Here is a 56,365-nt window from a genome sequence, read left to right on the forward strand (position 1 = left end):
AAAATCACTGGGCTGGAAGACCCCAGCGGAAGTCTTTAACGAGCATCTACTCTTGCACCAACAAGCTGGTGTTGCATCGACCGGTTGAACCTGGTCAATACACATCCGTAGTGCTGACCGATCACCTCGCGCTCGAGCAGATCGCACCCTCGATCGGAAGCATCGGCGACGCGTACGACAACGCCCTGATGGAGACGATCAACGGCGTCTACAAGGCCGAATGCGTCCGCACCACCATCTTCACGACGGCCCCTACAAGACGATCGCGGACGTCGAGTTCGCGACAGCTGGGTGGGTCGACTGGTACAACCACCGCAGGCTCCACGGTAGCCTCGGAATGGTCAGCCCCGACGAGTTCGAGGCGGCCTACTACGCGGCCCTCAACCCAGAGCCGCTCCCCGCATAGAAGCGGCCGAGAACCTGGGACGGTTCATTGCCTGTGAGCAGCTTCGCTTTATGTCGTCGTTTTCGCTGCGATCGGTGTCGGGTTAGGTGGTGGCGATGACGACGGTGCTGCGGGCGGCTTCGACGACGTCGATGGTAATGACGTCGAGCTCGTTGATCTTCAGGACGCGTTGGATCTGAGTAAGGAGGCGCTCAAGGAGCCGGAGGTTGCCGCGAGTGATGCGTTGGACGGCGGCGACGGCTTGCGCGTCGGTGAAGTCGTCGGGGTCGAGTGTCTTGCCGAGCTTGCGTCAAAGAGGTTCGAGGACGAGCGAAAGCTCCAGGAAGTCTGGGGCACGTCGCGGAACCGTTCCTAGCGTCGCACCGACTATTGAAGTGTGGGTGGTCGTTGTTCGACCGCCGCTGCGAGGGACCCTAGCCAGGACGAACCGCTGCTCGATGCGGGCAACACGCTCGTCGCCGCGGAGCTGGACACGCGCGTTGTCGCGGTGGCCGATCGCGTGATCGATCTTGGACCCGGCGCGGGCGACGCCGGCGGGGCCGTGGTTGCAGCTGGTACGCCCGCCTACGTCGCGGACAAGGGCGTCGGTGCTTCCGCTGGCTACCTTTCCAGCGCACTGCAGGCAGCCACCAACGCGACCCCAATGTGACGAGTGTGTCGCTGTGCGATCTGAACATCGCACAGCGACACACTCGACGAGGTCGTAGTCTCAGGCGGGGAGCTTAGAGGGCAGGACGTCCAACTTCTCGATCGTGGGATCGCTGAACAGTTTGCCGGCCAGAATCTCGGGTCCCCCGCGATTGGGAGACACGCCCTAGCTCTGGGCCTCGCCGAGGCGCGCTTCCGGCGTGAGCTCGGCGCGGAGACCGCCGCCGGTCGCAGCCTGGGCAAGAGCGCGACCCAGCGCAGGTGCCTGCTTGAACAAATTGTGACCAGCCACAAAAAGGACAGAGCCTGCCTCCCACACGGCCACGCCGTCCTCACTCCACGGGAGGTCGGTCACCCAGCAGTGAAGGAAGTCGCGCGGCTCTGGGTGGAGACCGGGCAGCGCCCGTGTCACGTATTCGCGTGCGCGTTCGTCCAGTGATCGAATCGCCGCCGGGTCGATGAACGTTCCGTCGTCGCGGACGCCGACGGTGTCGCTGAGTCCGACCGAATAGCTTCTGTTGCCCGGTAGCGGCGTCGCGTAGACGCCGACTTCACCGAAGACGTCGCTGCTGTCCTGCAGGCACGCGACTCGTGCCGGGGCGGCGACTTTCACGTCGAAGGTCAGCCGGACGTGTGCGGCAAGGCGAACCGGCAGCGACAGGCCGACGCTGCGTGCCAGGCGGGCGGTTTCGCGGCCGGCGCACACGACCACCTTGGAGTAGACAGCTCGGTCGGTGACGCTGCGCACCTCGACCGTCCCATCGGCGCGGGGATCGATGGAGATGACCTCTGCGGTGGTGACCGCATCGGCGAGGGCACCCGTGAGTGCCGTGATCGCGGCGCGGGTGCGGATCGCGCCGCCCGACTCGTCGAGCACCGCTGGCCCCGAATACCCAGCGAGCAGCGGCATTCGCTGGGCGACCTCGGTCGCGTCGATCTCGTGCGCTTCCACGCCGCCGACCTGGTCGAGCACCCGCAGCCGCGCCAGGGCGCTGTCTCCGATCGCCAGGACACCGTCCGATGAGACCAGCTCGACGTCGAAGTGTTCGGCCCACTCATCCCATATGCCGCGGCTTTCGCGCGCGAAAGCGACGAGTCGCGGGTCGTCGTGGGCATGCCGGAAGATCCGTGACTCGCCTGCGGACTGACCCGTCCCGGGCAGACCAGCCTCGTATAGGCGGACCGGCACGCCCTGCTCTCGCAGCGCGTACGCCGTCGACAGACCGACGATCCCGCCCCCGATCACCGCTACCTCGGGTGAACGCGTCGTGGCAACGCCGTCGTCAGTTCCTGTCATCACGGTTCCCCGATCTGTTGGTGATTAGCGATAGGCCGCAAGAGAAGGGGTAGCTGCCACGACGTCAGCGGGCTGCGTAAGCCCGAAGTCACCGTGCGCAGCGACCCCTCCTCTCTGGGCCAGTACTCCCGCTCTGTGGTGTCAGGCGGGGAGTTTGGAGCCCAGGACGTCCAATTTCTCGATCGTCGGCTCGCTGAACAGCTTGCCGGTCTGCTCGCCGAGAGCGGCAGCGACTGCACCGGACAGGTGCGCGTCGCGGCCGGCGTCATCCGGGAACACGTCGAAGATCCCGAAGGAGGACGGGCCGAGACGGATCGCGAACCACGCGATGGTGGCCGGTTCCTCCTCGACGAGCCCTCGCCCGAGGCCGAGAAATTCCTGCACCTCGTCTTCCTTGCCGGGCAGGGCCTCCAGCGTGACAAGCAGTCCTTTGGTCACGCTCATGACGTCACCTCTTCCTGGGCCGAACTGCTCGCAAAATTTCGCCACGATCGTATCGCAGAACGCAGGCAGGTCTTCGGGTGATCGGCTGGTGATCAGGTTCCCGTCGACCACGACATCCTGTTCGACGACCTCCGCACCGGCGTTGCGCAGATCCGTGCGGATGCTCGGGAAGGACGTCAAGGTGGGACCTTCGACCAAGCCGGCCTCGATCAACGTCCAGGGCCCGTGACAGATCGCCGCCTCGGGCTTGCCACTCTCGACGAAGTCGCGGACGAAGGAAAGGGCGTCCTTGTCGACCCGGAGCTGGTCAGGGTTCACCGTGCCGCCGGGAAGCAGCAGGGCGTCGTAATCGCCCGCCGAGGCGTCGGCGACCAACCCGTCGACGGTGAACGTGCCCGCTTCATCCAGGTCGTTCTTACGGGCCTCGATCTCGCCGTCGTGGATCTAGAGGACCTCGGTCTGAGCGCCGGCCCGATCCAGTGCTTCGCGGGGTTGCTCGAGCTCAACGCGTTCTACTCCGTCGGCGGCTGCCTCAGCGCTAACGCTGCTCGCGCACCATCCGGTGGGTCAGGAGGGCGTGCTGGACGCCGTCGCCCTTCGTCAGCGACTCGGGGCTGACGGAGCCGCCCAGGGGAAGCATCGGCGTGAAGTAGTAGAGCTCGCCGTCGCCCAGCGGGCCGAGCTTCGAGCGCGCACCCTGGTGCGGGCCTCGCAAGTCGGAAAGGTGCGAGCTCTGCGAGAGCAGGTGCTCGGTGAAGAACTCCTCGACCGACTCGGCGACGACCATGTTCGTGAGGAAGTGCGGGTCGAGGCACTCGACCTGGCCCGACGGAGCCACGTGGTACACGTGCCCGAAGCTCGTCACGGCGAACGGAATGCTCGACACGTCGGCGCCGAACCACTCGACGAGCACCGGCATCCACCGGCTCGGGTCGACGAGCAACAGTTCCTGCTGGCCGTACCAGCCGAGGCCGTGGCGGCGGTACAGCTCGACGAGCGACGAGGGCAGCTTGCCCTGCGCGTACTCGAGGAAGCCCTCCCCGACCGGCGTCACCTGGGTGGGGGCGTACCGCGAGACGAACGGCTCCAGCGCGAAGGACCCACGCGAGTCAAAGTTCATCGGACTTACTCCTTCTCGGGTTCACGCACCGACTCGCAGCCACTGCGCGAACGCCTCATCGTCGCGCGCCCGCGCTGTCGCGGGGCACGCCCATTCCGTCTAAGCCTAGGCGGACGCCGCGGAGGTTGTCGCATCGAGGGGAGAGAGCATGAAAACATAGCCGCATGACTGCTGAATCCACGCCTACCGCTCGTCCCATGCCGGACAAGCCCACCGTCGACGGACTCGAAGACACGTGGGGCGCGGTATGGAAGCAGAACGGCACGTACACCTTCGACCGTGAGCGTGCGCTCGGTCTGCCCCGCGAGCAGGTCTTCGCCATCGACACTCCCCCGCCGACAGCGTCGGGGTCGCTCCACGTGGGCCACGTCTTCAGTTACACCCACACCGACTGCATGGCGCGCTACCAGCGCATGCAGGGGCGTGAGGTCTTCTACCCGATCGGTTGGGACGACAACGGCCTGCCCACCGAGCGTCGTGTGCAGAACTACTACGGCGTGCGCGGTGACGCCACGAAGGCCTACATCCCCGACTACACCCCGCCGCTGCAGGGTGCCGAGGGCAAGAGCGTCAAGGCCGCCGACCAGGAACCGATCGGTCGTCAGAACTTCATCGAGCTGTGCGACATCCTCACCGTCAAGGACGAGGAGACGTTCGAGGATCTCTTCCGCCGCCTCGGCATCAGCGTCGACTGGAACGTCTCCTACCGCACGATCGACGAGCGTTCGCGCGCCGTCGCCCAGCAGGCCTTTTTGCGCAATCTGAAGCGCGGCGAGGCCTACCAGCAGGAGGCGCCGGGCCTGTGGGACGTCACGTTCCAGACGGCCGTCGCCCAGGCCGAACTCGAGGCGCGCGACTACCCGGGCGCCTACCACCGCGTCGCGTTCCACAGCGACGCCGCTGACGACGGCCGCGTCTACATCGAGACGACGCGCCCCGAGTTGCTGCCCGCCGTCGTCGCGCTCATCGCGCACCCGGACGACGAGCGCTACCAGCCGCTGTTCGGCACCACGGTCACGAGCCCGCTGTTCGGCGTCGAGATCCCCGTGCTCGCTCACCCCATGGCGGAGATGGACAAGGGCGCAGGCATCGCGATGTGCTGCACCTTCGGTGACCTCACCGACGTGCAGTGGTGGCGCGAACTGCAGTTGCCGACCCGCTCGATCATCACGCGCAGCGGCCGCATCACCGCCGAGACCCCCGAGTGGATCGCCGGCGGCCCGGGTGAGGAGCTCTTCGCCGAGAACCTCGCGACGAAGACGACGTTCACGGCCCGCGAGAACGTCGTCAAGGCGCTCATCGCCTCCGGCGACCTCGACGGCGAACCGAAGAAGACGCAGCGCAAGGCCAACTTCTTCGAGAAGGGCGACAAGCCCCTCGAGATCGTCACGAGCCGCCAGTGGTACATCAAGAACGGCGGTCGCGACAAGGATCTCCAGTCGGCGCTCGTCCAGCGCGGCAATGAGATGACCTGGCACCCGGGCTTCATGCAGAGCCGCTACACGAACTGGATCGAGGGCCTGCACGGCGACTGGCTCATCTCGCGCCAGCGCTTCTTCGGCGTGCCGTTCCCGATCTGGTACCCGGTCGACGCGCAGGGCGAGACCGACTACGACAACCCGATCGTGCCCGACGAGGCCGACCTGCCGATCGACCCGCAGGGTCAGGCGCCGAAGGGCTACGACGAGTCCCAGCGCGGTCAGGCGGGCGGCTTCGTCGCCGACCCGGACGTCATGGACACGTGGGCCACGTCGTCGCTTTCGCCGCAGATCGCCACCGGCTGGCCGATCGCCGACGGCAGCGCCCACGGCAGCGACGCCGAGCTGTTCGCCAAGATCTTCCCGATGGACATGCGCCCGCAGGGCCACGACATCATCCGTACCTGGCTGTTCGCGACCGCGGTGCGCGCGCACCACGAGAACGGCTCGGTGCCGTGGACGAACACGGCCATCTCCGGCTGGATCCTCGACCCGGACCGCAAGAAGATGTCGAAGTCGAAGGGCAACGCGCAGACGCCCGAGGACGTCGTCAAGGAGTTCGGCGCCGACGCCGTGCGCTACTGGGCCGCCTCCGGGCGCCTCGGCACCGACGCCGCGTACGACACGGGTCAGATGAAGGTCGGCCGTCGCCTCGCGATGAAGATCCTCAACGCCTCGAAGTTCGCGTACATGACGCCGGAGCCGAGCGCCGCCGACGGTGACCTGCTCGTGCTCGTGACGCAGCCGCTCGACACGTCGATGCTGGCCACGCTGCACGACGTCGTCGAACGCGCCACGAAGGGCTTCGAGGCCTGGGATTACACCCGCTCCCTCGAGCTGACCGAGACGTTCTTCTGGACGTTCTGTGACGACTACATCGAGCTCGTCAAGGAGCGCGCCAACAACCGTGACGGCACGTTCAGCGACGCCGAGGCCGCTTCGACCCAGGCTGCGGTCCGCATCGCTCTCGACGTGCTGCTGCGCCTCTTCGCGCCGGTGTTGCCGTACGCCACGGAGGAAGTGTGGTCGTGGACGCACGCGGACTCGATCCACCGCGCGCCGTGGCCGTCGGTCACAGGCTCGACGCTCCCGGCCGACGCCGACCCGAAGGTTCTCACGGCGGTCTCGCAGGCTCTCGCGGGTGTGCGCCGCGCCAAGTCGGACGCGAAGCTCGGCATGCGTGCCGAGGTCACGTCGATGACGCTCGCGGGCCCGGCTGACGCTCTCGCAGCCGCCGAGAAGGGTGAGGCCGATCTGCGCGCTGCAGGTCGCATCACCGGTATGACGACGGCGGTCGAGGAGACCGAGGGCGCAACGCTCGTCGTGCGCGACGCAGAGCTCACGCCTCCCCCGCCGAAGCAGAAGTGACGCAGTGACACGACGAAGCGGCCCTGACCTTTGAAAGGTCAGGGCCGCTTCGTTCGTTCTCGCCCTTAGCCGTGGCGGCGAGAGCGTGAATCAGGCGGCGCGGCGACGCACGATCGTCGGGTCGACGCGGTGGAGCACGACCTCGCGGGTGACGACGACCTTGTCGATGTCGTCCTCGCTCGGGACGTCAAACATCACCGGCAGGAGCACCTCTTCGAGGATGGCGCGCAGACCGCGAGCGCCGGTGCCGCGGCTCATCGCCTGCTCGGCGACGGCGTCCAGGGCATCGGGCGTGAACTCGAGCTTCACACCGTCGATCTCGAACATGCGCTTGTACTGCTTGACGAGGGCGTTCTTCGGCTCGGTGAGGATGCTCACCATGCCCTCACGGTCGAGCGGCTCGACGGTCGTGATGACGGGCAGACGACCGATGAACTCGGGGATGAGGCCGAACTTCATGAGGTCCTCGGGCTGCACCTCGGCCATCGAGGCATCGCCACCGGCGGGCGTGTGCAGCTGCGAGCCGAAGCCGAGGCCCTTCTTGCCGTTGCGGTCCTCGATGATCTTCTCGAGGCCCGCGAACGCACCACCGACGATGAACAGCACGTTCGTCGTGTCGATCTGGATGAACTCCTGGTGCGGGTGCTTGCGCCCACCCTGGGGCGGCACCGAGGCGGCCGTGCCCTCGAGGATCTTGAGCAGCGCCTGCTGCACGCCCTCACCGGAGACGTCGCGCGTGATCGACGGGTTCTCGCTCTTACGGGCCACCTTGTCGATCTCGTCGATGTAGATGATGCCGGTCTCGGCCTTCTTCGTGTCGAAATCGGAGGCCTGCAGTAGCTTGAGCAGGATGTTCTCGACGTCCTCGCCGACGTAGCCGGCCTCCGTCAGCGCCGTGGCGTCCGCGATGGCGAACGGGACGTTGAGCATCTTGGCCATCGTCTGGGCGAGGTAGGTCTTGCCACAGCCGGTGGGGCCGATGAGCAGGATGTTGGACTTGGCGATCTCCACCGGGTCCTTCGACGTCGAGTCGGACGCCTGGACGCGCTTGTAGTGGTTGTAGACCGCGACGGCGAGGGCGCGCTTGGCGGCGTCCTGGCCGATGACGTACTCGCGCAGGAAGTCGAAGATCTCGCGCGGCTTCGGCAGCTTCTCGAGGCCGAGATCGACCGAGTCGGTCAGCTCTTCCTCGATGATCTCGTTGCACAGGTCGATGCACTCGTCACAGATGTAGACGCCGGGGCCGGCAATCAGCTTCTTGACCGTCTTCTGGCTCTTGCCACAGAACGAACACTTGAGCAGATCGCTGCTCTCGCCCACGCGTGCCACCGGTCGTTCCCTTCGTCGTCCTACCTAGACAACACGGGGATCGCCCCCGTGAAGTGCACCGTACGACGGTAGTTCACCGCGCACGCCTCCCCCATCATTGAACCGCGCGTGGCGGCTCGACGCGAGCCTGTTCGCCACCGGCGGAAAGCTCGCGTCACCTACGCGAACGCGCCGGCACCCCCGAGGGGCACCGGCGCGTTCGTGTCGTCACGTCGCGTTCACAGCGCGAGGCATCACTGCTCGAGCGAGGCCTTGCGGCTCTGCAGCACCTCGTCGACGAGACCGTACTCCTTGGCCATCTCGGCCGTGAGGATCTTGTCGCGGTCGATGTCGGCTCGCACCTGCTCGACGCTGCGACCGGAGTGCTTCGCCAGCGTCTCCTCCAGCCAGTCACGCATACGCATGATCTCGTTGGCCTGGATCTCGACGTCGGAGGCCTGGCCACCCGAGCCCTCCATGGCCGGCTGGTGGATGAGAACGCGAGCGTTCGGCAGCGCGAAACGCTTGCCCGGCGCACCGGCGCCCAGCAGCACAGCGGCGGCCGAAGCGGCCTGGCCGAGCACGAACGTCTGCACGTCCGGGCGGATGTACTGCATCGTGTCGTAGATCGCCGTGAGGGCCGTGAACGAGCCACCGGGCGAGTTGATGTACATGAGGATGTCGCGGTCCGGGTCCTGCGATTCCAGGACGATGAGCTGCGCAATGATGTCGTCGGCCGACGCGTCGTCGACCTGGACGCCGAGGAAGATAATGCGGTCCTCGAACAGCTTCGTGTACGGGTCGAGGCGCTTCGTGCCGTAGGAGGTGCGCTCCTCGAACTGCGGCAGGATGTAGCGGCTCGTGGGCATCGGCGCCGTCACGCCGCCGTGAGCGCCCGTCGGGTTCGTGTAGTTCATTGAATTACTCCGTCAGTAGTCGCGGGCGGCGATCAGTTGGACGACTTCGTCGCGTCCGAGGAACGCTCGAAGACGTGGTCGACGAAGCCGTACTCCTTGGCCTCGTTCGCCGTGAACCAGCGGTCGCGGTCCGAGTCGGCCTCGATCTTCTCGACCGGCTGACCCGTGTGCTCTGCGATGAGCTCGGCCATCTGCTTCTTGATGTGCAGCAGCTGCTCGGCCTGAGTTTTGACGTCGGACGCCGTTCCCTGAATGCCACCGAGGGGCTGGTGCATCATGATGCGCGCGTGCGGCGTCGCGTAGCGCTTGCCCTGAGCGCCGGCGGACAGCAGGAACTGGCCCATCGAGGCAGCGAGGCCCATGGCCACGGTGCACACGTCGTTCGGCACCCACTGCATCGTGTCGAAGATGGCCATACCAGCGGTCACCGAACCACCCGGGGAGTTGATGTAGAGCCAGATGTCCTTCTCCGGGTCCTCGGCAGCGAGCAGGAGAAGCTGCGCGCAGATCGCGTTCGCGTTGTCGTCGCGCACGTCCGATCCGAGGAAGATGATGCGCTCCTTGAGGAGGCGGTTGTAGATCTGGTCGTCGAGACCGGCAGCCATCTGCTGGCTCGCCATGACCACGTCCGAGGACTTGGCTGTCGTCAAGGGATCACTCCATCCGAATCTGCCACCCGGCACGCGGATGACACCATGCTTGAACTCTTCACTGACCCTAACGCGCGGGCCCGCGACTTTCGTCCCCGTCCCGGCCGGTGTTCGCCCTGAGCGCAAGCGCGGGCGCTGACCGACTCACGCGAGGCACACGCAAAACTGCGGCCCGATGACGAGAGCGCGGCTCCGCTCGCACCGGGTGTGCGTGCGGAGCCGCGCTCCTGCTGGCGTTCAGGCCTGCGGCGACATCACTTGTCGTCGGCAGCCTTCTTCGTCGCGGTCTTCTTGGCCGTGCTCTTCTTGGCAGCTGCCTTCTTGGCCGGCTTCTCGTCGCCGTCCTTGGCAGCGGCCTTCTTGGCCGTGCTCTTCTTCGCGGCAGCCTTCTTGGCCGGCTTCTCGTCGCCGTCCTTGGCAGCGGCCTTCTTGGCCGTGCTCTTCTTCGCAGCTGCCTTCTTGACCGGCTTCTCCTCGGCGGGCTTCTCGTCCGCGTCGGCCTCGTCGTCACCGGTGTCGACGGCCTCGTTGAGGTCGACGACGTTGCCCGCGGTGTCCTTGACCTTGGCGGACTCGAGGACCGTGGCGAGCGCCTTGCGGCGAGCGACCTCACCCATGATGGCCGGCACCTGGCCCTGGGCGTCGAGCGCCTGGGCGAAGGTGTTCGGGTCCATGCCGTACTGCTGCGCCGACATGATGAGGTACTCGATGAGCTCCTCCTGGCCGACCTGGATCTCCTGCGTCTCGACGATCTCGTCGAGCAGGAGCTGCGTGGCGACCTGCTTGCGGGTGCTCTCGGTGACCTCAGCGCGGTGCTCGTCGTCGTCGAGGCGGTTCTCGCCCTCGAGGTGGTTGTGCACCTCTTCGTTGACGACGCCGTCCGGGACGGGGATGTCAATGGCCTCCAGCAGCGCGTCGAGCACCTTGTCACGGGCCTGAACGCCCTGCTCGAAGCGCTTCGTGCGCTCGACCTCGGAGCGAAGGTCGGCCTTCAGCTCGTCGAGCGTGTCGAAGGACGAGGCGAGCTGGGCGAACTCGTCGTCGAGCTCGGGGAGCTCGCGCTCCTTGACCGACTCGATCTTGACGGTGCACTCGGCGTCCTGGCCCTCGTGCTCGCCACCGGCCAGCGGCGACGTGAAGGTGGTCTCCTCGCCGGCCTTGAGGCCGGTGAGCGCCTTGTCGAGGCCTTCGAGCATCGTGCCCGAGCCGATCTCGTAGGAGACGCCGGAGACGGAGTCGATCTCGTTGCCGTCTATCGTGGCGGACAGGTCGATGGAGACGAAGTCGCCCTTCTTGGCCTTGCGCTCGACGCCCTTGAGCGTGCCGAAGCGCTCGCGCAGCTCGGTGATGCGCTCTTCCAGGTCGGCGTCGCTGACCTCGATCGGGTCGACCTCGACCTCGAGGGTGTCGAAGGCGGGGAGCTTGATCTCGGGGCGGACGTCGACCTCAGCGGTGAACGTCAGGCCCTGGCCCTCTTCGAGCGGGAAGTCGGTGATGTCGACCTCGGGCTGGCCGAGCGGCTTGATGTCGTTCTCGACGATCGCGTTGGTGTACAGCTCGGGGAGCGCCTCGTTGACGGCCTCCTGCACGACGGCTGCACGGCCGAAGCGCTGCTCGATGAGCTTCGCGGGAACCTTGCCCTTGCGGAAGCCGGGGATCTGAACCTGCTCGCCGATCGTCTTGTACGCCTTGTCCAGGCTCGGCTTGAGCTCCTCGGCAGTCACGTCGACGGTCAGCTTGACCCGCGTCGGGTTGAGGGTCTCGACAGCGCTCTTCACAGCGTGTACTCCAGTAGTCGATGGGATGGGTCACGAGCCGCGACCGGCGAGGCGGGACGCCTGCTGCGTCCTGGCGCCTCATTGCACGGCGCGGCTCGCCGTACATGAACTTCTGTCCATGCTAACGGTCGGGGTAACAGGATTCGAACCTGCGGCCTTCCGCTCCCAAAGCGGACGCGCTACCAAGCTGCGCCATACCCCGCTCACAACCTCGTGTGAACACCGCATTCTCGCACAAGCCGCGGCCTCACCGGCTCTGCCACCTGCCAGGAACGACGAACGGCGGCCCTCGTGGTGAGGGCCGCCGTTCGCGGTGTGGAGCGGGCGACGAGAATCGAACTCGCGTAATCAGTTTGGAAGACTGAGGCTCTACCATTGAGCTACGCCCGCATGTTCGGCCCACATGCTAGCGCACTCGATGCGCGCCTCGCGCACCGCACCTGCCCGCGCCGCGTCAGGTCGCAGTTTGCGCCATATGGTGAACGCGAACTCTCGACTCCGACCTGAATTTGTGTTGGGGTGGGAACCAAGTCCGGGAACCTCCGGCACAGTGTTCCGACCTACACAGGAGGATCAGCATGGGAATCTTCGACAGCGCCAAGGACAAGGCCAGGGACTTCGCCGAGCAGAACCCCGACAAGCTCGACCAGGGCGTCGAGAAGGCGGGTGACTTCGCCGACGACCGTACGGGCGGCGAGCACGCTGACAAGATCGACAAGGGTCAGGACTTCGCCAACGAGAAGCTCGACGGCCTCGGCGGCGGTCAGTGATCTCGGGCTGACGCCTGAAACTTCAAAAGGGCCCCTCGGACAACGCGTCCGAGGGGCCCTTTTGCTGTACGCCGGGGCGAGCGCGCCCGACCACGCCCCCTTGCGGCGAACGTTCCTGCGTGGCTCAGAGCATCGGACGTCGGTAGCGGCGGTTGCCGTCGCGCCAGATGACGACGACGGAGCGGTCGTCGTCGCCGCCCAGGGCGGCGGAGCTCGTGCAGATGCGGTGAGCGCCACCCGTGAGACCCTCGCTGATTGCCGACTGCGTCATGGCGAGCAGGCGCTGCGTCCCGGCGGTGATGTCGCCGCCGGGACCCTCGACGACGCCATCGCTGTAGAGCACGACGACATCACCCGGCGCGAGCATCCCTGCCGCACGGGAGAAGTCGTCACGTCCCTGCTCGAAGAGGCCGAGGAGCAACCCCTCGGCACCGGTGACCATCTCCCAGCGGCGCGAGTCCGCGTGGTAGTGCGCCGCACTGGGGTGGCCCGCGGTCCCGATGCTGTACGAGCCGGTCCGCAGGTCGAGGCCGATGTGGATGGCGGAGGCAAAACCGTCACGCCAGCCCTGACGAATGAGGTAGCGGTTGGCCGCCGGCAGGAAGCCGGCCGGGTCCGTTTCCCCGAGCAACCCGCTCATTGCACCCGAGAGGAGCAGCGCGCGCATCCCTGCGGAGTGGCCACTGCCGGAGACATCGGTGAGAGCCACGTCGAGCTGGTCGCCGTGTCGGGCGCAGACGACGAAGTCGCCGCTGAACGCGCCACCCTTCGCGGGCAGGACGCAGTGCTCCATACGCACGTCGTCGGGAAGTTCGGGGGCGAGTGCCTGACGGTCGAGCCGCTCGCGAAGGTCCTTGAGCATGCCGGAACCCACGCTGAGTGGCACACCGAGTGCCTGCACGTTGCGCGTCACGAAGAACACGAGGCCGACGACGGCGAGGACGACGCACGCCACCGACCACTCGACGGTGCGATCACCCCAGGCGTACGCGACGACCACGAGGTAACCCGCCACGACGACGGCGATGGCCCGAGCCAGGGTGCGCCCCGACAGGAGGAACCCGGCGCACACGATGAGCGGCACGAAAACCGATTGGGAAACCGTGCCGGGGAAGCTGATACCGGCCAGTGTCGCGACGAGGGTGAGGAACGTGATGACCGCCGCGAGCAGGCGCGAGGAGTTGCGCCGGGGCGTCACGATGCGGCGCACCGACCGCTGGGGGCGCACCCGCTCGCTCGTGACGTCAAGAACCACAGATGCCATTCTATCCGGGGTGACAAACGTCTCACGAGGCGCCTGTGGACAAAGCGCAAGCACCGGGCCCGCACGGCATGCGGGGCCCGGCGCTCGGGTGTCAGTGACTCACAGCGGCGGCAGCGTGCCGTCCGTCTCGTAGGCCTCGACCATGGCGATGCGGCGCGCGTGACGCTCGACGCCGGTGAACTGCGTCGTGATGAAGGTGCGGGCAATCTCCTTCGCCTGCTCGATCGTGACGAAGCGGCCACCGATCGAGGCGATCTGCGCACCGTTGTGCTCGCGCGCCAAGGAGGCGAACTCCGGCGTCAGACACAAGGCCGCACGAATGCCGTCGACCTTGTTCGCCGCCATCTGCTCGCCGTTGCCCGAACCGCCCAGGACGAAGCCGAGCGAGTCGGCGTCGTCACGCACGGCCTCGGCCGCGCGCAGCACGAACACCGGGTAGTCGTCCTCCGCGTCGTACTCGGTGGGCCCGTGGTTGACGACGTCGTGCCCCTCAGCGGTGAGGAAGTCGACGAGGGCCTGCTGGGTTTCAAAGGCGGCGTGGTCGCCACCGACGTGGATGCGCATGTCTCTCTCTCGGTCGAGCGGGTCGTGGAGCTGGTCGAGCACGTTCGAGCGCGGCACGCCGCGGCCCGCGGGCCGCACCGCGAAGAACGCTCGTGCAAACCATCCTGCCACCTTCACCCCCGTGCAAGGATGGTCGACGGCGACCACGCGGGCGCGAGCGCGCCTCAGCGAACTGCGTCGCCTCCCCTCATCGCCTTCAGGAAGGAACCGACGCCGTGACCGGCTCGAACCTCACACGCGAGGAAGCCCTGGAGCGCAGCGCCAACATCGCTGTCGACTCCTACGACATCACGCTCGACCTCACGACGGGAGCCGAGACGTTCACGACGTCGTCGACGGTCCGTTTCAGCGCCACGCCGGGCAGTGAGACCTGGCTCGACTTCCTCGGCGAGAGCGTGGACCGCGTGGTGGTCGGCGGTGAGGACATCGCCGTCGAGTGGGACGGCGCCCGCGTGCGCGTGCCGAACCTCGCGGCCGAGAACGAGGTTCGCGTCGATGCCGTCGGCCGGTACATGAACACGGGTGAGGGCCTCCACCGCTTCGTCGACCCGGCTGACAACGAGGTCTACCTCTACTCCCAGTTCGAGGTACCCGACGCGCGACGCATGTACCCCGTGTTCGAACAGCCGGACCTCAAGGCGAGCTTCACCTTCACCGTCACCGCCCCGGCCCGCTGGCAGGTGCTCTCCAACGAGCCGACGCCCGAGCCGCAGCCTGCGGAGACGACCTACACCGGCCCCAACGGTGAGACCGAGCCGGCGGCCACGTGGCGCTTCGGGGCGACGCCGCGCATCTCCTGCTACATCACGGCCCTCGTGGCCGGCCCGTACGAGAAGTACACCGACGAAGTGACGTCCCGCGCGGGCACCGTGCCGCTCGGCGTCTACTGCCGCAAGTCGCTCGCGCCCCACATGGACGCCGACGAGATCTTCGACATCACCAAGCGCGGCTTCGCGTTCTTCGAGAACGAGTTCGACCAGCCTTACCCGTTCACCAAGTACGACCAGATCTTCACGCCCGAGTACAACATGGGCGCCATGGAGAACGCGGGCTGCGTCACCTTCACGGAGATGTACGTCTTCCGCGCCAAGGTGAGCGAGGCCATCATCGAGCGCCGCGCCCTCACCGTGCTGCACGAGCTCGCCCACATGTGGTTCGGCAACCTCGTCACGATGAAGTGGTGGAACGACCTGTGGCTCAACGAGTCGTTCGCCGAGTGGGCCTCGACGACGGCGCAGGCCGAAGCCACCCGTTGGGAGAGCGCCTGGACGACGTTCGGCACCTCGGAGAAGGCGTGGGCGTACCGCCAGGACCAGCTGAGCTCCACACACCCGATCGTCGCCCCGATCCGTGACCTCGCCGACGTCGAGGTGAACTTCGACGGCATCACGTACGCCAAGGGCGCCTCGGTGCTCAAGCAACTCGTCGCCTACGTCGGGCGCGAGTCGTTCACCGCCGGCCTGCGCGCGTACTTCGCGAAGTACGCGTGGCAGAACACGACGTTGCCCCAGCTGCTCGGCGAGCTGGAGTCGACGAGTGGCCGCGACCTGTCGTCCTGGTCGAAGCAGTGGCTCGAGACGGCCGGCGTCAACACGCTGCGCCCGGTCGTCGAGGTCGACGGCTCCGGTGTCATGACGCGCGTGCTCATCGAACAGAGCGCGACGAACGAACTGCCGACGCTGCGTCCCCACCGTCTCGCCGTGGGGTGCTACCGCCTCGAGGGCGACACCCTCGTGCGTACGCAGCGGGTGGAGCTCGACGTCACGGGTGAGAGCACCGAGGTCACCGAGCTCGTCGGGGTGGAGCAGCCGGATCTGCTCCTCGTCAACGACGACGACCTCGCCTACGCCAAGATCCGTCTCGACGAGCGCAGCCTCGCCACCGCCATTGCTCACCCGCGCGCCTTCACCAGCTCCCTGCCGCGTGCGCTCGTGCTCGGTGCGGCCTGGGACATGACGCGCGATGCGCAGATGCCGGCGGGCGACTTCGTCCGCATGGCGCTTGCGACCCTGCCGGGCGAGGACGACTCGACGCTGCTGCGCACCCTGCTCGGCCAGATGTCCACCGCCGCACTCACGTACTCGGCGCCCGCCAAGCGCGAGAAGCTCGTCGCCGACATGACGGGCGGGCTGCGCTCCCTGGCCGAGGAAGCCGAAGCCGGCAGCGACGCCCAGCTGCAGCTCGTGCAGACGTTCGCATCCTTCGCCCAGAGCGAGGAAGATGTTGCGTTCGTTCGTGCGCTGCTCTCGGGTGAGCGCACCCTCGACGGCCTCACCGTCGACACCGAGATGCGCTGGACGCTGCTCACGTCGCTCGCCGCTGCAGGTGCCGCCGACGCCGCGGAGATCGACGCCGAACTGGCCCGCGACAACACGGCCACGGGTGCCGAACGCGCGGCACGAGCTCGCGCGTCGCTGCCGACGTCCGAGGCGAAGGCGGCCGCATGGTCGTCCGTCGTCGACTCCGACGAGCTGGCCAACCAGACGATCGCCGAGACGGCGGCGGGATTCGGACACGTTCACGACGTGAGCCTGCTCGAGCCGTACGTCGAGAAGTACTTCGCGATGGCCGAGGACTACTGGGCAGGGCGCACCCACCACATCGCGGAGCTGGGCATCTCGTCGCTGTTCCCGATGGCGCTGGCCGGACCGCAGCTGCTCGACGCCGCGCAGCAGTGGCTCTCGTCGCACAGCGACTCCCCCGCGGGTCTCGTGCGCACGGTCGCCGAGAACCGTGACGCCGTCGCCCGAGCCGTCACGGCGCAGGAGTTCGACGCTCGCGCCTGATCCGGACTGATTACCGGAAGGAGGCCCCCGACACGATTCGTGTCGGGGGCCCCTTCGTCGAGCCGTGCTCGAGGCTCAGCTGCGCGCCCGCAGCACCCGGATGACCCGCTTGGCACGACGCGAGGTCATGAGATCGTCCAAGCTCACCCCCGACTCGTCAGGGCCCGCGACGGGGCGACGCCACAGGGCATGCACGTGGGTGACGCCGTGCTCGCCCACGATGCGCTGATCGCCCACGAGATCGGCGACACGGACCGTGAGCAGCAGGCTCGGGGCCGATGCCAGATAACGGTGCAGGGCCCCCACCTGGTCTTCCACACTCGCGCGCGGCGTCATGAGACCGCGCGCCGCGAGGGCCTCGACGAGAGCCTTGCGACGCTTCCCGGCGCGCTCCTCGTAGGCAGCGTGGTCGTCGCGCAGACCGTATCGACGTGCCTCCTCGAGGTGAGATCCCGTGAGCAGTGCTGCGCTCGGGGGAGCGTCCTTGGCGCCGAGCGAGGTCATGGCGCGCTCGGGCAGCTTCTTCGGGTCTCGCGAGCCGCTCCCCTCGGTGTCGTCGAGGAGCACGGCCGAGGAAACGACACCGCGCTCGGCGAGGTAGTCGCGGATCCACGGCTCGGTTTCGTCCTCGTCACCGGCCACGACGAGCGCGCCCGCCCGATGCGCCTCGAGCAGCAGAATGCCGATGAGCGCTTCGTGGTCGAACTGAACGTAGGTACCCGCGTCCGCAGCGTTCTCGGCCGCCGACGGCTGCGGTATCCACCACTGGCGGAACAAGGTGCCGATGCGCTCCACCCGCAGTGCGCCACTGCGAGCGAGGGTGCGACGCACGATGTCACGCCACCGTGCGTGGCCGTTCTCGGCGAGCGCCGAGGGCTTCATCGCAGCAAGGCCGAGATCGACGACCGTGCCGTCCGCGGCGCGCGCTCCGAGACGCATGTCGGCGGCGAACGCCTCCGGCCAGGCCCACTCCTCGAAGCCACCGTCGATGACGCCAGGAGCGATGTCGTGCATGACACCGATGCGCATGCCGGCCGCTTTCACCTCACGCTGGGCGTCGGCGAACTGTGCGCCGGCGACCCACTGCAGCCACGCCTCGAACTCGACGTCGTCGGCGTGCTCCTCGCGGAAGGCGGCTACCTCGGGGCTGCGCGGATTCTGCAGTTCCTCGGGCCATGTGCTCGCCGGAAGACCGTGTTTCAGCGCAATGACGCACCACGTCGCGTAGTCGAACAGCCAACCCGCCTCGGACTCGACGAAGTGCCCGAAGTCGCGACGACGGCGGTGGGAACGCTCGACGTTGAAGATCATCCGCAGCGCGGCTCGCTTCGACTCCCAGACCGCGTCGCGGTCGACCTCGTCCGTGAGATTGAGGCGGCGGGCGTCGTCGCCGTGCCACTCGACGAGTTGGTGCTCCGCGGCCGAGAGATAGCCGATCTCGGGCACCTCCTCGACGCGGATTGCGAGGGGGTCGAGCGCCGTACGGCTCGCGGGGCGATACGGGTTGGGGTCGATCGTGGGCACGGGATCGGCCGCGTTGACCGGGCCGACGTTGACGTAGTCCGCACCGCTTCGGGCGGCCCATGTGCCGAGTTCGGCGAGGTCTGCTGCATCGCCGATGCCCCACGAGCGCTCGGACCGCACGGCGTAGAGCTGTCCCGCCACTCCCCAGCCGCGCTTGGCGGCCAGATCGGGCGGCAGGGTCATCGTCGCGGGCGTGACGACGACCGGACGGACGTGACGACGGCCCCCTGCGCTCACCTGAAGTTCGTGGTAGCCCAGAGGAAGATCGCCGGGCAGGTCGAGGTCGACGACCTGAGGAGATGTGCTGTCGCTCTCGCCGGCTGCGTCGCTCTCGTCCTCCCCACCTTCGCTCTTGTCCTCGTCCTCGCCGCCTTCGGACTCGCTGCTGGTGTCCGATGGAGCGTCGAGTTCCTCGCCACGCTCGAGGGGGACGATGCTGCCGTCCTCGAGCACGATGCGCGCCTCGAACTCAGTGGTCGCGGGCACGGTGAATGTGACACTCGGGGTCCAGGACTCGCGCAGGACGAGTGCGTCAGGAAGGCCCACCACGGAAGGCGTGCCTCCATCATGGCGATCGGCACTCGGCGCCGCGTCTTCGCTGCATTCGACGCCCAGCGAGGTGAGCACCGCCTCGACGACCTCGGGCGCGACCGCTCGGGCGCGTCCCGAGCCGTCCCGGACATGGGTGGCAACGCCGTGGGCGTTCGCGAGTTCGGTGAGCGAAGGAGTGCCGGGCATAGGGCAATTCTGGCAGACGCTCCTGGCCGTTCCAGCCGTTCGACGGGATGGTTGGATGGCAGGCATGGCTGCACCGTCCTTCGTCCCCCATGCCGCATCCCTGCCCGAGGGCTGGGAGTGGCTGGTCGGCACTCCGCTGCAGATCGTCGTGGTCGTCCTGGGAGCTCTGGCCGTGCGCTGGATCCTGCACCGGGCCATCACCCGCGCGGTCCACGCGATGGAGACGCGAGGCACCACGCCGGAGGTGGTCGGCAAGGAGGGCGCTCTCTCCCCCGCGAGGGCCCGTCTGCGGGCCGCCGCTGGCCTCGACGACGAGCGCCGCCGTCAGCGCGCGGCAACGATGGGCTCGCTCCTGCGGTCGGTGACGACGGTCGTCGTCCTCGCCGTCGCGACCCTCACGGTCGCCGCGCAGCTCGGCATCCAGCTCGGCCCGCTCATGGCGAGCGCCGGCGTGGCCGGTGTCGCCGTCGGCTTCGGCGCGCAGTCCCTCGTGAAGGACTATCTGTCCGGCATCTTCATGATCTTCGAGGACCAGTACGGCGTCGGCGATGTCATCGACACCGGAGAGGCCGTCGGCACCGTCGAGGAGGTGACGCTGCGCATCACTCGGCTGCGCGACGCCAACGGCGTCGTCTGGTACGTGCGCAACGGCGAGATCATCCGCGTCGCGAACCGCTCCCAGGGCTGGTCGACCTCGCTGGTCGACGTCCCGGTGTCGTACGACGCGGACATTCGCAAGGTCACCTCGGTGCTCGACGAGGTCGTCGACGCGCTGTGGCAGGACGAGACGTGGGGCGCCAAGCTCATCGAGCGCCCCGACGTCGCGGGTGTCGAATCGGTCGGAGGAGGCGCGATAACCTTTCGGGTCATCGCCAAGACGGCACCGAACGAGAACTTCGGTGTGACGCGCGAACTGCGACGCCGCGCCGTCATCGCCCTGGAAAACGCCGGAGTGAAAGCACCACCGGTCGTTCCGGGCTACGGCAACGTCAACCCGAACCTGCCGCCCGTGAAGTAGTCGGCCCCGGGTGCAAGACTGGTGACATGACTGAGGCAACCCTGTACGAGAGGTTCGGCGGCCACGAGACGTTCCACCGCCTCGTCGAAGTCTTCTACGACGGCGTGGCCTCGGACGAGAAGCTGCGGGCGTTGTACCCCGAGGAGGATCTCGAACCGGCGAAGCGCCGTTTCGAGATGTTCCTCGAGCAGTACTGGGGCGGCCCGACGACGTACTCCGAGGAGCGCGGACACCCACGTCTGCGGATGCGTCACATGCCGTTCGCCGTCACACCGGAGCAGCGTGACCGCTGGCTCACCCACATCATGGCTGCCTGCGACGCCGTCGATCTCGAGCCGGAACTCGATGCGCTCCTGCGCGACTACCTCGTGCGTGCTGCGTACAGCCTCGTCAACACCCCCGGCCCTGAACCGGAGAACCCGATCCGCTGAGTCTGGCCCTGCCGCCAACGGTGAAACGCGTTTCGCGTGGGCAGACCTCGGTTGGCACACTGGGTCGGTGAGCCAAACGACCACCTGGAACAGCCAGTCCGCACCCGCCCACGACCAGACGCCAGAGGCCGAGTGGTGGCGCTCGTCGACGATCTACCAGGTCTACCCGCGCTCGTGGGTCGACTCGAACGGTGACGGCGTCGGCGACCTGCCGGGCATCACCTCGAAGCTGCCCTACCTCCGCGACCTCGGTGTCGACGCCCTGTGGATCTCCCCCTTCTACCGCTCGCCCATGGCTGACGCGGGGTACGACGTCGCCGATTACCGCGACATCGATCCCCTCTTCGGTTCGCTGAGCGACGCCGATGACCTCATCAACCGCGCGCACGAACTCGACCTGCGCGTCATCGTCGACCTCGTGCCCAACCACTCCTCCGACGAGCACGAGTGGTTCAAGGCCGCCCTCGCGGCTGGCCCTGGTTCGCCGGAGCGTGAGCGCTACATGTTCCGCGACGGCAAGGGCGAGAACGGCGAGGAGCCACCGAACGACTGGAAGGCCATCTTCGGTGGCAACGCCTGGACGCGTGTCACGGACGCGGACGGCAACCCGGAGCAGTGGTACCTGCACTTGTTCGACCCCAAGCAGCCCGACTTCAACTGGAACAACGAGGCCGTGCGCGAGGAGTTCCTCAGCATCCTGAGGTTCTGGCTCGATCGGGGTGTCGACGGTTTCCGCGTCGATGTGGCCCACAGCCTCGTCAAGGCCGATGGCCTGCCCGACCACTCCGCTCACGCCAAGATGGCCGGCCTCTCCGACGCCAGCCACGACAACGGCGGCCCCATGTGGGACCAGGACGGCGTCCACGAGATCTACCGCGCGTGGCGTGAGGTGCTCGACTCCTACAACCCCGTCGACGCCGACGGCTACGACTCGGCCGGCGACCGGGCGATGTGCGCGGAGGCCTGGGTCAACCCGCCGGAGCGTCTCGCGCGCTACGTACGCCCGGACGAGTTCCACCAGGCCTTCAATTTCGCGTTCCTCGAGACCCCGTGGCGCGCCGCCGACATGCGCGAGAGCATCGCGTCGTCGTACGCCTCGAACGACGCTGTCGGCGCCCCGACGACGTGGGTGCTGAGCAACCACGACGTCGTGCGTCACGCTACGCGCTTGGCACTGCCGATCGGTGAACCACGCCCCAACGGCATCCGCGCCGAGGATCCGCAGCCGGATGCGGCCCTCGGCCTGCGCCGCGCGAAGGCGGCAACGGCGCTCGAACTGGCCCTGCCGGGCGGCGCCTACCTCTACCAGGGCGAGGAACTAGGCCTACCCGAGCACACGACGATGCCGGACGCAGCGCGTCAGGACCCGACATGGGCGCGTTCGGGCCACACCGAAGCAGGCCGCGACGGCTGCCGCGTCCCGATGCCCTGGGTCAAGGACGCTCCGTCGTTCGGTTTCGGCTCCGCAGACGCCCCCTGGCTGCCGCGGCCCGACGTCTACGGCGAGTTGGCCGTGGACCAGCAGGACGGCGTCGCGAGCTCGACCCTCGAGTTCTACCGCCGCATGTTGCGCGAGCGCCGCGCCCGCCGTCTCGGCGAAGGCGCACTGACGTGGGTCGACGGCCCGAAGGACACCGTCGCTCTCGTCAACTCGCGTGAGGGTCACGAGGATCTGTGGTGCGTGACGAACTTCGGTGCGGACACGACGCTGCCCGATGGTGCTGTCGTGGTCGTGCGCAGCGACGAGCGTGACGACCTCACGCTGCCGACCGACGTCACGGTGTGGTTCACCCGCGCCTGACCGACCCATCCCTCACGAACGTTGCCCCGGCCGAGACCGTTCTCCACCGGGGCAACGCTTACTCAGTTCCGTCCAGAGGCGAAGCGACGAGTCCGTGAGGTCACTCGCCGGGGTAGACGACGCCCAGCTGACGACGCACCTCGTCCATGAGGTCCATGACACGCAGCGTTTCGGCGTGGGTCATGAGCGGCGACTCGCGATCCCCCGCCGCGATGAGGCGCGCCGCCTCGGCGGCCTCGTAGTGGAGGGCGTGGATCGTGTCGGCGGAGCGGTACTCGTCGAGCAGCTGCCCATCGTTCGCGAGAAGCCGCACTCGCGTCGGGAAGTAGAACCAGCCGTCGATCTCGAGGCGTCCCTTCGTGCCGGCGACGACGGCCGTGTTCGGTGTCTGGGTGGCCATCGTCGTCGCAGCCTGGGCGACGACGCCGTCGGCAGCCGTGAGCACGATGACCTCGGACTCGTCGACGCCTTCAGCGGTGAGCGTTCCCCGGGCGCTCACCGTGGTGAACTCGGGTACGAGCATCGCGGCGAACGACAGGGGGTAGATCCCGAGGTCGAGCAGCGCCCCTCCGGCGAGAGCAGGATCGCTCAGCCGCTGCGGGCCGTCGGGGTGGAGAGCCTGGCCATGGTCGGCGGCGATCCACTTGAGGTCGCCGATGAGTCCGGTGTCCACCGCACGACGAACGACGTCGTAGTGGGGCAGGAAGCGTGACCACATTGCCTCCATGCAGAAGACACCCGCGTCGTGGGCCGCGTCGAGAACCTCCCGCGCCTCCCTGACGTTGCGCGTGAAGGCCTTCTCGACGAGCACGTGCTTGCCTGCGCGGATCGCGGCCAGCGCGTGCTCCCGGTGCTCGCTGTGCGGGGACGCCACATAGACGACGTCGACCGCGGGGTCAGCAACCAACGCGTCGTAAGAGCCGTACGCCGTTGCTGTCGGCGCGAATTCGTCGACGAAACTCTGCGCGCGCTCCAGGCTGCGCGACCCGACGGCGACGATGCGCTGCTGCGTCTCCGCGCCGATCGCGGACGCGAACGTTCGCGCGATACCCCCGGGGGCGACGACACCCCAGGCCAGCGCGGGAGCCTCGCGGGGATCGGGCGTCGTCGGTGCGGGCAGGCGTCGGACATCGGAGGAACGCGTCATACGAGCGAGCCTATCGACGCCTCACCGTACGAGCACGTGGCCCACGGACGTGGAGACGCGACGCCACCGGGCCGTGCCGTAGACGTGGGCCTCCGAACCAATGGCGAAGCCGAGCGCGTAGATGCCGAGCGCCGCGCCCGCCGGAAGCCCGTCGGCACCGCCCAGATCTCCCGCGATGGGCCGGTTCCAGACCTTCTCGCGCAGCTGCTCGACGGCGGCTGCGCCAGCTCCCTGCGGGGTGCCCTCGGCCACCTCGGCGATACCGTCACGGGCAACCTGGACGAGATCCGCCAGGGGTAGTCGCGCGAGCGGGGACCAGCCGGCTCGCGGGGGTGTCACCGCAGCCCACGTGGTACGCACGGTGGTGGGCGGCACCTCGAGCAGGCGCGTGTCGGCGTTCCGACGACGCGCCAAGCGGTCGCTGACGGCGCGCAGCGGCACGACGGTGTCGAGGGGGTGGTCGACCGGTTCGGCCAGCCGGAGGACTCGAAGCCCGACGACGGTTCCCTCTCCCATGAGCCCGCGCCCCTTGCGGACGCCCACCCACGTGGCAAGCGTCGCGCCGTCCGCCTGGAGACGGATGGCACCGTCGTCTTCGAGCGTGCGTGCGCGTGAGACGAAGGTGGCGAGGTCCTCGGCCGTCTCGTGGTCGGCGAGATGGAGCGGGCCCGTCACGACGACGAACGCTCCGCGCGCTTGGCGCTGTTGTGGCGGAAAGGCACCGCAGGTCCGAGAAACGTCGACAGGCTGTCGCGGTCGACAGGATCAAGACGACGAGGACGTTCGGCCTCGAAGTCGTACCCGACGAGCGTGGTCTCGGCCAGGGCGTACGCCGTGGAACCGACGCCACCGTCACGGACCTCGTAACCGATGTCGTACGACGCGCCGGTCAGCCGGGTCACCCACATGGCGACCTCGATCGGTTCGATGCGGAACACGAGAGGCGCGCGGTACTCGATCTCGTGGCGCGCCACGATGATTCCCTCACCGACGACCGATCGAGCACGCCCGAACCATTCGGCGAAGGCGAGGATGCGGGCGTCCTCGAGGAGCCGCAGGAACTGCACGTTGTTGACGTGCCCGTAGGCATCCATGTCGGACCAGCGCAAGGGCACGGGAACGACGGAGCAGCGTTCGGGAGCGAAACTCATACCTGCATTGTGGCGCGTCGGGTGACGTGCCGTGCACTCGCCGTCCACCAAACGTTCACGACCTCCCGTTCCCGATGGGTAACCTCTCCGGGTGAGCGAAAACAAGGATGAAGCGCAGGTTCCGGTCGACCCCATGAGTTCGCTGCTGCACGTACTCGATCTGCAGCCGGTGGGAAGCGCGACCGTGAGCGCCACGTTCAGCGCGCAGACGAGCCTGGCCGACCTCGGCCAGAGCGAGGCGGACGTCTTCATCGGAGAGTCCCAGCCGCAGCCCCACGGGCGCATCTTCGGCGGGCAGGTGCTGGCACAGTGCGTCATCGCGGCCGGTCGCACCGTGACCCCCGCGGACGGGCGCCCGCCACGCTTCATCCACTCACTGCACGGCTATTTCCTGCGCCCGGGCGACTCGATGCAGCCCGTTCACTTCGCCGTGGAGCGCCTGCGTGACGGCGGTTCCTTCTCCGCGCGCCGAGTTCACGCCATCCAGAAGGGCGCGCCCATCATGAGCGTCATCATGAGCTTCCAGGAAGAGGCCGAGGGCATCGACCACCAGGTGCCCATGCCCGAGGTCACCGACCCGCTCGACCTCCCGACGACAGCGGACGTCGTCGGCGACATCGACCACCCGATCGCGCAGCACTGGGCGCACGGTCGGGCTGTCGACGTCCGTCACGTCGAGGGCGCGCTGTACCTGCAGCCCGCATCCGAACGCACGCCGCAGCAGCACCTGTGGATGCGCACGTTGAGCGCCATCCCGGACGACCCGCTGCTCGGCGCCGCCGTGCTCGCCTACGCCTCCGACTACACGATGCTCGAGTCGGCGATGCGCGCGAACGGGGTTGCCTGGGTGACGCCGGGCTTCCGCGCTGCGAGCCTCGACCACGCGATGTGGTTCCACCGGCCGGTGCGCCTCGACGACTGGATCCTCTATGCCCAGGATTCCCCCTCCGCCCAGGGCGGACGCGGCCTCGGTACCGGGCGCATGTTCACGCGTGACGGCACCCTCGTCGCGACGGTCGCCCAGGAGGGCATGATGCGCGTCAAGGACCTCTCGGTTCTCGACTGAGGGCCCGCTTCGTGGCGATGTGACCACGCGCCGGAACGTGCGTGACTTCGGGCGAGGAACGGTGTGAGGTGGAGCCATGACGGACATCGATCGCGACATCACGCTCTCCGGCTCTCTCGTACGCCTAGAGCCCCTCTCCCACGACCACCACGACGGGCTCGTCGAGGCCACGAACGACGGGCAGATGTGGACGCGCTGGTACACCTCGGTGCCGCGCCCGGAGGGCATCGCCCAGATGATCGACGAGCGTCTGCGCCTCAAGGACGAGGGATCGATGGTGCCGTTCGTCGCGGTGCGTCAGTCGGACGGCACCGTGCTCGGCAGTACGGCGTTTTACGACATCCGGCCCGAGGTACCGCGCGTGTCGATCGGTTACACGTGGAATCGAGCGTCGACGCACGGCACGGGCACGAACGTGGAGAGCAAGCTTCTGCTCATGACCTACGCGTTCGAGACGGCTCAGTGCGCCGGCGTCCGGTACGAGACGAGTTGGTCGAACCAGCAGTCGCGCGCCGCGATCGAACGCCTGGGGGCGCACCTCGACGGCGTGCTGCGGGCGGATCGACTCGCAAGCAACGGCGCGCTGCGCGAAACCGTCGTCTACTCGATCCTGGCGCACGAATGGCCGAGCGCGAAGGCGAACCTCGAGCTGCGTCTCGCGCGCCACTGCGATTGAGTCAGCCCGCCGCGCTCCAGTACGCCTGGGCGTGGATCCGTTCCTTACCGACACCGTGATCCTTGCGCAGGGCTCGCACGACGGCTCGCGTGGCCGAGGCCTCAGTCGTGACCCAGAAGCGCGTCGTGGCTTCGCCCGCGAAGTCGTGCGTGCGAGTGAGCAGCGCCTCGTCGCCCATGGCGAACCACTCGACGTCTGTAGCGGCCGCTAGGCCGAGTGGAATGTCGCGGTCGTCGTCGTACTCGCTGTGCAGGAGCACCGTTGCCGGAGCCTCGGACCAGTGATCCAGCAATGACCGAATGGCAGGTACGCACGCCGTACCGCCGATGAGGACCGTTCGCTCCCAGGACGTTCCGGGCGCCGGCTTCTCGGACGGCCAGGGGCACTTGGAGCCGAGCAAGGACGCGCGAATGCGGGTGCCGGCGGTGACGTTCTGCGACCAACGAGCGGCCACGCCGTCGTGGAGCGCGAATTCGAGGGTGGCGCGGCCGCTCGCCTCGTCGGCGTCGACGAGGGTGAAGGCACGCTGGTGGTCCTTGCCGTCGTCGTCGAACCACAGGCGAAGCCACATCGACGGGTGCACCCCGTGGCTGCGCAGGAAGTCGCCGCAGTCGACGTGCACGCGGTGGTAGTGAGGCGTGAGGGGTTCGCTTTCGAGCACGACCAGCTCGGTGTTCTTGGCGCCGAAGGCGTTGACGACGAGGCGCTCGAACGAGGGTGACATGGTTCCCTTTCGCACGGGGTAGGACGCAGTCACCCTAACTTAGGTAACCCTCACACAGCCGTCTGCAGGGTCACTGACCCAATTTCGGCGGCTCCCCCTCGCCTGAACCTGTGAGGCCACGAGCCCAACACCCTCGGAGCCGCCCCGACAACACAAGCGGAACCACGCTGGAAGCGGACTCGGAGCGCACAAAAGCCCACGGTGTGACCCGAGCTTGCGAGGGTCACACCGTGGGCTTTTGTGAAGCGACGCCCGACGCGCTGTCGCACCGAGCGAACTGAGCGAGCTTGCGAGGTCAGTTCGCCGGAAGACGGCGCAAGGGAGAGGCTGCCTGTCGCACCGAGGTTGAGTTCCGAGCCCGCGAGGAACTCAACCCGGAAGACGGGCCAACGATCGGCTAATCGCGCGTGAGGCGGCGGTGCGTCACGCGGTGGGGGCGTGCGGCTTCGGCACCGAGGCGCTCGATCTTGTTCTTCTCGTAGTCGTCGAAGTTGCCTTCGAACCAGTACCACGCCGAGGGGTTCTCGTCGGTGCCTTCGTAGGCGAGGATGTGCGTCGCGACGCGGTCGAGGAACCAGCGATCGTGGCTGATGACCACGGCGCAGCCCGGGAAGTTGAGCAGCGCGTTCTCGAGGGAGCCGAGGGTTTCGACGTCGAGGTCGTTGGTCGGCTCGTCGAGAAGGAGCAGGTTGCCGCCCTGCTTGAGGGTGAGCGCGAGGTTGAGGCGGTTGCGCTCACCACCGGAGAGGACACCGGCCTTCTTCTGCTGGTCCGGCCCCTTGAAGCCGAACTGCGAGACATACGCACGGGCCGGGATCTCGACCTGACCGACCTGGATGTGGTCGTTTCCTTCGGAGACGACCTCGAACAGGGTGGCTTCGGAGTCGATGCCGCCGCGGTTCTGGTCGACGTAGCTGATCGAGACCGTGTCACCGATCTTGACGGTGCCCCCGTCGGGCTCTTCGAGGCCGACGATGGTCTTGAAGAGCGTCGTCTTGCCGACACCGTTCGGGCCGATGACGCCGACGATGCCGTTACGCGGAAGCGTGAACGACAGACCGTCGATGAGGACGCGGTCGCCGAAGCCCTTCTTGAGGTCGGTGACCTCGATGACCTGGGCGCCGAGGCGCGGGCCCGGCGGGATCTGGATTTCCTCGAAGTCGAGCTTGCGCGTGCGCTCGGCCTCGGCAGCCATCTCCTCGTAGCGGGCGAGGCGGGCCTTGCTCTTTGTCTGGCGAGCCTTGGCGTTGGAGCGGACCCACTCGAGCTCGTCCTTCAGGCGCTTCGCGAGCTTCTGATCCTTCTTGCCCTGGACCGTGAGGCGCTCCTGCTTCTTCTCCAGGTAGGTGGAGTAGTTGCCCTCGTACGGGTAGAGGCGGCCGCGGTCGACCTCGCAGATCCAGCCGGCGATGTTGTCGAGGAAGTACCGGTCGTGGGTCACGGCGAGCACAGCGCCGGCGTAGGAGGCGAGGTGCTGCTCGAGCCAGAGGACGGACTCCGCGTCGAGGTGGTTGGTGGGCTCGTCGAGCAGGAGAAGGTCGGGCTTCTGCAGCAGGAGCTTGCACAGGGCGACGCGGCGCTTCTCGCCACCGGAGAGCACGCTGACGTCTGCGTCACCGGGCGGGCACCGCAGGGCGTCCATGGCCTGCTCGAGCTGGCTGTCGAGATCCCACGCGTCAGCCGCGTCGATCTTCTCCTGGAGCTTGCCCATCTCCTCCATGAGGGCGTCGAAGTCGGCGTCCGGTTCGGCCATCTCGGCGGAGATCTCGTTGTAGCGGTCGAGATCCTGCTTGATCTGCCCGAGACCCTCTTCGACGTTGCCGCGCACGGTCTTGTCCTCGTTGAGCGGCGGCTCCTGGAGCAGGATGCCCACCGAGTAGCCGGGCGACAGGCGTGCTTCGCCGTTGCTCGGCTGGTCGAGGCCGGCCATGATCTTGAGGATGGTCGACTTGCCGGCGCCGTTCGGGCCGACGACGCCGATCTTCGCGCCCGGGTAGAACGACATCGAGACGTCGTCGAGGATCACCTTGTCGCCAACGGCCTTGCGTGCCTTGGTCATGGTGTAGATGAACTCTGCCATGGCTCAGAGGCTATCGGTTTCGCGCGGCACGGCGCGACTCGTCACTGCGCACCCGGCCTGTTCCGACGCCGGAGACCGGGCTCACGGCTCCGGGCTCGTGACACGCACGCCGTCGCGTTCGCTCACGAGGCGAGCCGCTCTCCCTGTTCTGTCGCGGCGTCACCGGTGCCCGCCTGGCCGTTGATGTCGGCCGCACCGACCTCCTTGCCCTCGGTCACCGCGTCCTGCCGCGCATCGCTGTCGCCCTCATCCGGCGCGAGGTCACCCTCCAGCTCACGCATGGCGAGGGTGACGGCGTCGTCGGCCAGACGGTCATTGCTCGGGATGACCGGCCGAACGCTCTTGGTGAACGTGCTCTGACCGAACTTCAACGACGGCCCGATGTCGTGGGCGTCGATCTGTGCGCTCGTGCGCAGTTCGCCGTCACGCGCTTCGTACTGCGTGAGCCGCAAGCGCCCGGTGACCATGACGTGCTGGCCCTTGGTGAGCGAGTGGTAGGCGTTGCCCGCGAGCGCCCGAAAGGCCGTGACGCTGAAGAACTGCGCTTCGCCGTCGCTCCACGAACCGTCCTCGGCGTTCCAGCGGCGCGGGTTGACCGCGATGCGGAAACTGACGAAGGGATCACCGGCCCGCGTTTCCCGCAGGACGGGGTCGCTCACCACGGTGCCGCTGACATCGACCTTCACTTCGTTCATGACTCTCTCCTCCTCGTGTGCACCGAACCGGGTTCGGCGACGGGCACTCACCCACGCCGACGACGCTAGGAACGTCGCCCGTCACCTGACCAGGGCAGAGCCTTCGAGGGTGTGGAAAGGCATCCCCGGAACGTGTCCGGGGAGGCCTTTCCACAGGTGAGAGTTACTCCGAGGCTTGTGCAAGCGCCTTCGCCGTGTCGTCGTGACGCGTCACGACTGCGGCGACCGGCGCCACAATGCGCTCCTGGGCAACCTCCGTGATGGCCGCGTACAGGCGCTCACGAGCGTCGACGCGAGCACGCGCCGCACCGGCGCGGGCAAGGGATCGCGCCAACAGGGCGAGCAGGAAGCCGAGCAACAGCCCGACCACGAGCATGACGAGCGGAATCGGCAACCAGTCGCCACCGAGCGTCGGCACTCCGACGTGGATCTGCATCATGCTGAAGCCGAAGAGCACGAGCAGCCACACGGCCCCCGCCAGCGCCACCGCGGCGAAGATCCACTGGAGTACGGCGGCAACGCGCCACCACGCGGGGAAACGTCCGCGCAACGGAGTACGCATCACGGCCTGGTCGAGCGCGTCGGTCATCGAGCCGTCCCGCGGCGTGGCGGCGGCGCGCACCTCGTCGGCCCACGGAGCAGGCATCCCGTCGGAGGCCCGCTCGCCGAGGCGCCTCGTCGCGAGATCGACGGCTGCGCGGGCAGCGGGGCTCGCCGGCGGCAGCGACGACTTTCCGAGAGCGATGCGGCGGTCCGCACGGCTGAGGTTCGCTTCGGCCTGGGTATCGAGACCCAGACGGGAGAGCGGCTTGGCCTTGAGGTTCTGCGTCCAGCGCGTGAACGGCCAACCGGTGCGGCGGGCCGCTTCGACCCGGTAGTCGCGTTCCACAGCGTCGAGCGCCACGTTGACACCGGCGGAGTCTGCGAGCGCCGAGACGAGTTCGTCGTTCGATCCGGTGACCCGCTGGGGACGAACGGCTCCGACGTGCGAGTTGAGGCGCTGTGCCTGGTGCCGCAGATCGCCGGCCAGACGTCGGTCGGAGGCGTTCTTCGACTGCACGAGGTCGGCGAGGGCGTCGATGAGCAACTCGCCGCCACCCGTGGCGATCGTCGAGGTCGGCAGAACGACAGCATCGGTCAGCCCGTCCTCCTCGAGCAGACGCGTGAGGTCGGCGAGGCAGCTCTGCGCGGCCTCGGGCGTGAGCCGGTCGACCTGGTTGAGGACGACGACGGACGTCGCCTTCGCGACGGCCAGCTGGCGCACGTACTGCTCGTGCAGGACGGCGTCGGCGTACTTCTGCGGGTCGGTGACCCACACGAACAGGTCACACATCTCGAGCACGCGGTCGGCCTCGGCACGGTGCTCGCGCACGCGGGAATCGAAGTCGGGAAGGTCGAGGAGCACGAGGCCGTCGAGCTCGGCGTAGCGCGGCATGCTCGGGTGCACCTGGTGACGTGCGGAGATGTCGAGCCAGTCGAGCAGTTCTCCCGGCACGCTCTCGCCCCAGATGGCGGCGGAGGCGCGCGAGGTCGTCGGACGTCGCGCACCGATGCGGGAGACGGGCTCCCCGACGAGGAGGTTGAACAAGCTCGACTTGCCGGAGCCCGTAGCGCCGGCCAAGGCGACGACGGTGTGGTCGCCCCCGAGGCGCGAACGTTCGGCGACGCGCGCCAGGAGCTTGCGAGCCACTGCGACGTCGTCGGCGGGCAGAGCCGCCCCGCCGAGCGTCAGCGCGCGCTGGAGAGCGCCGGCGCGGCCGTCGACCTCCTCGCGCGACACCGGGGCCACGACGGGGCGCTCCTCGCGCTTACCGCGGGCGAACGGGTTCCAACTCATCGTGCGTCCTTCACGGCCGCGAGGGCCTTCTCGATGCGCTCGGGGGCGCCTGGAGCGAGCGCGACCTCTGCGAGGGCTGCGTCGTAGCGCTGCTCCTCACGCTCGAACAGCTCGGTGATGCGCTCAAGCAGCATGCCGCGGGCCCGGTTCGCCAGGGTACGAACGGCCTGGTCGCCGAAAATCGCTTCGAGGAGGCGCTGCGCGAGAACGGCCGAGCCTCCCGCGATGCCGACCTCCGCACCGCTCAGACCGTACGTCGAGGCGAACGTGATGAGCATGAGCATGACGGCGATGCCGTTGACGCCGAAGGCGAGGAAGCGCGCTGTCGTGCGCTTGTCGCCTGCCTCTTCCCGCACGAGGTCGAGCACATCGCCCTGCCAGTCGCGGACGAGACGTTCGACCGTGGACGTGAGCTCGGGGCTCGCGGCGTTCAGTTCGGGGTGGCGGGCCATGATCGGCTTGCCCGCAGGGTCGAGTCGCCAGGCGCGGCCCGCGTCGAGGGCAGCCGATTCTCCGTGCGACGTGACGAGCTGTGCGACACCGGACTGGAGGGCCTCCCCCAGATCACGAGCCGGAGCAGCGGTCTCGGTGCGGGCGCGGAAGAAGCCGGTGACACGATCGCGGAGCTTGCTCACGCCGGCCTCGAACTGCTTGAGCAGCTCGCCGGTACCGACGAGTTCCTGCCAGCGCGCGAGCACCTCGCCGCGCAGCAGGGTGCCGTCCTTGAGGCCTTCCTCGACCGCGCGCAGCTGCTCGGAGTAAGCCTCGGACGCGGCGCCGGCCAACGTCGTCGCCGCCTCGTGCTGCGCGCGTCCGGCGGCGATAGCACCGCGGGCGCGCCCGTCGAGGGAGTCGAGTGCCCCGTCGAGCGTTCGACGGATGACGACCTGACGCGACAGGGCGTCGTCGGCCAGCGAGTGCAGCCAGCTGGAGATACGCTCGACCTCGATGTGCGGCAGCATGCCGTTCTCTTCGAGCGGCGATTCTGCGACGGCGAACACCGGCGACTGGCCGAGGCCCTGCGCCGCGAGCATGCGCGCGAGGTCGGCGCGCACCTCCTCCATCGCGTCACGAGGCACGCGGTCGAGCACGACGGCCACGGACGTCCCGCGGTCGATGGCCTGCTCGAGCATCTCCCACGGCACGGCGTCGGCGTAGCGGACAGCGGTCGTGACGAAGAGCCACAGATCAGCCGCGGAAAGCAGCTGGCGCGCAAGGTCGCGGTTGGCGGAGACGACCGAGTCGATGTCAGGGGCGTCGAGCAGCGCGAGACCGCGGGGCACGGAGGCGGACGCGACGAGGCGCAGCGACGACGGGTCGTCACCCTGCGTCGCAGCGCCGGTGATGCGCGAGAGACCCGGCAGGACGCGCTCGCCGGTGAACCATTGAGCGTCCGAGGGGTGGTGGATGAGCACCGAGGCTCGCGTCGTCGGGCGCAGGACGCCGGAGCGTGTCACCTGCTCACGCACGATGGAGTTGACCAGCGTCGACTTGCCTGCGCCCGTCGAGCCACCGATGACGGCGAGCAGCGGGGCGTCGAGGGATTCGAGGCGCGGCAGGACGTAGTCGTCGAGCTGCGACACGAGCTCCCCCTGCTCGCGGCGCTGCTTGGCGACGTCAGCCGTCTCGAAGGGGAGGGCGTTGGCGGCGACAGCGGCACGCAACTCGCCCACGGCGCGGTGCAGGCGCGCACCGTCGAAAACTTTGTTCACCCGTACAGTCTCGTATGCCGTTGGCGCGCACTCAACTTGGAACGCGTCAGGATGTGAAGAGTTGCTGACCCACGAAGCCGCCCTTGGGCACTCCCGGCGGCACGGCGAACAAGCCGGAACCTGTGTGCTTGAGGTACTCCATGAGCGCATCCTCACGCGACATCCGCATCTGCATGGGGATGTACTGGCGTGACGGCCGCCGCACGTAGGCGAGGAAGAAGAGCCCTGCGTCGAGTCGTCCCAAGGCATCGTTTCCGTCGGTGAAGTTGTAACCGCGTCGCAGCATCTGCGCGCCGCCGTTGTTCTTCGGGTGGGCGAGGAAGACGTGCGAGTTCTTCGCGATGAGCGGCTCGCCCCCGCGTCCCTTGACGTCGAACTTCGGCTCGTCGAACTCCTTGCCACCGGAAAGCGGCGCACCTTCGGGGCGGTCACGCCCGATGATGGCTTCCTGCTCGCGCAGGCTCGATCGGTCCCAGGTCTCGAGGTGCATCGTGATGCGACGTGCCACGAGGTAGGAGCCGCCTGCCATCCAGTCGGCCTTCGGGTCGTCACCCCGGCCCACCCACACGTGGTCGTCGACGACGTCACGGCTCTCGGCCTTGATGTTGGCCGTACCGTCCTTGAAGCCGAAGAGGTTGCGCGGCGTGGCCTGGCTCGTCGAGGTCGAGCTGGTACGCCCGAAACCGAGCTGCGCCCACCGGATGGCGGCCAGTCCGAAGGCGATGCGAGACAGGTTGCGGATGGCGTGCACGGCCACCTGGGGGTCGTCGGCACAGGCTTGAACGGCGATGTCGCCGCCACTGCGGCGCGGGTCGAGCTTGTCGGCCGGGAAGTGCGGCAGTTCGCGCAGTTCCTTGGGCTGCTTGTCCGCGAGCCCGAACCGGTCCTTGCCCTTCTCGTCGCGGAACAGCGTCGGACCGAAGCCGAAGGTGATCGTCAGGCCGGACGGCGGAAGGTCTTGGGCCTCACCCGTGTCGGCGGGTGGCGCGTCGTAGGCGGTGGCCTCGTCGGAGGCCGTCTCGCCGCGCATCATCCGCTCGGCGGCGAGGCTCCACGCCCGCAGGAGCGACTCGAGTTCGTCGCGCGTCGTGGCAGTGACGTCGAACGTCGCGAAGTAGAGCCTGTCCTGCGCAGGCGTGACGATGCCCGACTGGTGTTCACCGAAGAAGTCGTAGGTGCGCTCCCCCGGCGACGGCTTTTCATCGGCTGCGGCGTGAGAGGCACCCCAACCCCCCGCGAAACCGGCAGCACCGAGTGCCGCTCCACCACCGGCGAAGCCGAGCATCCCGCGGCGCGAGACGTTCGCCATGCTCACTCTCCTCCTTCGCGCGCGGCTTCCCGCGCGGTTGCCTTCGCCCCCACGCCGAGCGCGGGGGCGAAGGAACACCTTACAACGTGACGGCTGCGGTCAGCTTCGACAGCGGCTCACTCAGGGCGTTCACTGCATTCGACAGTTCCTTGACCTCGGCGTCACTCAGCTTGTCGTACGTCTTGAAGACGACGTCGTCACCCGAGCCCGAGACCTTGTGCTTGTCGAGCAGCTTCTGCAGCGCGGCGAACTTCGTCGCGATGCTCGAATCGAGCGACGCGTCCTTCTTCTTGAGCAGCGGACGCAGGTTCTCCCATGCGATGCGGGCGCCGTCGACGTTGCCCTGGAAGTCCCACAGGTCGGTGTGCGACCAGGCTTCTTCCTCGCCGGTGACCTTGCCGGTGGCAACCTCGTCCATGAGCGCCTTCGCACCGTTGCCGATCTTGTCGGCGGAGAACGTCGTCGTCTTCGTGCGCGTCTCGAGGGTCTTGGTGTCCTTGAGCAGCTGGTCGGCGATCTTCGTTCGATCGGCCTTCGACATGGCCGTGTAGCCGGTCTTCGGCGGCCAGAGGTCCTTCTCGATACGGTGCCAGCCGGTCCACTCCTGGCCCTTCTCGAGGTCGGCCTCGCGAAGGTCCATCTTCGGGTCGAGGTCGCCGAAGGATTCGGTCACGGGCTCGATGCGTTCCCAGTGCAGACGCGCCTTGGCGTAGAGGGCGCGGGCTTCGTCGTCCTTACCGGCCTTGTACAGGTTGACGAACTTCGTCGTCTGGGTCGTGAGCGAGCTGGCCTGGTCCTTGACGTACGACTGGTACTGCTTGTCGGCGGTCTCGACGAGCTGCTTGTCGGCTCCGCTGGGCGCGAGGTCCTTGCCGGAATCGGTGACCTTGAACTTGGCGGCGATGCCCTTGCCGACCATGCCCGGCTTGCACGCCGTGTAGTAGTCGCCCGGAGCCGCCTTGACGACGAGTTCACGCGTGAGACCCGGAGCGATGTTTTCGACCTCGCCGACGATGCGTAGCTTGTCCTCACCGAGGAGGTAGAACTCGGTGACCTTGTCGCCCTCGTTCTTCACGCTGAAGACGACGTTGCCCGACGGCGCCTCGGACTTGGAGACCGTGCACTCGGAGGCGGTCGAGGAGACGGTCAGCTTGCCGTCGCCGGACTTCGAGTCGGACGAGGACGAGTTGCTCGTGCAGCCTGCGAGTGCGAGGCCGGCGACGGCGAGCAGGGCGCCGCTGCGAGCGAGGGTGGGTCGGGTGGTCATGCCGTCACTTTCTGGGGAGTGGTCGAAGCCTGCGTCGCGGCCTTGGGGTTGTGGGAGGCACGCACGCGCTTGACGAAGATCGTCATGACGACGGCGACGTAACTGACCCACACGATGAGCTCCAGCCACGTCGTGGCCGGCGAGAAGTTGAGGGTGCCCTTGAGGAGCGTGCCGAGCCACGAGGTGGGCTCGATGGTGTCGCTCACGTCGAAGGCGAGGTTGTGCAGACCGGGCAGGATGCGCGCTTCCTGCAGGTCGTGGACGCCGTAGGCGAGAACACCCGCGGCGACGAGAATGAGGAAGCCACCCGTCCACGTGAAGAACTTCGACAGGTTGAGTTTGAGCGCCCCCTTGTAGAACGCGAAGGCGAGGACGACGGCCGTCGCGATACCGAGCGCGGCACCCACGAGCGGCGCGGTGGACGACGACGAGCCGGAGCTGGCCGCCTGCGTCGCGGCCCAGAGGAAGAGCGCGGTCTCGAGCCCTTCGCGGCCGACGGCGAGCATCGCGACGACGACGAGGGAGGCACGCGACGCTTCGGCTGCTCGATCGACGTGGCTCTTGAGGTCACCGGAGAGGGTGCGCGCCGAACGGGCCATCCAGAAGATCATCCAGGTGACGAAGCCGACGGCGACGATCGACAGGCCACCACCGATGGCTTCCTGCGCCTCGAACGTCAGGCCGTTGGGGCCGTACGTGAGGAGTGCGCCGAAGGCGAGGGAAACACCCACAGCCGCGGCAACGCCGAGCCAGATCCTCGGCAAGAGGTGTCGTCGATCCGACTTCACGAGATACGCGACGAGGATGACGACGACGAGCGACGCCTCCAGGCCTTCGCGAAGACCGACGAGATAGTTGCCGAACACGAGCACCCCCAGAGCGGGTTAGGTATACCTGAGCGAGGTAAACCTAACCTATCGTCGTGAAATAGCAGCCGCCAGCCCCACAGCTCGGGACTAAAGTCACGTTCGAGCGATGGCTCCCGGCCAGCCATCTGTTGGTGCGGCGCGGACCACTCGCTTCGCTCGGGCCCACCCGAGTGAACCGCACCCCGACAGGAACCGTCGCAGGCTCCTCCCGAATCCTGGCCAGCCATCTGTTGGTGCGGCGCGGACCACTCGCTTCGCTCGGGCCCACGCCGCACCAACGAGTACCCCCGACAGGATTCGAACCTGCGACCTAGAGATTAGAAGGCTCTTGCTCTATCCAACTGAGCTACGGGGGCTCACGCAGCACCCGCGCCTCACGAGGCGAAGGCCCTGCGAAAACACAAAACCCCCTGAAATGTCAGGGGGTTTCGCGTCTGGGGTGAGTAACGGGACTTGAACCCGCGACATCCTGGACCACAACCAGGTGCTCTACCTGCTGAGCTATACCCACCATGTGCGCGACCGGGGAACCCCGGGTCAGGCAGCGCGGACGAATATACCCGACGGCGCCGCCGAACCCCTAATCGCGCGCGGCCGAAGGTCAGCCCTCGACCTGGTACTTCTTCGCGATGACCTGGGCCTCGTTGGACGACGGCCCGGGCTGCTCGACGAAGACCGCTTCACGGTAGTAGCGCAACTCCGCGATCGACTCACGGATGTCGGCGAGAGCGCGGTGACCGCCGTTCTTGGCGGGGGCGTTGAAGTACGCCCGCGGGTACCAGCGGCGCGAGAGCTCCTTGATGGAGGAGACATCGATCGTGCGGTAGTGCAGGTGGCCGGCCAGCTGGGGCATGTCGCGCTCCAGGAAGCCACGGTCGGTGCTCACGGTGTTGCCGCCGAGCGGCGCCTTTCCAGCGTCCGGAGCGTGAGTCATGACGTACTCCAGGACGAGGGCTTGGGCTTCCTCCATGCTCACCCCGTGCTCGAGTTCCTCGAGCAGACCGGACTTGGTGTGCATCTCCCGCACGAAATCGCCCATCTGCTCCAGAGCCTCCGGCTCGGGGCGAATGACGACGTCGACGCCGTCGCCGAGTTGGTTGAGTTCGAAGTCGGTGACGAGCGCGGCGACCTCGATGAGGGCGTCGTTCTCGAGGTCGAGGCCCGTCATCTCGCAGTCGATCCAGACGATGCGGTCGGTGTGGGCGCGGTCGGAGTCAGTCACGACCCACATCCTAAGCGAGCCTTCAGAATGGCCAAATGCGTGCACCCCACCCCCGTGGCGGGGTGGGGTGCACGCATTTCGAGTCGGGAGATCAGCCCCGCTTGCCCTCGAACCACCGACGACGGCGGTCTTCACGCTCGGCGCTCACGGCACGGAACTCACGCGTGTTCGAGTGGTCGTAGCGAGCACGGTTGCTCTCGACCTCAGCCCACTTCTCCTCCAGCGGACGCTCCGCCTCCGCCTTCTTGGCCTCCTTGAGGCGCTCGGCCTCGACCTTCTTCTGCTCGGCCTTGACCTTCGCCTCCTGCGCGGCGAGACGCTCCCGCACGGCGCGCTTGTGCTGGCCCTCGGCGAGCGCACGGCGACGGCGCTGCTCACGGTCGGCGGCCACCTCGGCACGTTCGTGCTCGGCCTGCGCCGCGGCGTCGCGGCTCGGCTTGGCGTCGGCTCGACGCTGAGCCTTGGTGACGGTGGCGTCGTCGCTGAGGTCCGGCGCCTCGTCCTTCGTCGCGGCAGCGATCTTGGGCGCGCCCTCGAGCGTGCGGGTCGACGGCGTGACCGGCTGCTTCTCCGGGGAGCTGTTCTGCGCAGCGGTGGTGCGCTCGTTCGAACGCTCTGCCGGCACGACCGGCATCATGTTCTCGACCGCTTCATCCGGGACGCCCGAGTCGACGCGCAGTTGGTGCGCCGCCTCCACGAGGTCGTCGTACTTCTCGGCCTTCTTGTCGATGCCACTCTCGTCGCGCACGGGCAGGAGGATGAGTTCCTCGGCCGGGTAGCCCGTCTTGAGCTGACGGGTACGCAACGTCTCGGCGTCGAACTCGGCGCCGAACAGCATCGCGAGGTTCGTGATCCAAAGCCACAGCAGCACCATGATCGCCGTGGCGAGCTGGCCGTACTTGCCGTAGTTGCCCATGTTGGACACGTACCAGGCGAACGCCGCGGAGCCGATGACCCACACGAAGAACGCCAGCACGGCGCCAGGGTTCAAGACGCCCTGCTTGAAGGGGCGTCGCACGTTCGGCGTGGCCCAGAACATGAGGCCGATGATGAACATCACGATGAGGACGACGAAGGGCCACTTCGCGATGTCCCAGACCATGACGGCGGTGTCGCCGAGTCCGATCAGCGACCCCACTTCCTTCGCCACCGGGCCGGTCATGACGAGCGCCATCGCGGCGATGACGAGCAGGATGACCTGGATGATCGTCACGAGGTACAGCCACAGGCGCAGCTTGAAGACGGGACGGCCTTCCGCGACGTCGTAGATGCGGTTCTGCATGCGGGCGAAGGCCCCTACGTATCCGGAGGCCGACCAGAGCGAGAGCAGGATGCCGAAGAAGAACGCGAAGCCGGCGCCACCACTCGTCTGCAGGCCGTCGATGAAGTTGCGGATGCCGCCGAGTTCGCTCTCGTCCGTGCCGGCGATGGCGGCAATCGACGTGATGACGCTGTTCGTCGTCTTCTTGCCGTCGCCGAACAGCCCGAGCAGCGAGAGGCCGGCGATCATCGCGGGCACCATGGCCTGGATGGAGTAGTAGGTGAGCGCGGCGGCGAGGTCGGTGCACTGATCCTGCGAGAACTTCGCCAGGGTGCGCTTGAAGGCCACCTTGTAGTCGGGCTTGGCGTCGAGCACGGGCGGTTCGCCGTACGGACGCTCGACCCCGGTGTCAGGTAGGTCGGTCATGTTGTTCGTCTCCGAGATCTCGATGATCGAAAAGGTTCTCGCCAGAATCTATCGTCTGACGCCACCTGTGCAGTGCGCCCGTAGAGGTGAAGACCCCCGATGACCCGCGGCGCCCACCCCTCGGGAGGTGGGGTCGAACCGGCCCACGCCCCCTCTGCGGAAACCGATTTGGCCACCAGACGGCCCTGAGGTAGGTTTTCTCCTTGTTGCGCGCCAATAGCTCAATTGGCAGAGCAGCTGACTCTTAATCAGCGGGTTCGGGGTTCGAGTCCCTGTTGGCGCACCGAAGAAAGGCCCACCGGCAACGGTGGGCCTTTCGCTTTGCCCTCAGGCGGCCCCTCAGCGCGCATGACGAAGGCCCGGTCTTCCCACGTGGGAAGACCGGGCCTTCGTCATGCGATACGAATCAGGAACGCAGACGCTTCGCGAGGCCGACGAGAAGCATGAACGCGCCGACGCCACCGAGACCCATCGCGACGCGGTCCTGACGCAGGTCGCCGTCGGCGGTGCGCGTGGCGTCCGTCAGAGCGAGACGAGCGCTCTCCGTCTGACGCTTCGCGATCTCCTTGGGCTGGGCGCGGAAGGCCAGCTCGTCGATCGTGCCGGCGAGACGCGAACGCGACGCGGCCAGCTCGGCCTCGATCTGCTTGGCGGTCTTGGGTGCCATGGTGTGGATCTCCTTGCCACGTGAGGAAAACTAGGCTCTTGACCCACAGGTTAACGCACCGCGGCATCTTCACCGGAAGGACTTCCCATGACCCGCCTCGAGACCGGCACCCCTGCACCGTCGTTCACGCTCACGAGTGACAAGGGTGAAACCGTCAGCCTCGGCGACTTCTCCGGTCGCAAGCTCATCATCTTCTTCTACCCGGCCGCCATGACGCCGGGGTGCACGAAGGAAGCCTGCGACTTCCGTGACTCTCTCGAGCCGCTGCGCGCTGCTGGCTACGACATCGTCGGGATCAGCCCCGACTCCCCCGCCAAGCTGGCCCAGTTCGTGACGAAGGAATCGCTCACGTACCCGCTGCTCTCCGACGAGTCGAAGGAGACACTCGAGGCGTACGGCGCCTACGGCGAGAAGAAGCTGTACGGCAAGACCGTCGTCGGCGTCATCCGCTCGACGTTCGTCATCGACGAGGAGGGCAAGATCGAGGTGGCTCGGTACAACGTCAAAGCAACGGGCCACGTCGCCTCGTTGAAGAAGGCTCTCGGCCTCTCCGAGTGAGATGACCAACGAGCGGTGGCGGCCCCGGCGACGGTCACCACCGCTCGCGTACACTCGTGCGCGCTGCGCCTGTGGCGGAATTGGCAGACGCGCCAGATTTAGGTTCTGGTGTCTTAGGACGTGGGAGTTCAAGTCTCCCCAGGCGCACTCTCCCCAGCCCGTGCGAGGCAGCGTTGCCGCGCCCACACGTGGCTCGTCACAATCGAGATCGCACCGAGACCGAACATCCATGGAACCTTCGGGATGTCGGCCCTAAGGTGAGTCACCGGCCCGTGCTCGAGTCCGGCACGCGCGGGCGTCACCCGCAGTCGAGGGAGACGACGTGCGCCGTTCGCTCACCGCCTTCGCCACCACGTTCGCCTGTGTGGGCCTCGTGACCGGGTGCTCGGACGCCCAGGTCTTCAGTGCCTCGTCGACGAGCCGCATGCTCAAGCCGACCGCTACCGAAGACGTCTCCGTCGACGGCATGGATCCCACCGGCGAAGAGCCGAGTGTGGAGGACACCGACCACTCGATCGAGTGGACCGACATCCCTGGCGAAATCTGGGTGCGCGAGGCCGACTACTCCGGAGGGCAGTATTCCTTGACCGTCCTGTCGATGCCGGGCACTGAATTCGCCATCGCCGGCACCTGGTCCGACGACGGCAACACCCTGGTGATCTATCCGTGCGCGGTGCAACGTCGAGTTCGCCTCTCGGCGAAGGTGCCCGGTGCAATTGCAGGGGTGAACACCCGATACAGCGTCACCTGTCAGACCGACGCCGCACTTCGAGCCCCCTCCCTCGCAGGGTCGTGGACGCGGAGCGAAACGTCGGGCGGCGGCAGCGAAGCCGTGTTCGCTCTGGGTGGCCCCTCCGCGCAAGGGCGACCCCCGACCACGGAAACCGCACAAACCATCACCGACGTGACGATGCCGCCCACCGTCGTCTCCACCTCGCGGACCGCGAAGACACTCGTCGTTCGTGCCTGGGCTCCTGCCGGTGCAACCCTGAGCGTCGACCCGGCGCAGCCCGAGGCGAGCGCGCCTCAGGAGGGAACCTGCACGTCGAAACGCCTCGGACCTTCCCGAAAGCGCGCCGGGGCTCAGGAGAACCTCTACGAGATCGAGTGCTCCGCCGGGTACACACGCCTCGACCTCACCCTGGCGGCGATGAGAACCAGGGCCAAGGTCGGGGAGCCTCCGAGCTACGAAGCCGCCCAGGTATCGCTGCCACCCGCCAAGGAAGGGAAGTCGACCGCTTCCTCGACGGCGTCGACGCGATAGGCCGGTCGTCGCGGGTGGACGGGCGCCGTCGCTGACAGGACCTTCCGAACGTGCCTACGCTGAGCGCATCGAGGCACCACGGTCACGCTCGAACCGTCGGCCCCTCGGGTGACACTTCGGCAGACGGGGCGCGTATGACGTGGTCAGGGCACACGAAGCGCACGTTCCCGCGCACGGGAGTCTTCCTCGCCGCACTTGTCGGGCTCGTCGGCCTCGTGCCCCTTGTGGGCTGCACCTCTGCACCGAGCTTCCCCCGTTCGTCATCCAGCACCACTCGCATGGTCGTCCCGAGCGAGGTACCGCGGTTGGACGAGGGCTTCCTCGAGCGCCCCGTCGCCGAACCGCGGACTCGCGCCGATCGTCGCACCGAATTGTGGGTGCGGAGCGTGCACCTCACATCACGCGGCCGCGCCCACACGGTCACCGTCGCATCCGCTGCGAACGGATCGTTCTCCCTCACGGACGGGCGGCCGACGACAGCGACCACTCCCTTCGACCCGCCGGGCGACCATCCTGCCGGATCATGAGCGAACGTCCTCTCGCGGCTCCTGTCCGGGGTGCCGCCTCGACGACCGACACCCTCTACGTCCTGCACTGTGCCGGTGGCGCGATGAACCTGCCCATCCTCACCGGAACGTGGACTCAGGCGGTCGTCGGAATCGGTGGCCCTGAGGCACAGGGACAGCCCACGCCCGCAGCAGGACCCGATTCGACCACCCGTCCGACGATCGAAGTTGTCACGGCCACGCACCAAGGCAACCGCGCCACACTCGTCGTGCGAGCCACGGAGGGATCGGTGCTCACACTCTCGAGCTACGCGACGCGCTGCACGACGCGCCTTTCTGGCCCGGCTCAGAAGGCTCCGGGGTCCGACATCCGCACCCTGCAGTACCGAATGGACTGCATGAAGGTCACCGGACTGGCCAACGCCCAGGTGATGGCCACACGGACCACCGGCGTACCCGGCGCCGAGCCCCGTGTCGACGCCGCCTTCGCGCCCGTTCCGAACCGGTGACGGCCGTCAGCCCAGCGCTGCCACTGCCGGAAGGATGGAACGGAACGCCACGCCGCGGTGACTGATGGCCGCCTTCTCCTCGGGGCTGTGCTCGGCCATGGTCCGCCCGCTGGGCAACTCGAAGATCGGGTCGTACCCGAAACCGCCCTCACCGCGACGATCACGCGTGAGGCGTCCCTCGACGGCGCCGTCGGCCACCTGCGTCGCCTGACCGGGCACAGCGAGCGCAACGACGCAGTGGAAGCGCGCGGTCAGCCTCTCGAGGGGCACGTCGCCGGTCTGTGCGAGCAGGAGCTCCAGGTTCGCTTCGTCGTCGCCGTGGCGTCCGGCCCAGCGCGCCGAGAACACCCCGGGTGAGCCGCCGAGCACATCGACGGAGAGCCCGGAGTCATCGGCGAGCGCCGGCAGCCCCGTGGCTCGACTGACGTCGTCGGCCTTGAGACGAGCGTTCTCCTCGAAGGTGACGCCGCTCTCCACGGTGTCCACGAGATCCGGAAACTCACTCACGCCGACGACGTCGATGGCCAGGCGGGCGTCGTCGAGCAGGTGCTGGAACTCGGCGATCTTGCCGACGTTGCGCGTCGCGAGAACGATGCGCGTGCGCTCCCCCGTCACTGGATGCGCTCCCGCGCGTCGGCCTCGAGGGCTTCGCTCTGCTTCTGTGTGAGCGTCGTGATGCCACCCGCCGCGAGGTCGAGGAGCGCGTTCAGCTCGTCACGGCTGAACGGTGCGCCCTCGGCAGTTCCCTGCACCTCGACGATGCCGCCCGAACCCGTCATGACGACGTTCATGTCCGTCTCGGCCGTCGAGTCCTCTGGGTAGTCGAGGTCGAGGACGGGGCGCCCTTCGACGATGCCGACGCTGATGGCCGCGACCGAGTCGGTGAGCGGCTTCGCGGAGCTCTTGATGAGACCGCGCTCCTGCGCGTCGCGAATGGCGTCCGCGAGCGCCACGTAAGCACCCGTGATCGACGCGGTACGGGTACCGCCGTCCGCCTGGAGCACGTCGCAGTCGATGACGATGGTGTTCTCGCCCAGGGCCTTCGTGTCGATGACGGCGCGCAGGCTTCTGCCGATGAGGCGCGAGATCTCGTGCGTGCGCCCGCCGACCTTGCCCTTGCGGGCCTCACGGTCGCTGCGCGTGTTCGTCGAGCGCGGCAGCATCTCGTACTCACTCGTCACCCAGCCGGTGCCCTGGCCCTTGAGCCAGCGCGGCACGCCCTCGGTGAACGAGGCGGCGCACAGCACGCGCGTGCGACCGAAATCGACGAGGCAGCTGCCTTCGGCGTGGTCGAGCCAGTTGCGGGTGATGCGCACCTCGCGCAGCTGGTCGGGGGTACGTCCGTCGTGGCGGGGTGAGCTGGCGTCAGTCATGGGCACCACCCTATCGAGAGGACGCGAAGCTGCCGACGCCCTCGACGGGCGGACGGGGTCAGACGAAGCTCTGCCGGATCTCGTGACGCGGGCCGTCCATCGTCACGCGGGCGAGTGCTCCGTTGACGAGGACGTTCCCGGGCGGCACGTGGCCGAAGTCGACGTCACGCACGACGGGAACGTCCAGCTGTCCCAGGGCGTCCTCCACGGCGTCGTCCTGAGTGAAGTCGCCACTCGTCTTCGCTCCCGTTCGGCCGAGCAGCACGGCACGAGCGCCGTCGAACCAGCCCGCCAGCCGCAGGCCGTGCAGCATGCGTGCCGCGTCGAGAGCGGGGGCCTCGCAGTTCTCGAGGTAGACGATCGTGCCTTCCGGGCACCGCTCGGCGAACCGTGGCACGTCGCCGAACGGCGAGCCGGCCAGGTGACACACGACGTCGAGGCACCCGCCGATGAGCCTTCCCGTGACGTCGAGGCTTCCGCCGTCATAGCGCCAGCTCGCGGGTTCGCTCAGGTCGACGCGGGTGACGGCGGGCAGCCTCGACCAGTCGTCCCAACCACCGCGACGGCGCACACCCGGGTCCTGCTGCACGAACTCCTCGCCGCGCTCGCGTGCGACGACATCGAGCCAGTGCGCCGTTCCGCGCGGCAGGTCGTAGGGCGTGTCCATGAGGTTCTGGCCGTGGAGGGTCGCCACGCCCGAACGGAGCGTCAGCGGCAGGAGAAGCGTCGAGATGTCGCTCCACCCGACCACCCAGGTGGGGTCGGCTGCGAGCGCGTCGGCGTCGAGCAGATCGACGATGTCGATGGCTGTCTCCCCACCCCACGGTGGCACGACGGCGCGCACCGACGGATCGCGCACGAAGGCGTTGAACTCGTCCGCGCGATCCTGCGCGGACGCACTCACGACGCCCTCGCCGCGCAGACAGTCCCCTTCGACGACACGGTAGCCACGGTCACGAAGCCACCCGATGACGAAGTCGAGGCGCCCCTCGTGTTCGGGGCGCACGGGCGCGGACGATGCCGTCACCGCGATGGTGTCGCCGGGACGCAGGGGCCGCGGATAGGTGATGCCGGAAGGGGAACCGTTCATGCTTTCACCCTGTCAGAGGGGGCGGGCGCGGTCACCCGACTTTCCGGTCGGCTCAGAGGCCGGACAACTCGTAGACGTACGCCTCGACAACGCGCCCCTCGGCGCGTACCTCGACGACGACGCGGCGATACCGCGGCCCCTCGAAGTGATCGAGGCGCGGCCAGTGGCGCGGCAGCTCGGCCGACTCGAACAGGACACAGTTGACGTCGTCGGCGTCGTCGAGCGTCAGCCCCGGGTATCCGAACGCTGCGCCCCGGCCTCAGTCGACGCGCGTGCCGCGAACAACGGCGGGCGTCCATCTGCCGGGGATATCCGCCATGACGTGCTCGTTCGGCTCACCGGGCGCGAGCGTCCCGTAGACGACGAGGCGGTGTTCGACGTCGAGTTCCTCTGGCGTCGCGGACGAACTCGTCATGCACGCAGCTCGTAGCGCTGGCCCGCGCGAGCAACCTCGACCTCGCCCGCCCAGACGGTCTTGGCGTCGCGCACACAGTCCTCCACGGGCGTCCAGGCCGGAATGTGCGTGAGCACGAGTCGCTTCGCTCCGGCGTCCTGGGCGGCCTTCGCAGCGCGTGACCCGGTGAGGTGGACGTCCTTGAGGTCGTCGTCGCGTCCGTCGACGAAGGCGGAGTCCGTGAGCACGAGGTCGGCGTCGCGCTCGAGGTCGACGAGGGCGTCACACGCGTCGGTGTCGCCGGTGTAGGCGAGCACGGCTCCGTCGGCTTCGACGCGCAGGCCGTAGGCCTCGACGGGGTGGTTGACGAGGAACGGGGTGATGTTCAGCGGTCCGACCGAGAACGTGGCGCGGTCGGCGAGATCGACGAACTCGTACGCGCCCGAGAGGTCCTCGTACTTGTCCACCATGTAGGCGCGCGTGATGCGCTCCTCGGCGCCGGGCGGTGCGAACACGGGCAGACGCGAGCCGAAGCGGCCGTGCGGGTCGTAGTTGCGCACGACGAAGTAACTACACAGGTCGAGGCAGTGATCGGGGTGCAGATGGGAGATGACGACGGCATCGATGTCATCGACCTCGCGGTAGTTCTGCAAGGCGCCGAGCGAACCGTTGCCGAAGTCGAGCAACACCGACCAGGTACGGCCCTCGCTCTCGGCCTCGACGAGGTAGCAGGACGCGGGGGAATCGGGGCCCGGGAACGAACCCGAGCAGCCGACGACGGTCAGCTTCACAGCACCGCCCCGTGCGTCACGGCGCTCACCTCGGGGCCGAGGAAGCGTCGGGCGAGATTTTCGAAGACCTGCGGATCGCCCGTCGTCGTCCACTGGTGCTGCGGCGGAGTGTCGTCCTCACGCAACTGACCGATGTCGGCCAGCACGCGGTAGACGTCCTTCGCCGTCTCCTCGGCGGAGGAGACGAGCGTGACCGTCGAGCCCATGACGTAGCTGATGACACCGGTGAGCAGCGGGTAGTGGGTGCAACCGAGGATGAGGGTGTCGACGCCCTGGTCGACGAGACCGTCGAGGTACTTGTGCGCCACGGTGAGGAGTTCGGGCCCGGACGTCGTGCCGGCCTCGACGAACTCGACGAAGCGCGGGCAGGGAACGCTGGCAACGTTCACCTGCGGTGCCGCGGCGAAACTGTCGACGTAGGCCGCGCTCTGGTGAGTGGCCTGTGTCGAGATGACGCCGACGCGGTTGTTGCGCGTCGCAGCGGCGGCGCGGCGGGTGGCGGGGCGGATCACCTCGACCACGGGAACGTCGTAGCGTTCGCGGGCGTCGTGCAGGACGGCGGCGCTCGCCGAATTACACGCGATGACGAGGGCCTTGACGCCCTGCTCGACGAGCGAGTCGAGGCACTCGAGCGCGTACTGGCGAACCTCGGCGATGGGACGCGGACCGTAGGGCGCCCGGGCGGTGTCACCCAGGTAGATGATCTTCTCGTGCGGCAGCTGGTCGAGCACCGCGCGGGCCACCGTGAGGCCGCCGTAGCCGGAGTCGAAGATGCCGATCGGTGCGTCATTCACGTCTTTCAGCGTAAGTCCAGAACGAGCGCCCAGCGAAAACCCAGGCATGTGACAACACTCATGTTCGCCGCCATAGCGCCGGACTTTCCTCCGTCACAGGCGGATTCGCGCCCGGCCAGCGGTTTCGTCAGGCTTCTTCCGACTCCTCGAGCGCGACGTAGGTGTTGGCCAGGACACCGATCTCCGGCACCTCGACCTCGACGCGCTGACCGGCCTTGACCGGACCGACACCCTCCGGCGTTCCGGTGAGGATGACGTCACCGGGCAGGAGGGTGAACGCGCGGCTCGCGTGCGAGATGAGTTCGGCGACGCCGAAGATCATGTCGGAGGTGGGGCCGTCCTGCACGACCTCGCCGTCGAGGCGGGTGGTGACTCGGCTGTCGGCCGGGTCGAGGTCGGTCTCGATCCACGGGCCGAGCGGGCAGAAGGTATCGAAGCCCTTGGCCCGTGACCACTGACCGTCGCTCTTCTGCAGGTCGCGCGCGGTGACGTCGTTGCTGATCGTGTAGCCGAGAACGACCTTCTTCGCCTCCTCGGGCGAGACGTCCTTGCACATCCGGCCGATGACGACGGCAAGTTCGCCCTCGTAGTCGACGCGCTCGCTGATCTCCGGCATGACGACGGGGTCACCCGGGCCGATGACGGCGGTGTTCGGGATGAGGAACATGAGGGGCTCGGCGGGCACCTCGTTGCCCATTTCCTTGGCGTGGTCGGCGTAGTTGCGGCCGATGCCGATGATCTTGCTGCGCGGGATGACCGGTGCGAGCAGGCGAACGTCCTCGACCTGGTGCACCGTGCCGGTCAGCTCGATCTTCGTGTAGAGCGGATCTCCGGTGATCTCGGCGATCTTCTCGCCGGCCCCGTCGACCAGACCGAACATCGGGTCGTCGCCCGTGGTGAACCTCGCGATACGCATGGAGTCATCCTATCGACGCGGCGCCGGTTGCCCACGTCCGCCGTAGTCGCGCAACGGCGGCGTCCCTACGATGGTCCGGTGCAGGACTCAGCCACCACCCGCTCCACGCAAGTGGACTCCCAGGACGTGAGAGCTGTTCTCACCCCGGACGAATGGAGCGCCTCCGAAGCGGCCCACGTCGCGCGCGTCGAACCGCACATCGCCCCTCACCTGGGACGCCGCAAGGAGAACCGCAAACACCCGGTCGAGGACTTCCTCTTCGTCTACTACTCGTACTCCCCAGGCAAGCTGCGCCGCTGGCATCCCGGCGCCGGCGTTGCGCTCCTCGTCGACGACGCAGGACGCACCCCGATCACGGACGGCAAGTACACACGTCGTGTCGACCTGGCGAACGGCCCCGCCGAGACTCTCGACGTCGGTGCTTTCTCGCAGGCGCGCGACCGCACCATCGCGTTCGTCCGCTCACTGTTGACGGCCACCCTCGACCGCCCTGCGCACCTCGGCTGCTTCGGCATGCACGAGTGGGCGATGGTCTACAAGCTGCAGCCCGGCGAGCAGCGTCACGAACAGCTCCCCCTGCGTCTGAGCCAGGCCGCGACCGACGCTGTCGTCGACGCCGCCGACATCCGCTGCACCCATTTCGACGCCTACCGCTTCTTCACGCCGGACGCCGTGGACCTCAACCGCGAGCACCCCACCCGCGAACGTCAGGTCGACTTCGAACAGCCCGCCTGTCTGCACGCCGGCATGGACGTCTACAAGTGGGCGCACAAGCTGTGGCCGCTCGTGCCGAGCGAACTCGTCGTCGATGCCTTCGAGTTGGCCAAGGAGATCCGCGCCCTCGACATGGAGGCGAGCCCGTACGACGTGCGCGACCTCGGCTATGGCGTCGTGCCGATCGAAACCCCTCGCGGTCGAGCCGAATACGTGCGTCGCCAAAGGGAGTTCGCCGACAGGTCACAAGCTCTGCGTCGTCGCTTGCGCGAAGCCCTTCCCAGCGACCGCGCCCAAGCCTGATCTCGCGTCACTCAGAGAAGGCGGCGGGCGGGGTACTCGGCCACGCCGTCCTCGTCGTTCGCAGCGCACCTGTCGTCGGCGGCCGCGAGCACGTCCTCGTGCGCGTTGGCCACGGCCACGCCGCGGCTCGCCCAGTCGAGCATCGGTAGGTCGTTGGGCATGTCGCCGAACGCCCAGACCGCCTCACGACCGATGCCGCGCTCGAGGCACCACGCCTCCAACCGGACGGCCTTCGTCACCCCGGGCGCCGAGATTTCTGCAAGCCCGCCCGCACCGGAGTAGGCCAGCACGCCACGCTCCCCCAGACACTGCGTGACGTCGGCGACGAACGCGTCGTCGCTCCAGGCCTCGTCGCGAATGAGGATCTTGCCGACGACGAGGTCGTCGGGCAGTTCCGCGAGCTCGCAGTCGGTGACGTCACCAACGGCTGTGTCATGGCCGGGCTCACCGACGTGCTGATCGGGATAGGCGCGCGTGCGATACATGCCCCGGTCGGTCTCCACGGCAGCACCCGCGTTCGGGAACTCCCGCAACAGATCACCGACGAGGCCGCGCGCCACGCCCGGTTCGAAGCCGTGCGACTCGAGCACGACGCGATCGGCGACGTCGTAGACGAAGGCGCCGTTACCACAGATCGCGACGCTGTGCGCGTCACGCGTACCGCCGACGATGTCGCTCAGGTGATGGAGCCATCGCGGCGGGCGCGCGGTGACGACGACCGTCTCCACGCCCGCACCCGCGAGCGCCGACCACACCTCGCCGGTGCGCGCGCTGACGGAGCCGTCGCTGCGCAGCAACGTTCCGTCGAGATCGCTCGCGACGAGATGCGGTCGCTCGTCGTCGTGTGAACTTGCCATGCCGATCAGGCCAGGCGCGTCATCCAGCCGCGCTTGTCCTCGACCTTGCCCTTCTGGATGGCGAGCAACGCCTCACGGATCTTCGTGGCCATCGGGCCGGCTTCGCCCTCGGGGCCGGACGTCACCTCACCGTCGGCCCACACGAGGCGACCGACCGGCGTGACGACGGCCGCGGTGCCGCAGGCGAAGATCTCGGTGATCGTGCCGTCGTTGCAGCCGTCGATCCACTCGTCGATCTTGATGCGACGCTCGATCGGCTTGAGGCCGAGGTCGGTGGCGAGTTCGAGGATGGAGTCACGCGTGACGCCCTCGAGGATGGTGCCCGTGAGCGCCGGCGTGATGAGTTCGCCGTCCTTCGTCACGAGGAAGAGGTTCATGCCGCCGAGCTCTTCGATGTAGGTGCCCTCGACCGAGTCGAGGAAGACGCTCTGGTCGCAGCCGCGCTCGTTCGCCTCGATCTGCGCCGCGAGGGAGCTGGCGTAGTTGCCACCGCACTTGGCAGCACCGGTGCCGCCGACGCCGGCGCGCGCGTAGTCACGCGAGAGCCACAGCGACACGGGCTTCACGCCGCCCTTGAAGTACGCACCGGCCGGCGAAGCGATGACCGAGTAGGTCACCTGCTTGCTCGGACGAACCCCGAGGAAGGCCTCGGACGCGAACATGAACGGACGCAGGTAGAGGCTCGCTTCGCCGTCCTCGAACGCGGGCACCCACGACTCGTCAGCCGCGACGATGGCCTTGAGCGACTCGACGAAGTCGGCCTCGTCGATCTTCGGCAGCGCGAGACGGTCGGCGCTGCGGTTGAAACGCTGAGCGTTCTTCTCGGGGCGGAAGGTCCAGACCGAACCGTCCTCGTGGCGGTAGGCCTTCATGCCCTCGAAGATCTCCTGCGCGTAGTGCAGAACAGCCGCGGCCGGGTCGATCTGGAAGGGGCCGTACTCCTTGACCTTGCCATCCCCCCAGCCCGACTCCTCACGCCACGTCGCGACGACCATGTGGTCGGTGAAGGACTGCCCGAAACCCGGGTTGCCCAGGATCTCGGCCCGCTCCGCGTCAGCGCGCGGGCTCGGGTTGGGCGTCATCGAAAAGGTCAGGGCCATGGCTCCTCCAGAGAAAGTGGTCCGGGTCACTGCGGATCAGGATATCGCCGCACGGGAGGTGTGCGGACAACGGGCAACGCGTGAAACGGCGGGCGGGGCGCCTCGTCCGAGGTTCCCGCCCGCCGCCGTCCGCGGATGGTGATGTCGCTCAGAGCCGCCGGGCGATCGCGTCGCCGATTTCGGTGGTCGAGCGCGGCTGCGAGCCGCGGGCTGCCAGGTCGGCGACGACGGCCTCCTCGATGCGTCGGGCCTCGTCCTCCCGGCCGAGGTGAGCCAGGAGCAACGACGTCGACAGGATGGTGGCCGTCGGGTCGGCCTTGCCCTGACCCGCGATGTCGGGGGCCGAGCCGTGCACGGGCTCGAACATGCTCGGCGCCGCGCCCTCGGGATTGATGTTTCCCGAGGCCGCAAGGCCGATGCCGCCGGTGACCGCGGCCGCCAGGTCCGTGACGATGTCGCCGAACAGGTTGTCCGTGACGATGACGTCGAAGCGCGACGGGTCGGTGACCATGTAGATCATCGCCGCGTCGATGTGCGCGTAGTCGTGCGTGACGTCGGGGTACTCGTGCCCTACCTCCTCGACCGTACGACGCCACAGGTGGCCCGCGTAGGAGAGCACGTTGTGCTTGTGCAGGAGCGTGACCTTCTTGCGCTCACGCTTGTTCGCGCGCTCGAACGCGTCACGAACCGTGCGCTCGATGCCGAATCGGCTGTTGACGCTCACCTCCGTCGCCATCTCGTGCGGGGTACCCACACGCAGGGCGCCGCCGTTGCCGGTGTACGGACCCTCGGTGCCTTCGCGCACGACGACGAAGTCGATTCCCTTGGCTGTGACGCTCTCGGCGAGCGGCGTCGTCACGCCCGGCAGCAACTTGGACGGACGCAGGTTGATGTAGTGGTCGAGTTCGAAGCGGATGCGCAGCAACAGCTCGCGCTCGAGCAGGCCGCTGGGGGCGCTCGGGTCGCCGATGGCGCCGAGGAGGATGACGTCGTGGCCGCGCAGCTCCTCGAGGACGGAATCCGGGAGCGTTTCACCGGTGGCGTTCCACCGACGGGCTCCGAGGTCGTACTCGGTTCGCTCGACGTCACCGTTCGTCACGGCGTCGAGCACCTTCAGCCCTTCGGCCACCACCTCGGGGCCGATTCCGTCACCTGCAATGACTGCCAGATCGATCGCGCTCATACGAGCAGAGTAGCGAACGTCTTGCAGTGTGAAACGCAAATCTCGCAATATGAGCAGACAAGGCGGGAGTGGCGCCTCGCGACACGACGAACGGGCCCCGCCGAGCCCGCCCGCGCACCTATGGCTGACGTAGCTCTTCCCCTTACTTCGAGGTAACCGCGTGACCCAGCTGACCACCACCGGGCAACAGCACCACGAGGTGCCCGCTCTGGCGCGCAGCAAGCGACGTCCCGCGCTGGACGGTATCCGCGCGCTGTCCGTCGTGGCCGCGATGATCTACCACGCCAACCCGGAGTGGATTCCGGGCGGCTACCTCTCGGTCAACGTCTTCTTCGTGCTCTCCGGCTACCTCATCACGGGGCTGCTGCTCAAGGAGGCGTCGCGCTGGGGCTCGATCGACCTCGTGAGCTTCTACAAGAACCGCGCCCGACGTCTGCTTCCGGCGCTGTTCGTCGTCGTGGCCGCCGTGACGCTCATCGGGGCGCGGATCCTCACCGAGAGCGCCAAGGCGAACCTGCGCGGCGACGGTCTCGCGACCCTCTTCTACGTCGCGAACTGGCGCTTCATCCTCGAGGGCGAGTCCTATTTCGCGAGCACCGGCGACCACAGCCCGTTCCGCCACATGTGGACGCTGGCCATCGAGGAGCAGTTCTACCTCGTCTTCCCGATCCTCCTTCTCGGCCTCATGACGATGGCGCACGGGCGCCGGCGGCGCATCGCGCAGGGGCTCGTCGTCCTCATCGTGCTGTCGGCCATCATCCAGGCCTGGATCTACACCTCGCAGATCAAGCCGACGCCGACGCCCGACCCGTCGCCCATCTACTACGGCACCGACACCCGCGCGAACGAGTTGCTGCTCGGCGCAGCGCTCGCCGTGGCCATGACGTACTGGCGCAAGCGCACCTTGCGCGCGAACGCCGAGAAGCTGACGTGGATCGGCATCGCCTCGTTCGGCGGCATGCTGGCCTTCTTCTTCGGCCCCAACGAGACGTCCGCCTGGGTCTTCCTCGGCGGCAGCATGCTCTTCTCGATCCTCATCTGCCTCATCATCGTGGCCATCGAGGTCTGGCCCGGGTCGGTCTTCGCCGAGTTCCTCAGCTGGAAGCCCATCGTCTGGATCGGTGAGCTGTCGTACGGCATTTACCGTGGCACTGGCCGATCTTCGTCTTCCTCAACGAGGAGCGAACGGGCTGGAACGAGCTCGTCCTGCTCGTCGTCCGCCTGGCGCTGACCGTCGGGCTCGCGACGATCTCCTACTACTTCATCGAGCAGCCGATCCGCACGCAGAAGCTGCAGAAGCGCCTCGGCCGCACGAAGTCGATCGCGGTGTGGAGCCTCGCCCTGCCGGTGACGGTCGCCGTCGTCGTTCTCGCCACGCTCGGTATCAAGCCGGTAACCGACGCCACGTCGGGTTCGCAGCTCGACACGACGACGGGATCGGGCGACAAGAAGATCGCGGTCGTCGGTGACTCGGTCGGCTACGGCCTCGCCTTCCAGTTCCCCGCCGGTTCCTACCCGGGTGTCTCCGTCACGGGTAGCGCGAAAATCGGGTGTGGTACCGCCGAGCAGTGGCTCGTCGTCAACGGCGTGCGTCAATCGCAGGACAACCCCGAGTGCCGCGACGTGTTCTCCGGGTGGGAGAACGCCGTGAAGAGTTCGAACGCGAAGGTCGTCGTCTGGTCGATGGGCGGCTGGGACGTCTACGACCACTACGTCGACGGCAAGGTGCTCAAGGAGCAGTCACCCTAGTACGCGCGCTACTACCGTTCGCGCCTCGAGAAGGGCCTCGCGGCGTTCGGCCCGAAGACGCAGGTCTTCATCCCGAAGATCGCCTGCTACGACCAGCCGAAGTTCGAGGTCGAAGGCCAGGATCTGGCGCTCGACCGCAACGACCCGGCGCGCGCCAAGGCGCTCAACGCCATCATCGACGACTTCGCGAAGGCGCACCCCGATCGCGTCCACGCCGTCGACCCGTCGTCGTGGCTGTGCAAGGACGGCAAGCCGATCGAGAAGATCGACGGCAAGGTCATGCGCGAGGACGGCGTCCACTGCACCTCGGACGGTGCGAAGAAGTTCTGGGCGTGGCTCATGCCGCAGCTCAAGAGCCATCTGTGACGCTGACGCCCACACACGCCGCTGCCCGCCCCGACCGATCAAAGGTTGAGGCGGGCAGCAGCTTACGGAGGGCGCTCCGGGGTGTCAGTCGACGACTCGTGCGGCGCCCTTGTCAGCGCTCTGCGCGAAGCGCGCGAAGATCTTGAGCGCAGCCGAGACGGGGCGGTGACGGCTCACCGGCTCCCAGCCCTTTTCGTCCTGCTCCGCGCGACGGCGCACGAGTTCCTCGTCGTCGACGAGCAGGTTGACGCGACGGTTCGGGATGTCGAACTCGATGACGTCACCCGTGCGCACGAGACCGATGGCGCCGCCCGCGGCTGCCTCGGGCGACACGTGGCCGACCGACAGACCCGACGAACCGCCGGAGAAGCGACCGTCGGTGATGAGCGCACACTTCGGGCCGAGGCCGACGCCCTTGAGGTAGCTCGTCGGGTACAGCATTTCCTGCATGCCCGGGCCGCCCTTGGGGCCCTCGTAGCGGACGACGACGACGTCACCGGCGTCGATCTCGCCCTTGAGAATCATCTCGACGGCCTCCTCCTGACTCTCGGCCACCTTGGCCGGGCCGGAGAAGTTCCACTGGTGCTCGGGCACGCCCGCGGTCTTGACGATGCAACCGTCGGGTGCGAGGTTGCCGGTGAGCACCGCGAGGCCGCCCTCGCTCGTGTACGCGTGCTCGACGGAGTGGATGCAGCCGTTCTCGCTGTCCTCGTCGAGCGACTTCCACCGGTTCGTCGAGCTGAACGCCTCCGTGGTGCGCACGCCACCGGGCGCCGCGAGGAAGAGCTCACGTGCCACCTCGGTGGCCTTGCCACCGCGGATGTCCCAGTCGGCGAGCCACTGCTCGAGCGACGGGCTGTGCACCGCGCGCACGTCACGGTTGAGCATGCCACCGCGGTCGAGCTCACCGAGGATGGCAGCGATACCGCCGGCCCGGTGCACGTCCTCCATGTAGAACTGCGCACTGTTCGGCGCCACCTTGACGAGGCACGGCGTCTCGCGCGACAGGGCGTCGATGTCGTGCTGATCGAAGTCGACCCCGGCTTCGTGGGCCGCGGCGAGCAGGTGCAGGATCGTGTTCGTCGAACCACCCATCGCGATGTCGAGGCGCATCGCGTTCTCGAAGGCCGGCTTGCCGGCGATGGCGCGCGGCAGCACCGAGTCGTCGTCGCCCTCGTAGTACGTCTTGCACAGCTCGACGACGAGCTTGCCCGCGTTGAGGAACAGATCGCGGCGAGCCGACGCCGTCGCGAGAGTCGAACCGTTGCCGGGCAGCGAAAGGCCGAGCGCCTCCGTGAGGCAGTTCATCGAGTTGGCCGTGAACATGCCCGAGCACGAACCACACGTGGGGCACGCGCTCTGCTCGATCTTGGTGATCTCCTCGTCGGAGACGTTGTCGTCGACCGACTTGATCATGGCGTCGATGAGGTCGAGGCGCGACTCGGCCTCGCCGTCCTTGATGACGGCCTTGCCGGCCTC

53 protein-coding genes, 6 tRNA genes and 2 pseudogenes (1 of these 61 cut by a window edge) are annotated in these 56,365 nt (G+C 67.8%); 20 read left to right on the top strand and 41 right to left on the bottom strand.

All coding sequences use genetic code 11. From position 1 onward, the window contains the following. Window positions 1-89: 89 nt before the first annotated feature. Window positions 90-406, top strand: a pseudogene (locus tag D1832_RS10950) (integrase core domain-containing protein); the annotation flags it as partial. A gap of 82 nt (window positions 407-488) precedes the next feature. Here D1832_RS10950 and D1832_RS15855 read toward each other — a convergent pair. Further along, window positions 489-695, bottom strand: a pseudogene (locus tag D1832_RS15855) (AAA family ATPase); the annotation flags it as partial. Window positions 696-782: 87 nt separating this feature from the next. Between D1832_RS15855 and D1832_RS10960 the strand changes: the two are divergent. Then, complete coding sequence (locus D1832_RS10960) at window positions 783-1,055, top strand: hypothetical protein (RefSeq protein ID WP_415557199.1); 273 nt, start codon at window positions 783-785, stop codon at window positions 1,053-1,055. Window positions 1,056-1,220: 165 nt separating this feature from the next. On the opposite strand, the gene D1832_RS10965 is transcribed toward D1832_RS10960, so the two are convergent. The 3 genes from D1832_RS10965 to D1832_RS10980 all read right to left on the bottom strand — a co-directional run bounded on the left by D1832_RS10965 (window position 1,221) and on the right by D1832_RS10980 (window position 3,915). Next, entirely contained in the window at window positions 1,221-2,351 is a 1,131-nt protein-coding gene (locus D1832_RS10965) for an NAD(P)/FAD-dependent oxidoreductase (RefSeq protein ID WP_182434762.1), read from the bottom strand. Window positions 2,352-2,492: 141 nt separating this feature from the next. After that, entirely contained in the window at window positions 2,493-3,170 is a 678-nt protein-coding gene (locus D1832_RS16330) for a DJ-1/PfpI family protein (RefSeq protein WP_428830880.1), read from the bottom strand. Window positions 3,171-3,333: 163 nt separating this feature from the next. Beyond that, window positions 3,334-3,915: a GAD-like domain-containing protein gene (locus D1832_RS10980; protein ID WP_118914026.1), complete on the bottom strand. Its 582-nt coding sequence runs from the start codon at window positions 3,913-3,915 to the stop codon at window positions 3,334-3,336. Between the two features lie 164 nt (window positions 3,916-4,079). Here D1832_RS10980 and valS point away from each other — a divergent pair, with 164 nt between their 5' ends. Beyond that, window positions 4,080-6,761 carry a valine--tRNA ligase gene (valS, locus tag D1832_RS10985; protein ID WP_118914028.1) on the top strand — a complete coding sequence of 894 codons (2,682 nt, stop codon included), beginning with the start codon at window positions 4,080-4,082 and terminating at the stop codon, window positions 6,759-6,761. Window positions 6,762-6,851: 90 nt separating this feature from the next. On the opposite strand, the gene clpX is transcribed toward valS, so the two are convergent. The 6 genes from clpX to D1832_RS11015 all read right to left on the bottom strand — a co-directional run bounded on the left by clpX (window position 6,852) and on the right by D1832_RS11015 (window position 11,804). Continuing rightward, window positions 6,852-8,090, bottom strand: coding sequence for an ATP-dependent Clp protease ATP-binding subunit ClpX (gene clpX, locus D1832_RS10990; RefSeq protein ID WP_118914030.1), 1,239 nt, complete (start codon window positions 8,088-8,090; stop codon window positions 6,852-6,854). A gap of 233 nt (window positions 8,091-8,323) precedes the next feature. Then, the gene (locus tag D1832_RS10995) at window positions 8,324-8,986 is read right to left on the bottom strand and encodes an ATP-dependent Clp protease proteolytic subunit (RefSeq protein ID WP_118914032.1); all 663 of its coding nucleotides are present in this window, start codon (window positions 8,984-8,986) and stop codon (window positions 8,324-8,326) included. A 32-nt stretch (window positions 8,987-9,018) separates the two neighbouring features. Further along, a complete protein-coding gene (locus tag D1832_RS11000; protein WP_118914138.1) occupies window positions 9,019-9,606 on the bottom strand; it encodes an ATP-dependent Clp protease proteolytic subunit in 588 nt (195 codons plus the stop codon). Between the two features lie 284 nt (window positions 9,607-9,890). After that, window positions 9,891-11,414 (bottom strand): trigger factor, encoded by a 1,524-nt coding sequence (gene tig / locus D1832_RS11005; RefSeq protein WP_118914035.1) that lies wholly within the window; start codon window positions 11,412-11,414, stop codon window positions 9,891-9,893. A 128-nt stretch (window positions 11,415-11,542) separates the two neighbouring features. Then, window positions 11,543-11,616 (bottom strand) — tRNA-Pro (locus tag D1832_RS11010). 114 nt (window positions 11,617-11,730) lie between these two features. After that, a tRNA-Gly gene (locus D1832_RS11015) sits at window positions 11,731-11,804 on the bottom strand. Window positions 11,805-11,992: 188 nt separating this feature from the next. On the opposite strand from D1832_RS11015, the gene D1832_RS11020 reads away from it, so the two are divergent. Beyond that, the gene (locus D1832_RS11020) at window positions 11,993-12,184 is read left to right on the top strand and encodes an antitoxin (RefSeq protein ID WP_118914037.1); all 192 of its coding nucleotides are present in this window, start codon (window positions 11,993-11,995) and stop codon (window positions 12,182-12,184) included. 124 nt (window positions 12,185-12,308) lie between these two features. Here D1832_RS11020 and D1832_RS11025 read toward each other — a convergent pair whose 3' ends face one another. Together D1832_RS11025 and D1832_RS11030 are read right to left on the bottom strand one after the other, a co-directional pair. Next, window positions 12,309-13,439 carry a PP2C family protein-serine/threonine phosphatase gene (locus D1832_RS11025; RefSeq protein WP_182434763.1) on the bottom strand — a complete coding sequence of 377 codons (1,131 nt, stop codon included), beginning with the start codon at window positions 13,437-13,439 and terminating at the stop codon, window positions 12,309-12,311. Between the two features lie 108 nt (window positions 13,440-13,547). Next, window positions 13,548-14,012 carry a ribose-5-phosphate isomerase gene (locus tag D1832_RS11030; protein WP_118914140.1) on the bottom strand — a complete coding sequence of 155 codons (465 nt, stop codon included), beginning with the start codon at window positions 14,010-14,012 and terminating at the stop codon, window positions 13,548-13,550. Between the two features lie 215 nt (window positions 14,013-14,227). Between D1832_RS11030 and pepN the strand changes: the two genes are divergently transcribed. Further along, entirely contained in the window at window positions 14,228-16,798 is a 2,571-nt protein-coding gene (gene pepN, locus D1832_RS11035) for an aminopeptidase N (RefSeq protein ID WP_118914041.1), read from the top strand. Window positions 16,799-16,873: 75 nt separating this feature from the next. Here the strand turns inward: pepN and malQ are convergent, their stop codons facing one another. Then, a complete protein-coding gene (gene malQ, locus D1832_RS11040) occupies window positions 16,874-19,060 on the bottom strand; it encodes a 4-alpha-glucanotransferase (protein ID WP_182434764.1) in 2,187 nt (728 codons plus the stop codon). Window positions 19,061-19,124: 64 nt separating this feature from the next. Between malQ and D1832_RS11045 the strand changes: the two genes are divergently transcribed. From D1832_RS11045 to D1832_RS11055, 3 genes are all read left to right on the top strand, one after another. Then, window positions 19,125-20,078: a mechanosensitive ion channel family protein gene (locus tag D1832_RS11045; RefSeq protein ID WP_118914142.1), complete on the top strand. Its 954-nt coding sequence runs from the start codon at window positions 19,125-19,127 to the stop codon at window positions 20,076-20,078. A gap of 26 nt (window positions 20,079-20,104) precedes the next feature. Further along, complete coding sequence (locus D1832_RS11050) at window positions 20,105-20,509, top strand: globin (protein WP_118914045.1); 405 nt, start codon at window positions 20,105-20,107, stop codon at window positions 20,507-20,509. 67 nt (window positions 20,510-20,576) lie between these two features. Next, window positions 20,577-22,310 carry a glycoside hydrolase family 13 protein gene (locus tag D1832_RS11055; protein WP_118914047.1) on the top strand — a complete coding sequence of 578 codons (1,734 nt, stop codon included), beginning with the start codon at window positions 20,577-20,579 and terminating at the stop codon, window positions 22,308-22,310. A 100-nt stretch (window positions 22,311-22,410) separates the two neighbouring features. Here the strand turns inward: D1832_RS11055 and D1832_RS11060 are convergent, their stop codons facing one another. Genes D1832_RS11060 through D1832_RS11070 form a run of 3 tightly spaced genes read right to left on the bottom strand, consistent with a single transcriptional unit; the run spans window position 22,411 to window position 24,608 of the window. After that, entirely contained in the window at window positions 22,411-23,457 is a 1,047-nt protein-coding gene (locus tag D1832_RS11060; RefSeq protein WP_118914048.1) for a Gfo/Idh/MocA family protein, read from the bottom strand. Between the two features lie 21 nt (window positions 23,458-23,478). Then, window positions 23,479-24,132 (bottom strand): DUF8185 domain-containing protein, encoded by a 654-nt coding sequence (locus D1832_RS11065; protein ID WP_118914050.1) that lies wholly within the window; start codon window positions 24,130-24,132, stop codon window positions 23,479-23,481. Further along, on the bottom strand, window positions 24,129-24,608 hold the full coding sequence (locus D1832_RS11070; RefSeq protein WP_118914052.1) for an acyl-CoA thioesterase: 480 nt from the start codon (window positions 24,606-24,608) through the stop codon (window positions 24,129-24,131). Before D1832_RS11070 ends, D1832_RS11065 begins: the two co-directional genes overlap by 4 nt. A gap of 91 nt (window positions 24,609-24,699) precedes the next feature. On the opposite strand from D1832_RS11070, the gene D1832_RS11075 reads away from it, so the two are divergent. Together D1832_RS11075 and D1832_RS11080 are read left to right on the top strand one after the other, a co-directional pair. Then, the gene (locus D1832_RS11075; protein ID WP_241510984.1) at window positions 24,700-25,674 is read left to right on the top strand and encodes an acyl-CoA thioesterase; all 975 of its coding nucleotides are present in this window, start codon (window positions 24,700-24,702) and stop codon (window positions 25,672-25,674) included. A gap of 76 nt (window positions 25,675-25,750) precedes the next feature. Further along, on the top strand, window positions 25,751-26,350 hold the full coding sequence (locus tag D1832_RS11080; protein WP_118914053.1) for a GNAT family N-acetyltransferase: 600 nt from the start codon (window positions 25,751-25,753) through the stop codon (window positions 26,348-26,350). A gap of 1 nt (window position 26,351) precedes the next feature. Here the strand turns inward: D1832_RS11080 and D1832_RS11085 are convergent, their stop codons facing one another. The 12 genes from D1832_RS11085 to D1832_RS11140 all read right to left on the bottom strand — a co-directional run bounded on the left by D1832_RS11085 (window position 26,352) and on the right by D1832_RS11140 (window position 39,752). Beyond that, window positions 26,352-27,074, bottom strand: coding sequence for a siderophore-interacting protein (locus D1832_RS11085; RefSeq protein ID WP_118914055.1), 723 nt, complete (start codon window positions 27,072-27,074; stop codon window positions 26,352-26,354). A 397-nt stretch (window positions 27,075-27,471) separates the two neighbouring features. Beyond that, complete coding sequence (gene ettA, locus D1832_RS11090; protein ID WP_047311350.1) at window positions 27,472-29,154, bottom strand: energy-dependent translational throttle protein EttA; 1,683 nt, start codon at window positions 29,152-29,154, stop codon at window positions 27,472-27,474. Window positions 29,155-29,276: 122 nt separating this feature from the next. After that, complete coding sequence (gene ssb, locus D1832_RS11095) at window positions 29,277-29,849, bottom strand: single-stranded DNA-binding protein (protein WP_118914057.1); 573 nt, start codon at window positions 29,847-29,849, stop codon at window positions 29,277-29,279. Window positions 29,850-30,012: 163 nt separating this feature from the next. Continuing rightward, the gene (locus tag D1832_RS11100) at window positions 30,013-31,686 is read right to left on the bottom strand and encodes a GTPase family protein (protein ID WP_118914059.1); all 1,674 of its coding nucleotides are present in this window, start codon (window positions 31,684-31,686) and stop codon (window positions 30,013-30,015) included. Beyond that, on the bottom strand, window positions 31,683-33,398 hold the full coding sequence (locus tag D1832_RS11105; RefSeq protein ID WP_118914061.1) for a dynamin family protein: 1,716 nt from the start codon (window positions 33,396-33,398) through the stop codon (window positions 31,683-31,685). The genes D1832_RS11100 and D1832_RS11105 overlap by 4 nt, the downstream gene beginning before the upstream one ends. A 46-nt stretch (window positions 33,399-33,444) precedes the next feature. After that, the gene (efeB, locus tag D1832_RS11110) at window positions 33,445-34,707 is read right to left on the bottom strand and encodes an iron uptake transporter deferrochelatase/peroxidase subunit (RefSeq protein WP_118914063.1); all 1,263 of its coding nucleotides are present in this window, start codon (window positions 34,705-34,707) and stop codon (window positions 33,445-33,447) included. Window positions 34,708-34,786: 79 nt separating this feature from the next. Then, window positions 34,787-35,974: an iron uptake system protein EfeO gene (gene efeO, locus D1832_RS11115; RefSeq protein ID WP_118914065.1), complete on the bottom strand. Its 1,188-nt coding sequence runs from the start codon at window positions 35,972-35,974 to the stop codon at window positions 34,787-34,789. Next, a complete protein-coding gene (efeU, locus tag D1832_RS11120; protein ID WP_118914145.1) occupies window positions 35,971-36,840 on the bottom strand; it encodes an iron uptake transporter permease EfeU in 870 nt (289 codons plus the stop codon). The genes efeO and efeU overlap by 4 nt, the downstream gene beginning before the upstream one ends. Window positions 36,841-37,125: 285 nt before the next feature. Continuing rightward, window positions 37,126-37,199: transfer RNA gene (locus tag D1832_RS11125), tRNA-Arg, on the bottom strand. 79 nt (window positions 37,200-37,278) lie between these two features. Continuing rightward, window positions 37,279-37,354: transfer RNA gene (locus D1832_RS11130), tRNA-His, on the bottom strand. Between the two features lie 90 nt (window positions 37,355-37,444). After that, window positions 37,445-38,074, bottom strand: a complete 630-nt coding sequence (gene orn / locus D1832_RS11135) for an oligoribonuclease (RefSeq protein ID WP_118914067.1) — start codon at window positions 38,072-38,074, stop codon at window positions 37,445-37,447. 82 nt (window positions 38,075-38,156) lie between these two features. Next, window positions 38,157-39,752, bottom strand: coding sequence for a YihY/virulence factor BrkB family protein (locus D1832_RS11140; RefSeq protein WP_118914068.1), 1,596 nt, complete (start codon window positions 39,750-39,752; stop codon window positions 38,157-38,159). Window positions 39,753-39,962: 210 nt separating this feature from the next. Between D1832_RS11140 and D1832_RS11145 the strand changes: the two genes are divergently transcribed. Beyond that, window positions 39,963-40,035 (top strand) — tRNA-Lys (locus D1832_RS11145). A gap of 123 nt (window positions 40,036-40,158) precedes the next feature. Here the strand turns inward: D1832_RS11145 and D1832_RS11150 are convergent. Then, window positions 40,159-40,419: a DUF3618 domain-containing protein gene (locus tag D1832_RS11150; protein WP_047311345.1), complete on the bottom strand. Its 261-nt coding sequence runs from the start codon at window positions 40,417-40,419 to the stop codon at window positions 40,159-40,161. 87 nt (window positions 40,420-40,506) lie between these two features. Here D1832_RS11150 and bcp point away from each other — a divergent pair, with 87 nt between their 5' ends. The 5 genes from bcp to D1832_RS11175 all read left to right on the top strand — a co-directional run bounded on the left by bcp (window position 40,507) and on the right by D1832_RS11175 (window position 43,256). After that, entirely contained in the window at window positions 40,507-40,977 is a 471-nt protein-coding gene (gene bcp / locus D1832_RS11155) for a thioredoxin-dependent thiol peroxidase (protein ID WP_118914070.1), read from the top strand. 65 nt (window positions 40,978-41,042) lie between these two features. Next, window positions 41,043-41,124, top strand: a tRNA-Leu gene (locus D1832_RS11160). A 175-nt stretch (window positions 41,125-41,299) separates the two neighbouring features. Continuing rightward, on the top strand, window positions 41,300-42,241 hold the full coding sequence (locus D1832_RS11165; RefSeq protein WP_118914072.1) for a hypothetical protein: 942 nt from the start codon (window positions 41,300-41,302) through the stop codon (window positions 42,239-42,241). Window positions 42,242-42,375: 134 nt separating this feature from the next. Further along, entirely contained in the window at window positions 42,376-42,768 is a 393-nt protein-coding gene (locus D1832_RS11170) for a hypothetical protein (protein WP_118914074.1), read from the top strand. Beyond that, the gene (locus D1832_RS11175; protein ID WP_118914076.1) at window positions 42,765-43,256 is read left to right on the top strand and encodes a hypothetical protein; all 492 of its coding nucleotides are present in this window, start codon (window positions 42,765-42,767) and stop codon (window positions 43,254-43,256) included. The genes D1832_RS11170 and D1832_RS11175 overlap by 4 nt, the downstream gene beginning before the upstream one ends. A gap of 6 nt (window positions 43,257-43,262) precedes the next feature. Here the strand turns inward: D1832_RS11175 and rdgB are convergent, their stop codons facing one another. From rdgB to D1832_RS11210, 8 genes are all read right to left on the bottom strand, one after another. After that, the gene (gene rdgB, locus D1832_RS11180) at window positions 43,263-43,871 is read right to left on the bottom strand and encodes an RdgB/HAM1 family non-canonical purine NTP pyrophosphatase (RefSeq protein WP_047311341.1); all 609 of its coding nucleotides are present in this window, start codon (window positions 43,869-43,871) and stop codon (window positions 43,263-43,265) included. Continuing rightward, on the bottom strand, window positions 43,868-44,629 hold the full coding sequence (rph, locus tag D1832_RS11185) for a ribonuclease PH (RefSeq protein WP_118914077.1): 762 nt from the start codon (window positions 44,627-44,629) through the stop codon (window positions 43,868-43,870). Before rph ends, rdgB begins: the two co-directional genes overlap by 4 nt. Before the next feature lie 58 nt (window positions 44,630-44,687). Beyond that, a complete protein-coding gene (locus tag D1832_RS11190) occupies window positions 44,688-45,719 on the bottom strand; it encodes a S66 family peptidase (RefSeq protein WP_118914079.1) in 1,032 nt (343 codons plus the stop codon). 52 nt (window positions 45,720-45,771) lie between these two features. Then, window positions 45,772-45,948 (bottom strand): gamma-glutamylcyclotransferase, encoded by a 177-nt coding sequence (locus D1832_RS16240; RefSeq protein WP_206609394.1) that lies wholly within the window; start codon window positions 45,946-45,948, stop codon window positions 45,772-45,774. A 30-nt stretch (window positions 45,949-45,978) separates the two neighbouring features. After that, window positions 45,979-46,134 (bottom strand): hypothetical protein, encoded by a 156-nt coding sequence (locus D1832_RS15580; RefSeq protein ID WP_206609393.1) that lies wholly within the window; start codon window positions 46,132-46,134, stop codon window positions 45,979-45,981. Further along, a complete protein-coding gene (locus D1832_RS11200; RefSeq protein WP_118914080.1) occupies window positions 46,131-46,904 on the bottom strand; it encodes an MBL fold metallo-hydrolase in 774 nt (257 codons plus the stop codon). Before D1832_RS11200 ends, D1832_RS15580 begins: the two co-directional genes overlap by 4 nt. Further along, window positions 46,901-47,698 (bottom strand): glutamate racemase, encoded by a 798-nt coding sequence (murI, locus tag D1832_RS11205; protein ID WP_047311336.1) that lies wholly within the window; start codon window positions 47,696-47,698, stop codon window positions 46,901-46,903. Before murI ends, D1832_RS11200 begins: the two co-directional genes overlap by 4 nt. A 127-nt stretch (window positions 47,699-47,825) precedes the next feature. Further along, complete coding sequence (locus tag D1832_RS11210; protein WP_118914082.1) at window positions 47,826-48,614, bottom strand: fumarylacetoacetate hydrolase family protein; 789 nt, start codon at window positions 48,612-48,614, stop codon at window positions 47,826-47,828. 78 nt (window positions 48,615-48,692) lie between these two features. On the opposite strand from D1832_RS11210, the gene D1832_RS11215 reads away from it, so the two are divergent. Further along, window positions 48,693-49,631 carry a 3-methyladenine DNA glycosylase gene (locus D1832_RS11215; protein ID WP_241510985.1) on the top strand — a complete coding sequence of 313 codons (939 nt, stop codon included), beginning with the start codon at window positions 48,693-48,695 and terminating at the stop codon, window positions 49,629-49,631. Window positions 49,632-49,642: 11 nt separating this feature from the next. On the opposite strand, the gene D1832_RS11220 is transcribed toward D1832_RS11215, so the two are convergent. The 3 genes from D1832_RS11220 to D1832_RS11230 all read right to left on the bottom strand — a co-directional run bounded on the left by D1832_RS11220 (window position 49,643) and on the right by D1832_RS11230 (window position 52,771). Beyond that, complete coding sequence (locus D1832_RS11220) at window positions 49,643-50,488, bottom strand: HAD family hydrolase (RefSeq protein WP_118914084.1); 846 nt, start codon at window positions 50,486-50,488, stop codon at window positions 49,643-49,645. 5 nt (window positions 50,489-50,493) lie between these two features. Continuing rightward, window positions 50,494-51,588, bottom strand: coding sequence for a branched-chain amino acid aminotransferase (locus tag D1832_RS11225; protein WP_118914086.1), 1,095 nt, complete (start codon window positions 51,586-51,588; stop codon window positions 50,494-50,496). A gap of 148 nt (window positions 51,589-51,736) precedes the next feature. Continuing rightward, entirely contained in the window at window positions 51,737-52,771 is a 1,035-nt protein-coding gene (locus D1832_RS11230; RefSeq protein ID WP_118914088.1) for a 3-isopropylmalate dehydrogenase, read from the bottom strand. 160 nt (window positions 52,772-52,931) lie between these two features. On the opposite strand from D1832_RS11230, the gene D1832_RS11235 reads away from it, so the two are divergent. From D1832_RS11235 to D1832_RS16245, 3 genes are all read left to right on the top strand, one after another. Beyond that, window positions 52,932-54,002, top strand: a complete 1,071-nt coding sequence (locus D1832_RS11235; protein WP_118914090.1) for an acyltransferase family protein — start codon at window positions 52,932-52,934, stop codon at window positions 54,000-54,002. 95 nt (window positions 54,003-54,097) lie between these two features. Continuing rightward, a complete protein-coding gene (locus tag D1832_RS11240) occupies window positions 54,098-54,520 on the top strand; it encodes a hypothetical protein (RefSeq protein WP_118914091.1) in 423 nt (140 codons plus the stop codon). 174 nt (window positions 54,521-54,694) lie between these two features. Continuing rightward, the gene (locus D1832_RS16245) at window positions 54,695-54,886 is read left to right on the top strand and encodes a hypothetical protein (RefSeq protein ID WP_415557206.1); all 192 of its coding nucleotides are present in this window, start codon (window positions 54,695-54,697) and stop codon (window positions 54,884-54,886) included. A gap of 84 nt (window positions 54,887-54,970) precedes the next feature. On the opposite strand, the gene ilvD is transcribed toward D1832_RS16245, so the two are convergent. Further along, window positions 54,971-56,365, bottom strand: partial view of a dihydroxy-acid dehydratase gene (gene ilvD / locus D1832_RS11250; protein ID WP_118914095.1) — the 3' portion only. Its footprint extends 444 nt past the window's final position; 1,395 of the gene's 1,839 nt are visible here — the last part of the coding sequence; the start codon falls outside the window, past its right edge; it ends in the stop codon at window positions 54,971-54,973.

Origin of the sequence: Dermacoccus abyssi (assembly GCF_003515945.1) — a bacterium.
Lineage (GTDB): Bacteria > Actinomycetota > Actinomycetes > Actinomycetales > Dermatophilaceae > Dermacoccus > Dermacoccus abyssi.

What these genes read in the sequence shown, in the direction of transcription:
- D1832_RS10965 (WP_182434762.1), bottom strand. Translation starts at nt 2,351, where the DNA reads ATGACAGGAACTGACGACGGCGTTGCCACGACGCGTTCACCCGAGGTA.
- D1832_RS10980 (WP_118914026.1), bottom strand. Translation starts at nt 3,915, where the DNA reads ATGAACTTTGACTCGCGTGGGTCCTTCGCGCTGGAGCCGTTCGTCTCG.
- valS (WP_118914028.1), top strand. Translation starts at nt 4,080, where the DNA reads ATGACTGCTGAATCCACGCCTACCGCTCGTCCCATGCCGGACAAGCCC.
- D1832_RS10995 (WP_118914032.1), bottom strand. Translation starts at nt 8,986, where the DNA reads ATGAACTACACGAACCCGACGGGCGCTCACGGCGGCGTGACGGCGCCG.
- D1832_RS11000 (WP_118914138.1), bottom strand. Translation starts at nt 9,606, where the DNA reads ATGGCGAGCCAGCAGATGGCTGCCGGTCTCGACGACCAGATCTACAAC.
- D1832_RS11020 (WP_118914037.1), top strand. Translation starts at nt 11,993, where the DNA reads ATGGGAATCTTCGACAGCGCCAAGGACAAGGCCAGGGACTTCGCCGAG.
- D1832_RS11030 (WP_118914140.1), bottom strand. Translation starts at nt 14,012, where the DNA reads ATGCGCATCCACGTCGGTGGCGACCACGCCGCCTTTGAAACCCAGCAG.
- malQ (WP_182434764.1), bottom strand. Translation starts at nt 19,060, where the DNA reads ATGCCCGGCACTCCTTCGCTCACCGAACTCGCGAACGCCCACGGCGTT.
- D1832_RS11045 (WP_118914142.1), top strand. Translation starts at nt 19,125, where the DNA reads ATGGCTGCACCGTCCTTCGTCCCCCATGCCGCATCCCTGCCCGAGGGC.
- D1832_RS11050 (WP_118914045.1), top strand. Translation starts at nt 20,105, where the DNA reads ATGACTGAGGCAACCCTGTACGAGAGGTTCGGCGGCCACGAGACGTTC.
- D1832_RS11060 (WP_118914048.1), bottom strand. Translation starts at nt 23,457, where the DNA reads ATGACGCGTTCCTCCGATGTCCGACGCCTGCCCGCACCGACGACGCCC.
- D1832_RS11070 (WP_118914052.1), bottom strand. Translation starts at nt 24,608, where the DNA reads ATGAGTTTCGCTCCCGAACGCTGCTCCGTCGTTCCCGTGCCCTTGCGC.
- D1832_RS11080 (WP_118914053.1), top strand. Translation starts at nt 25,751, where the DNA reads ATGACGGACATCGATCGCGACATCACGCTCTCCGGCTCTCTCGTACGC.
- D1832_RS11085 (WP_118914055.1), bottom strand. Translation starts at nt 27,074, where the DNA reads ATGTCACCCTCGTTCGAGCGCCTCGTCGTCAACGCCTTCGGCGCCAAG.
- ettA (WP_047311350.1), bottom strand. Translation starts at nt 29,154, where the DNA reads ATGGCAGAGTTCATCTACACCATGACCAAGGCACGCAAGGCCGTTGGC.
- ssb (WP_118914057.1), bottom strand. Translation starts at nt 29,849, where the DNA reads ATGAACGAAGTGAAGGTCGATGTCAGCGGCACCGTGGTGAGCGACCCC.
- D1832_RS11100 (WP_118914059.1), bottom strand. Translation starts at nt 31,686, where the DNA reads ATGAGTTGGAACCCGTTCGCCCGCGGTAAGCGCGAGGAGCGCCCCGTC.
- efeB (WP_118914063.1), bottom strand. Translation starts at nt 34,707, where the DNA reads ATGGCGAACGTCTCGCGCCGCGGGATGCTCGGCTTCGCCGGTGGTGGA.
- efeO (WP_118914065.1), bottom strand. Translation starts at nt 35,974, where the DNA reads ATGACCACCCGACCCACCCTCGCTCGCAGCGGCGCCCTGCTCGCCGTC.
- orn (WP_118914067.1), bottom strand. Translation starts at nt 38,074, where the DNA reads ATGTGGGTCGTGACTGACTCCGACCGCGCCCACACCGACCGCATCGTC.
- D1832_RS11140 (WP_118914068.1), bottom strand. Translation starts at nt 39,752, where the DNA reads ATGACCGACCTACCTGACACCGGGGTCGAGCGTCCGTACGGCGAACCG.
- D1832_RS11150 (WP_047311345.1), bottom strand. Translation starts at nt 40,419, where the DNA reads ATGGCACCCAAGACCGCCAAGCAGATCGAGGCCGAGCTGGCCGCGTCG.
- bcp (WP_118914070.1), top strand. Translation starts at nt 40,507, where the DNA reads ATGACCCGCCTCGAGACCGGCACCCCTGCACCGTCGTTCACGCTCACG.
- D1832_RS11170 (WP_118914074.1), top strand. Translation starts at nt 42,376, where the DNA reads ATGACGTGGTCAGGGCACACGAAGCGCACGTTCCCGCGCACGGGAGTC.
- D1832_RS11175 (WP_118914076.1), top strand. Translation starts at nt 42,765, where the DNA reads ATGAGCGAACGTCCTCTCGCGGCTCCTGTCCGGGGTGCCGCCTCGACG.
- rph (WP_118914077.1), bottom strand. Translation starts at nt 44,629, where the DNA reads ATGACTGACGCCAGCTCACCCCGCCACGACGGACGTACCCCCGACCAG.
- D1832_RS11190 (WP_118914079.1), bottom strand. Translation starts at nt 45,719, where the DNA reads ATGAACGGTTCCCCTTCCGGCATCACCTATCCGCGGCCCCTGCGTCCC.
- D1832_RS15580 (WP_206609393.1), bottom strand. Translation starts at nt 46,134, where the DNA reads ATGACGAGTTCGTCCGCGACGCCAGAGGAACTCGACGTCGAACACCGC.
- D1832_RS11210 (WP_118914082.1), bottom strand. Translation starts at nt 48,614, where the DNA reads ATGCGTATCGCGAGGTTCACCACGGGCGACGACCCGATGTTCGGTCTG.
- D1832_RS11220 (WP_118914084.1), bottom strand. Translation starts at nt 50,488, where the DNA reads ATGGCAAGTTCACACGACGACGAGCGACCGCATCTCGTCGCGAGCGAT.
- D1832_RS11225 (WP_118914086.1), bottom strand. Translation starts at nt 51,588, where the DNA reads ATGGCCCTGACCTTTTCGATGACGCCCAACCCGAGCCCGCGCGCTGAC.
- D1832_RS11230 (WP_118914088.1), bottom strand. Translation starts at nt 52,771, where the DNA reads ATGAGCGCGATCGATCTGGCAGTCATTGCAGGTGACGGAATCGGCCCC.